This window comes from Bacteroides sp. AF25-38AC, from assembly GCF_003602995.1.
Classification (GTDB): domain Bacteria; phylum Bacteroidota; class Bacteroidia; order Bacteroidales; family Bacteroidaceae; genus Bacteroides; species Bacteroides uniformis.
Map to the genome: position 1 here is coordinate 1 of NZ_QTMD01000029.1, position 57671 is coordinate 57671.

At 45.2% G+C, this 57671-nt stretch carries 47 protein-coding genes (1 of these 47 running past the window's edge); 11 read left to right on the plus strand and 36 right to left on the minus strand.

What is annotated here, in order from left to right; all coding sequences use genetic code 11:
- Window positions 1-204 precede the first annotated feature (204 nt).
- Window positions 205-2136 carry a helix-turn-helix domain-containing protein gene (locus tag DWY55_RS16995; RefSeq protein ID WP_120178162.1) on the minus strand — a complete coding sequence of 644 codons (1932 nt, stop codon included), beginning with the start codon at window positions 2134-2136 and terminating at the stop codon, window positions 205-207.
- A 368-nt stretch (window positions 2137-2504) separates the two neighbouring features.
- Here DWY55_RS16995 and DWY55_RS17000 point away from each other — a divergent pair, with 368 nt between their 5' ends.
- From DWY55_RS17000 to DWY55_RS17015, 4 genes are all read left to right on the plus strand, one after another.
- Window positions 2505-4019 carry a DUF4099 domain-containing protein gene (locus DWY55_RS17000; RefSeq protein ID WP_243633672.1) on the plus strand — a complete coding sequence of 505 codons (1515 nt, stop codon included), beginning with the start codon at window positions 2505-2507 and terminating at the stop codon, window positions 4017-4019.
- 19 nt (window positions 4020-4038) lie between these two features.
- Complete coding sequence (gene topB / locus DWY55_RS17005; protein WP_120178163.1) at window positions 4039-6138, plus strand: type IA DNA topoisomerase; 2100 nt, start codon at window positions 4039-4041, stop codon at window positions 6136-6138.
- A gap of 308 nt (window positions 6139-6446) precedes the next feature.
- Window positions 6447-6911, plus strand: coding sequence for a DUF1896 domain-containing protein (locus tag DWY55_RS17010; protein WP_410518132.1), 465 nt, complete (start codon window positions 6447-6449; stop codon window positions 6909-6911).
- Window positions 6898-12675, plus strand: coding sequence for an N-6 DNA methylase (locus tag DWY55_RS17015; protein ID WP_120178165.1), 5778 nt, complete (start codon window positions 6898-6900; stop codon window positions 12673-12675). Before DWY55_RS17010 ends, DWY55_RS17015 begins: the two co-directional genes overlap by 14 nt.
- A 76-nt stretch (window positions 12676-12751) precedes the next feature.
- On the opposite strand, the gene DWY55_RS17020 is transcribed toward DWY55_RS17015, so the two are convergent.
- The 21 genes from DWY55_RS17020 to DWY55_RS17125 all read right to left on the minus strand — a co-directional run bounded on the left by DWY55_RS17020 (window position 12752) and on the right by DWY55_RS17125 (window position 34138).
- Complete coding sequence (locus tag DWY55_RS17020) at window positions 12752-13960, minus strand: hypothetical protein (protein ID WP_120178166.1); 1209 nt, start codon at window positions 13958-13960, stop codon at window positions 12752-12754.
- Between the two features lie 16 nt (window positions 13961-13976).
- Window positions 13977-14672, minus strand: coding sequence for a nucleotidyl transferase AbiEii/AbiGii toxin family protein (locus DWY55_RS17025; protein ID WP_133303489.1), 696 nt, complete (start codon window positions 14670-14672; stop codon window positions 13977-13979).
- Window positions 14662-15189 (minus strand): hypothetical protein, encoded by a 528-nt coding sequence (locus DWY55_RS17030; protein ID WP_207806429.1) that lies wholly within the window; start codon window positions 15187-15189, stop codon window positions 14662-14664. Before DWY55_RS17030 ends, DWY55_RS17025 begins: the two co-directional genes overlap by 11 nt.
- 138 nt (window positions 15190-15327) lie before the next feature.
- Window positions 15328-16086 (minus strand): metallophosphoesterase, encoded by a 759-nt coding sequence (locus DWY55_RS17035; RefSeq protein WP_120178168.1) that lies wholly within the window; start codon window positions 16084-16086, stop codon window positions 15328-15330.
- A gap of 234 nt (window positions 16087-16320) precedes the next feature.
- Complete coding sequence (locus DWY55_RS17040; protein WP_120178169.1) at window positions 16321-17280, minus strand: hypothetical protein; 960 nt, start codon at window positions 17278-17280, stop codon at window positions 16321-16323.
- A 1-nt stretch (window position 17281) separates the two neighbouring features.
- Window positions 17282-19051: a hypothetical protein gene (locus DWY55_RS17045; protein WP_120178170.1), complete on the minus strand. Its 1770-nt coding sequence runs from the start codon at window positions 19049-19051 to the stop codon at window positions 17282-17284.
- Complete coding sequence (locus tag DWY55_RS17050; RefSeq protein ID WP_120178172.1) at window positions 19035-20090, minus strand: hypothetical protein; 1056 nt, start codon at window positions 20088-20090, stop codon at window positions 19035-19037. The genes DWY55_RS17045 and DWY55_RS17050 overlap by 17 nt, the downstream gene beginning before the upstream one ends.
- A 2-nt stretch (window positions 20091-20092) precedes the next feature.
- A complete protein-coding gene (locus DWY55_RS17055) occupies window positions 20093-21142 on the minus strand; it encodes a DNA cytosine methyltransferase (protein WP_120178174.1) in 1050 nt (349 codons plus the stop codon).
- A gap of 158 nt (window positions 21143-21300) precedes the next feature.
- Window positions 21301-21636 (minus strand): helix-turn-helix domain-containing protein, encoded by a 336-nt coding sequence (locus DWY55_RS17060; RefSeq protein ID WP_120178176.1) that lies wholly within the window; start codon window positions 21634-21636, stop codon window positions 21301-21303.
- Window positions 21633-23693 (minus strand): toprim domain-containing protein, encoded by a 2061-nt coding sequence (locus tag DWY55_RS17065; RefSeq protein ID WP_243633673.1) that lies wholly within the window; start codon window positions 23691-23693, stop codon window positions 21633-21635. The genes DWY55_RS17060 and DWY55_RS17065 overlap by 4 nt, the downstream gene beginning before the upstream one ends.
- A gap of 4 nt (window positions 23694-23697) precedes the next feature.
- Window positions 23698-24027 carry a helix-turn-helix domain-containing protein gene (locus DWY55_RS17070; protein ID WP_120178180.1) on the minus strand — a complete coding sequence of 110 codons (330 nt, stop codon included), beginning with the start codon at window positions 24025-24027 and terminating at the stop codon, window positions 23698-23700.
- A gap of 1093 nt (window positions 24028-25120) precedes the next feature.
- The gene (locus tag DWY55_RS17080; protein WP_005832381.1) at window positions 25121-25543 is read right to left on the minus strand and encodes a GNAT family N-acetyltransferase; all 423 of its coding nucleotides are present in this window, start codon (window positions 25541-25543) and stop codon (window positions 25121-25123) included.
- 64 nt (window positions 25544-25607) lie between these two features.
- Window positions 25608-26186, minus strand: coding sequence for a Crp/Fnr family transcriptional regulator (locus DWY55_RS17085; protein WP_005832383.1), 579 nt, complete (start codon window positions 26184-26186; stop codon window positions 25608-25610).
- A 44-nt stretch (window positions 26187-26230) separates the two neighbouring features.
- Window positions 26231-27013, minus strand: a complete 783-nt coding sequence (locus DWY55_RS17090; protein WP_022402025.1) for a Cof-type HAD-IIB family hydrolase — start codon at window positions 27011-27013, stop codon at window positions 26231-26233.
- Window positions 27014-27057: 44 nt separating this feature from the next.
- Window positions 27058-27957 (minus strand): helix-turn-helix domain-containing protein, encoded by a 900-nt coding sequence (locus DWY55_RS17095; protein WP_016274303.1) that lies wholly within the window; start codon window positions 27955-27957, stop codon window positions 27058-27060.
- A gap of 156 nt (window positions 27958-28113) precedes the next feature.
- Window positions 28114-29424 carry a DUF58 domain-containing protein gene (locus tag DWY55_RS17100; protein ID WP_022402024.1) on the minus strand — a complete coding sequence of 437 codons (1311 nt, stop codon included), beginning with the start codon at window positions 29422-29424 and terminating at the stop codon, window positions 28114-28116.
- Window positions 29421-30395 carry an AAA family ATPase gene (locus tag DWY55_RS17105; RefSeq protein WP_022402023.1) on the minus strand — a complete coding sequence of 325 codons (975 nt, stop codon included), beginning with the start codon at window positions 30393-30395 and terminating at the stop codon, window positions 29421-29423. Before DWY55_RS17105 ends, DWY55_RS17100 begins: the two co-directional genes overlap by 4 nt.
- An 11-nt stretch (window positions 30396-30406) precedes the next feature.
- The gene (locus tag DWY55_RS17110) at window positions 30407-31630 is read right to left on the minus strand and encodes a DUF4350 domain-containing protein (RefSeq protein WP_022402022.1); all 1224 of its coding nucleotides are present in this window, start codon (window positions 31628-31630) and stop codon (window positions 30407-30409) included.
- On the minus strand, window positions 31627-32241 hold the full coding sequence (locus tag DWY55_RS17115) for a DUF4129 domain-containing protein (RefSeq protein ID WP_009038199.1): 615 nt from the start codon (window positions 32239-32241) through the stop codon (window positions 31627-31629). Before DWY55_RS17115 ends, DWY55_RS17110 begins: the two co-directional genes overlap by 4 nt.
- A gap of 9 nt (window positions 32242-32250) precedes the next feature.
- Entirely contained in the window at window positions 32251-33195 is a 945-nt protein-coding gene (locus tag DWY55_RS17120) for a hypothetical protein (RefSeq protein ID WP_022402021.1), read from the minus strand.
- Window positions 33176-34138 carry a stage II sporulation protein M gene (locus tag DWY55_RS17125; RefSeq protein ID WP_005832397.1) on the minus strand — a complete coding sequence of 321 codons (963 nt, stop codon included), beginning with the start codon at window positions 34136-34138 and terminating at the stop codon, window positions 33176-33178. Before DWY55_RS17125 ends, DWY55_RS17120 begins: the two co-directional genes overlap by 20 nt.
- A gap of 100 nt (window positions 34139-34238) precedes the next feature.
- Between DWY55_RS17125 and DWY55_RS17130 the strand changes: the two genes are divergently transcribed.
- Window positions 34239-34964 carry an RDD family protein gene (locus tag DWY55_RS17130; RefSeq protein WP_005832400.1) on the plus strand — a complete coding sequence of 242 codons (726 nt, stop codon included), beginning with the start codon at window positions 34239-34241 and terminating at the stop codon, window positions 34962-34964.
- Between the two features lie 125 nt (window positions 34965-35089).
- On the plus strand, window positions 35090-35665 hold the full coding sequence (locus DWY55_RS17135; RefSeq protein ID WP_008664890.1) for a DUF4251 domain-containing protein: 576 nt from the start codon (window positions 35090-35092) through the stop codon (window positions 35663-35665).
- 179 nt (window positions 35666-35844) lie between these two features.
- On the opposite strand, the gene DWY55_RS17140 is transcribed toward DWY55_RS17135, so the two are convergent.
- Window positions 35845-36678, minus strand: a complete 834-nt coding sequence (locus DWY55_RS17140) for a DNA-formamidopyrimidine glycosylase family protein (RefSeq protein WP_005832407.1) — start codon at window positions 36676-36678, stop codon at window positions 35845-35847.
- Between the two features lie 75 nt (window positions 36679-36753).
- Window positions 36754-37842: an MBL fold metallo-hydrolase gene (locus DWY55_RS17145; protein WP_310591225.1), complete on the minus strand. Its 1089-nt coding sequence runs from the start codon at window positions 37840-37842 to the stop codon at window positions 36754-36756.
- Window positions 37843-37956: 114 nt separating this feature from the next.
- Between DWY55_RS17145 and DWY55_RS17150 the strand changes: the two genes are divergently transcribed.
- Window positions 37957-38832: a PfkB family carbohydrate kinase gene (locus DWY55_RS17150; protein WP_061412187.1), complete on the plus strand. Its 876-nt coding sequence runs from the start codon at window positions 37957-37959 to the stop codon at window positions 38830-38832.
- Window positions 38833-38872: 40 nt separating this feature from the next.
- Here DWY55_RS17150 and hcp read toward each other — a convergent pair whose 3' ends face one another.
- The gene (hcp, locus tag DWY55_RS17155; protein ID WP_022402018.1) at window positions 38873-40522 is read right to left on the minus strand and encodes a hydroxylamine reductase; all 1650 of its coding nucleotides are present in this window, start codon (window positions 40520-40522) and stop codon (window positions 38873-38875) included.
- 183 nt (window positions 40523-40705) lie between these two features.
- Between hcp and DWY55_RS17160 the strand changes: the two genes are divergently transcribed.
- Entirely contained in the window at window positions 40706-41344 is a 639-nt protein-coding gene (locus DWY55_RS17160) for a Crp/Fnr family transcriptional regulator (RefSeq protein ID WP_117879053.1), read from the plus strand.
- A 52-nt stretch (window positions 41345-41396) separates the two neighbouring features.
- The gene (locus DWY55_RS17165) at window positions 41397-42086 is read left to right on the plus strand and encodes a Crp/Fnr family transcriptional regulator (protein WP_005831477.1); all 690 of its coding nucleotides are present in this window, start codon (window positions 41397-41399) and stop codon (window positions 42084-42086) included.
- A 1-nt stretch (window position 42087) separates the two neighbouring features.
- On the opposite strand, the gene DWY55_RS17170 is transcribed toward DWY55_RS17165, so the two are convergent.
- The 8 genes from DWY55_RS17170 to DWY55_RS17205 form a co-directional block, all read right to left on the minus strand.
- Window positions 42088-43368 (minus strand): alginate export family protein, encoded by a 1281-nt coding sequence (locus tag DWY55_RS17170; RefSeq protein WP_005831479.1) that lies wholly within the window; start codon window positions 43366-43368, stop codon window positions 42088-42090.
- A gap of 7 nt (window positions 43369-43375) precedes the next feature.
- Window positions 43376-44167, minus strand: a complete 792-nt coding sequence (locus DWY55_RS17175; RefSeq protein ID WP_005831481.1) for a cytochrome c biogenesis protein — start codon at window positions 44165-44167, stop codon at window positions 43376-43378.
- Entirely contained in the window at window positions 44164-45408 is a 1245-nt protein-coding gene (locus tag DWY55_RS17180) for a cytochrome c biogenesis protein ResB (RefSeq protein ID WP_005831483.1), read from the minus strand. The genes DWY55_RS17175 and DWY55_RS17180 overlap by 4 nt, the downstream gene beginning before the upstream one ends.
- Before the next feature lie 31 nt (window positions 45409-45439).
- The gene (gene nrfA, locus DWY55_RS17185) at window positions 45440-46921 is read right to left on the minus strand and encodes an ammonia-forming cytochrome c nitrite reductase (RefSeq protein ID WP_005831485.1); all 1482 of its coding nucleotides are present in this window, start codon (window positions 46919-46921) and stop codon (window positions 45440-45442) included.
- Between the two features lie 21 nt (window positions 46922-46942).
- Window positions 46943-47533, minus strand: a complete 591-nt coding sequence (gene nrfH, locus DWY55_RS17190) for a cytochrome c nitrite reductase small subunit (protein ID WP_005831487.1) — start codon at window positions 47531-47533, stop codon at window positions 46943-46945.
- A gap of 197 nt (window positions 47534-47730) precedes the next feature.
- A complete protein-coding gene (locus DWY55_RS17195) occupies window positions 47731-48924 on the minus strand; it encodes a PepSY-associated TM helix domain-containing protein (protein ID WP_022402016.1) in 1194 nt (397 codons plus the stop codon).
- A 7-nt stretch (window positions 48925-48931) separates the two neighbouring features.
- Entirely contained in the window at window positions 48932-50335 is a 1404-nt protein-coding gene (locus DWY55_RS17200) for a DUF4374 domain-containing protein (protein WP_005831492.1), read from the minus strand.
- Window positions 50336-50378: 43 nt separating this feature from the next.
- Window positions 50379-52685 carry a TonB-dependent receptor gene (locus DWY55_RS17205; RefSeq protein ID WP_009038190.1) on the minus strand — a complete coding sequence of 769 codons (2307 nt, stop codon included), beginning with the start codon at window positions 52683-52685 and terminating at the stop codon, window positions 50379-50381.
- A 364-nt stretch (window positions 52686-53049) separates the two neighbouring features.
- On the opposite strand from DWY55_RS17205, the gene eno reads away from it, so the two are divergent.
- Window positions 53050-54330 carry a phosphopyruvate hydratase gene (gene eno, locus DWY55_RS17210; protein ID WP_005831501.1) on the plus strand — a complete coding sequence of 427 codons (1281 nt, stop codon included), beginning with the start codon at window positions 53050-53052 and terminating at the stop codon, window positions 54328-54330.
- Window positions 54331-54685: 355 nt separating this feature from the next.
- Here the strand turns inward: eno and queF are convergent, their stop codons facing one another.
- The 3 genes from queF to DWY55_RS17225 all read right to left on the minus strand — a co-directional run bounded on the left by queF (window position 54686) and on the right by DWY55_RS17225 (window position 56623).
- Complete coding sequence (gene queF / locus DWY55_RS17215; RefSeq protein WP_008664917.1) at window positions 54686-55141, minus strand: preQ(1) synthase; 456 nt, start codon at window positions 55139-55141, stop codon at window positions 54686-54688.
- 31 nt (window positions 55142-55172) lie between these two features.
- Window positions 55173-55829 (minus strand): 7-cyano-7-deazaguanine synthase QueC, encoded by a 657-nt coding sequence (gene queC / locus DWY55_RS17220; protein ID WP_005831503.1) that lies wholly within the window; start codon window positions 55827-55829, stop codon window positions 55173-55175.
- 113 nt (window positions 55830-55942) lie between these two features.
- Window positions 55943-56623, minus strand: a complete 681-nt coding sequence (locus tag DWY55_RS17225; protein WP_005831504.1) for a queuosine precursor transporter — start codon at window positions 56621-56623, stop codon at window positions 55943-55945.
- A gap of 622 nt (window positions 56624-57245) precedes the next feature.
- Here DWY55_RS17225 and DWY55_RS17230 point away from each other — a divergent pair.
- Window positions 57246-57671, plus strand: the start of a protein-coding gene (locus DWY55_RS17230; RefSeq protein ID WP_009038188.1) for a SusC/RagA family TonB-linked outer membrane protein. The gene runs 2808 nt beyond the window's last position; the window shows 426 of its 3234 coding nt (coding positions 1-426); its start codon is at window positions 57246-57248; its stop codon lies off the right edge, out of view.

The window sequence follows — 57671 nt, forward strand, 5'->3', positions numbered from 1 at the left end:
TTAGCACAAGGGGGCAGAATCGCTTGGTTTTAGGGGGCAGCTTACACTGGATTTTCCAATAGGTATTCATAATGCCGATTTATTTTTGTTACATCGGCAAATATAAACGAGAAACTCCCGACAAACGGAATTAATTCAAGGATTACTACCGATTTGTCAGGGATAATGGGATGTTTTTGGGGGATTCAGAAGGGTGATACGACTTTATTCACTCTTATTCTTACGGAAATCTTTAGGGGAAATCCCGGTTATTTTCTTGAATACTCTGTATAGGGATTGACGGTCATTAAAACCCACTTCAAAAGCAATGGCATCTACCGTAAGGTCATCGCCCCCGGGTTCGGACATGATGCGGATGGCTTCTTTCACCCGGAACTCGTTAACGTAAGAGTTGAAATTTTTGCCTGTGCAACGGTTCAGTGCATTGGAGAGATAGTAACGGTTGAACCCGGTCTCTTGGGCAAGGGTGTCGAGCGTCAGGTCGGTGCGTTTATACACCTTTCTTTCGGTCATGGCTTTTTCCACTTCAGCCATTGTTATCGCGTCGTGGGTATCTATGGCAGGTTGACCTGTTTCTGCAGCAAGGTGTCCGTCGTCGCAGATAGTTTCCTCGATGTCAACGGGCAATACTTCTTTTTCACCGGAGGATTGCAGTGCCTGCTTGTCTTCCGGTTGTATGTCTTCCGCTCCGGTTTGCTCTGTATCGGGCACTTTTATGCCTGCCCACTGCTGGCTCCGGCGTACCAGTTTCCGGTAGGCGTTACGTGTCCGGCGATAAAAATACAGTATCAGTCCCAATAAAAGAAGTATGATGACCAGTGCCGTTCCGGTCAAAATGGTTGTATGACGATACATCCGGCTACGAGCTTGCTCCGACTCGATTTTGTGGTCATTAAGTTTCTGGTCGGCTGCCCTGAGCCGCTGTTCCACCCGGCGAAGTACCAGTCCGCTGAAGGCTTCCGCTTCCTTGTCCTTAGCCATCAACGTGGAGTCGAGGTATATTGCCGCTGCTTTTTGATTTCCCGTCACGGCATAATAGCGCGCAAGCACCTCATACAGGCGGCTTTCTTTTTCGGGAATACGGGTGCGGGCATGGTAATCCAGCGCCATGTCAATATACTTTTTAGCCGCTTTCAGCTCTCTTTTCTCCAGATAAATTTCTGCCACATCCGTTGCACGGGACGATACAAATCCGAAATCATTAGGACGGGTAATCTTATCAATGCCCGGAAGCAGCCATTTCAACGCCATGTCGGGTTGCTTCCGCAGGTAGAAGTTATAACCGATATTCGCTTCGGTGATGCCCTCCCACACAACTCTGTCCGGTTCATAGGCCCGTGTAAGTTTAAGCAAAGCCATAAAGCAGGAGTCGGAGCGGTCATAATCCCTGAAACCGTTACGGTACGAAAGGGCCATTCCGCTTATGGCGGGATTTAGTGAGCCGTAATAGTTATCCGTAACGTCAGGGTCTGCCGCCACTTTTTCATAATATTTAATGGCATCGTTGTATTCTCTGAAGTTATAATACAAGTTGGCTATTTCGTTGTATATATATGGACGCGGGGGGAATTCTTTGGTTGTCACCGAGTCCAGCATGGCTGCTACTTTTAGAAAACAGTCGAATGCCTGCTCATAGTCCTTCACGAAAATCCGGTATCCTTCGGCTGCCTGATAAAGTCCGTATATCCGTATAAACGGGAAATTCTTCTGTTCCGCACGTCTCGCCAGCATTTTCATATCGGTCGAAAAATCTTCGGCTGTATAATCGGACGACCATATGAACCCGCCCCGGCGGCTATTATAGAAACGGACGGTATTTGCCACCAGGTCATTTACCAGCTTCCACTCTCCGGACTTGTCGAATGCAGCCGCCTCTTCGAACAGTGCTACCAACCGGGTGCGTGAAAGTGAATCACCGTGCAACAGGCTACCCACTACCTGCATATAGGTGTCGTGATACTCTGCATAAGGCTTACCCACCATTTCAAGAAGCGGATTTCTATCTTCAGAAGATAGATTCGTATCCGTGCACATGGCACGGATACGAGATGATAAATTTGCTTTCTCGGCAGAAACGGTGCCAGGGAAAAGCAAAACTACGAAGATAAATAATAGTGTTTTTATAATGTATTTCATAGGTACTATTAGATTACACAGAAGCCAGGGTTTCGATTACAGGAAAATACAAGAAAAGGGTTCTTTTCTTCTACCATTCACATTGTCAGACTCTTTTGCTACCTTTCTTTTATATTATACTTTGTTTGTTCACGCTTTATTTAACATTTTAATCTTGCAAATATATTAATTTCGTGTGTACTTTCCATGAATTTCAATAAAACAAAATTGCTTTATTATAACATTTCGCATATTTCATTCAGATTGTGTGCCACTTGCTTCCACTTCGGTGCCACTCAATGCCACTCCTTATTGACTCCATTGTAATACAACTACTTGCATCTACTTTCGCTCCGCATTACTATTGATGCAGATTTAATAGTTTAATTATGATGGACGAAAATCAGAATGAAGAAGAAGTATTGCTCGTCGCCGACAAAGACGACGGCGGCAAGCTCAAGGCAGTGGACAAGTCCGCTGCACGGGAAGGCATTTTTCGTATGCTTTTACCCTCGATGGAGAATATGGACGATTTTGTAAGGGTGAGCAGCCAATCGACCATATTGGAGGACTTTTTCCGCAACTTGCATCGCCAATATGATCGCCCCACCGACTTCCGGTTCTATCATATTCCGGCAGCGTTGTTCGGCACATTGGATGTTTTCACCGATATGCTCCGGAATCCGGAGGACAACAAGGATTTCATTGCACAGTACGAAGTGAACCCCGATGATTATGCAAAGCAGTTACCGGAACAGCAGACAGCCAACGGAGAAACCGTTTCCGAACAGACCGCAACGACGGAACAGACCGGTGCGGAGCAACAATCGGCGCAACCCGTCGGCATCGAGAACCGCATCGATTGGGAACAACTCGCCCGTCTGGGTGTCACCCGCGAATCATTGGAACAGTCCGGTGATTTGTCAGCCGTACTTTCCGGCGGCAAGTCCGGTCTTGTCACCATCACCACCGAAGTGGAAGGCATCCCCATCACCACGCAGGGACGCATCCATTTCGCGGAAGGCAAGGACGGCAAACTGGACTTGAAGATTGACTGCTACCGTCGCGAACCTGCCCTCGACTTGCCCTTTTATGGCGTACTGCTGGACAAGGAAGCGAAGGACAATATCCTCGCCACCGGCAATGCCGGGCAGCCCGTCGCCCTCCCGTTGGATGGCGGCGAACCGAAGCCCTGCCTCATTTCCCTCGACAAAGTGACGAACAATCTCGTAGCCGTCCCGGTGGACGACATCCTTATCCCGATGGATTTCAAGGGCATTACGTTCACCCCGGAACAGCACCGCCAACTTTCCGAAGGCAGGAAAGTATTAGTGGAAGGCATGGCTTCACAATGGGGAAGTCCATTCGATGCCTATATGCAATACAATGTAGCCAAAGAGAAATTCGACTACAATTTTGACGGACTGGACAGAAACCGCTATAAAAAGCAGGAAAAGGAGCAAAAAGCAGCAACCGCACAGTCACAGACTGATGCGCAATCACAAGCCCCCTCACAGCCTGCCGCCAACAAATTCTTCATCCCCAAGAAACTGTTGGGCAAGGAACTCACCCCCGAACAACAGGAGAAATTCGGAAAATTAGAGACCATCTACGTCACCGGCATGAAGGACAGGGACGGACAGCCGTTCAATGCCTACGTCCGCATGAACCTCGACCGTGGCAAGCCCGATTTCTTCCGTTACAATCCCGACAAAGCACAGAGCCGTGCAAGGGAAATTACCCCGACCGCCGAACACAAGACACAGGTAGCAGTGAACAACGGTGCGACCGCCGAAGCCACCAGGCACGTGCAACGACCTCTGAAACCTGCCCAGGCACAACCTGCACAGGTTGAAGCGGCAAAGAAGGCAGAAAATAAAAAGGGCAAAGGCAGAAAAATATAAAAACTAAAAAGGAAAAGTTATGAAAGTAATCATTGCAGAAAAACCGAGTGTGGCACGGGATATTGCCCTGATAGTAGGCGCGAAAGAGCGCAAGGACGGATATATGAATGGTAACGGTTACGCCGTTACCTGGGGCTTCGGTCATCTGGTGGGGCTTGCCATGCCCGAAGCCTACGGCTACGAAGGCTTTCGCCGCGAGAACCTCCCCATCTTTCCGGAGCGTTTCCAGCTCGTACCTCGCCAGATAAAGGACGGCAAGCAGTACAAGGACGACCCCGGAGTAGTCAAGCAACTTGCCGTTATCAAAGAGCTGTTCGACAAGTCCGAGTCCATTATTTGCGCCACCGATGCCGGTCGCGAGGGAGAATTAATCTTCCGCTACATCTACCATTATCTCGGTTGTAGCAAGCCCTTCTCCCGTCTTTGGATCAGCAGCCTGACCGACAAAGCCATCCGTCAGGGGCTGGATAACCTGAAAGACGGCAGACAGTACGACAATCTTTACCGCAGTGCCAAGGCTCGCAGCGAAGCCGACTGGCTCGTGGGTATCAATGCCTCCCAAGCCTTGTGCCTTTCTGCCGGACGTGGCGTGTTCTCTCTGGGCAGAGTGCAGACACCCACTTTGATGATGATATGCAACCGCTATATGGAGAACAAGAACTTCACCCCGCAGAAATACTACCAGCTCTGCGTACAGTCCGGCAAAGACAACATCACCTTTGCCGCCCTCTCTGCCGATAAATACGAAAAGAAAGACCAAGCCGACAGCAATTTGCAGCAAATCCAGTCCTCCGGCACATTGCAGGTCACCGCTGCCGATAAGAAAGAAGCCGCACAGGAGCCGCCTTTATTATATGACTTGACCACCTTGCAGAAAGAGGCAAACGTCCGTCACGGCTTTTCAGCGGACAAGACCCTCTCCATTGCACAAAGTCTGTATGAAAAAAAGGTCATGTCATATCCCCGTACCGGCAGCCGCTATATCTCCGATGATGTATTCGACATTATTCCGGAGCGTATCCGTCTATTGGCAGCCTATCCCCGTTTTGCAGCCTATGCCGCCACATTGGACGGTCAGCCGTTGAACAACCGCAGTGTCAATGCCGCCAAAGTCACCGACCACCATGCACTGCTCGTTACCGAGAACCTGCCCGGCGAACTCTCTCCGGACGAGCGAACCATCTACGAGATGGTAGCCGCCCGCATGCTTGAGTCCTTTTCCGGCAAATGTATCATGGAAAAGACCGCCGTCACCTTGCAGGCTGCCGGTGTCACATTCTCCGTACATGGCAGTGTCATCAAGGTTCCCGGCTGGCGTTCCGTGCTCAACCTTTCCGATGAAGAAGACGAGGACAGTGCCACCTTGCCCGAACTTCATCAGGGCGACGCCTTACCTATATATAATAGTGAAGTATTGGAGAAACAGACCAAGCCCCGCCCGTTCCATACCGAAAGCACCTTGCTTGCAGCAATGGAGAGCGCAGGCAAGGAACTGGAAAATGAAGAAGAACGCCGGGCGATGAAAGAGGTGGGTATCGGCACCCCTGCAACCCGTGCCGCCATTATCGAGACCTTGTTCAGCCGTGACTATATCCGTCGGGAAAAGAAATCGCTCGTTCCGACAGAAAAAGGACTCGCCGTGCATTCCATTGTCAAGGACAAGAAGATAGCCGACATATCCATGACCGGCAGTTGGGAGAGTGCCCTTGCCAAAATTGAGACCGGCGAAACCGATGCCGACACCTTCCACCGTGGAATAGAAGTCTATACCGCACAGATCACGACCGAACTCCTGAATACCGCCATCTCCATAGCATCCGCAGCCGATGGCCCCGTATGCCCCAAGTGCAAGCGGGGGCACGTGCTGTTTTACAACAAGATAGCCAAGTGCAGCGATGTGGATTGCGGTCTGAAAGTATTCCGCAATATCTGTAACAAGCAACTGACCGACAAGCAAATCACCGAACTTCTGACAAAAGGGAAGACCGGAGTAATCAAAGGCTTGCAAGGCAAAAGCGGCAAGCCCTTCGATGCCTCCCTCGCTTTCGATGCGCAGTTCAATGTTACTTTTTCCTTTCCAGACAAGGGAGCGCAAGGCACAGCGAAGAAGAAAAAGTAACCCTGCCCGTGTGACACAATAATCGGAAAGTGCTATATTTGCCACTGAAAGTTCATAACTCATAAATAATTGTTTTGCAGTTGTTTGTTATGGATTTTTTAGTGGTGGCACTCAGGGAGGGATACCCTGGGTGCTTTTACATATCGCCTTTCCCCATTTATCTTTTCCGGGCAATCCCGCCCGACCACTAAAAAATCCAAGTTATGAATAAGAATAAGAAAAATAGTAAGAACAGACAACAGTACCAACAACAAGGACAACAACAGAAGCAGCACAGACAGCAGCAGGGAAATCAGCAGCAATCGAAACTGCAAAAGCAGCAGCAACCCAAACAATCCGAACAGCAACCGCAGGAACTGTCTTACTACCGCCTGCTCTTGCTCTCTTTCCTTAGAGAATCCCATCCCGAATTAGTGAGCGATACCGACTTTATCGCCACCCGTGCCGACAGCGCCGCCGAAGCATACTGCGAAGCTGTCCGCACCGGCTCCACCCACGATGCGGCTGCCGAAATTGCCAATCAGATATTATTCTCCGGGCTTCACTTCTCCAAGTACGATGTCATTGTCACCGTCCTTTGGAACGAGTTCAGTGAAGAAGTCCCGCAGGGCAATGCCGGTACCCTTGCCTTGCGACTCCTTCCCGTGTGTGAGGAAATCTTTGCCAAATATCCGCTTTCCGATGAATTTATGTTCGAGCCTGCCTTCGACAATCTCTATACGGAAATCACAGGTACAATTTTAATTTGGTTGGACGATAATGGCATACAATAAGAAAGCGCACCTGAAAGACAATATCGAAGCAATCAAACTGGCATTTGCATTGGAGCGTGAAGGACGCACCGCCACACCGGAAGAACAGGCAGTCTTGCGTGCCTATTCCGGTTTCGGAGGTATCAAGGCGGTACTCAACCCCGCATCCAGCCTTGCCGACATTGCCCGTTGGACAAAGAGCGACCGCGAACTCTTTCCTCTTGTTTCACAGCTCCACAGCGTTATCCGCAACCATTCAAAGGACGAAGCGGAATACAAACGCTACTTTTCCAGTTTGAAAAACTCTGTTCTGACGGCGTTCTATACGCCGCAGGACATTGTTTCTGTCCTTGCTTCCGAATTGGGCAACCACGGAATTGTCCCGTCCCGTTTCCTCGACCCGTCGAGTGGAACCGGAGTATTTGTCGATGCTTTCCAACAACATTCCGAGCAACAACATCCCGAACAGCAACCCTCTCAAATTGAGTTATCCCCAACCGGATTACCCCGTCCCGACGTAGTCTGTTTTGAAAAAGACCTCCTGACCGGTAAAATCCTCTCTCACCTCCACCCGGAGGCAAAAGTGGAGATTACCGGCTTCGAGGAAAGCGGACTTCGTTACCTGAACCGTTTCGACATGACCGCCTCCAACATCCCCTTTGGCGATGTAGCGGTATTCGATCCGTCCTTTACCAAGAGCAAGAACCTTATCCGTCAGCAAGCCGCCAAGAGCCTGCACAAGTATTTTTTTCTGAAAGGACTGGACAACCTCCGCGAAGGTGGCATATTGGCGTATATCACCTCGCAGGGAGTTCTGGACTCCCCGGCAAATCAGGACATTCGCTACCAGCTCATGCAACATTCCCATTTGGTATCTGCCATCCGTCTGCCTAACAACCTCTTTACAGACGGTGCAGGTACCGAAGTAGGCAGCGACTTGATTATCCTCCAGAAGAAATCCAATAGGACAGAGCCGCTTACCGAAGATGAAAGTGCATTCATCACTACCACCAAGCGGCAGGACGGCTTCAATGTGAACGACTACATTTTTCGGAATATCCCTATCATCTACACAAAAGCAAGTGTAGATACCGACCCTTACGGACATCCGGCAATGGTTTACATTCACGAAGGCGGTGTGCCCGGCATCGCCTCCCGGCTTCGCGATTTGCTTCGCAATGATTTTCACCGCAGGCTGAATGTGCCCCTCTACCAACAATTTCTCCCGTTGGAAGAACAGCAGAAAAATGTGCAGATGCAACAGTCCCAATCAGCGCAGTTAAGTGAAGCACCGGCATCAATCAAAGAAGCGGAACAAGTCAAAGCATCCGAACCGGTAGCCGCCATCACTCCGGCAGAACCGGTAACCACTATCGTAAAAGAGCCACTGCCCGAACCGAAAGAAGAAATCGAACTTTCCCCGTCCCCGGTATTGAGCTTATATGACCTCTTTGAGTTCACAGCAGAAGAACGCACCCAGATAACCCCGAAAGGCGGCAAACGTCGGACTGCATCCTCTGCCCGGCAACAACCCGTGCAAGGCAACCTTTTCGGTGAACCTACCGGCACGGCACAGCCCTCCGGCAAGAAATCAAAAAGCAAATCCCAACGGAAAACCGTCACTGGGCAGAACCGTCCGCAGCCATCTGGGAAACACCCCGCAGCCATTTCCTCCGTTTTCGATGTACATCGCGAAGAACAACAAACGTCCGGCATCGCAGACGAACAAGCGAAAGAAGCCGCAAGGATAGCCGCCGAAGAAGAACGTAAACAACGAATGCAGCCCCGTCCGTACCTCCATGAAATCCCGTCCCATTACAAAGACGGCTCATTGGCGACAGACGGCAACCTTATAGGCTACCTCCGTGACATCGCATTTGCCCCCATGTTCCACCCATTGGAGCTGCCCGACCGACAGCTCCGCAAACTCTCGCTTTATGTAGAAATCCGTGATACCTACCACGACCTATACAACAGCGAAGCGACGGAACTCAAAGAGAATGTCGTACAGCGCGACAAACTCAACCGCTTATACGACGACTTCGTCCGTCAGTTCGGCAACCTGAACACCCCGAAGAATGTAGACCTTATCCGCATGGACAACGACAACCGCGAAATCCTCTCATTGGAACGCTACAAGGACGGTCGGGCGGTCAAAGCCGACATCTTCGACCATCCCGTGGCGTTCAACAAGAACGAGCTTACCCATGTCGATACATCGGACGAAGCCCTTTCCGCTTCGCTCAACAAATACGGTGAAGTCAACCTCGAATACATGGCAAAGCTCTCTGACAAGTCCGAAGAAACCCTGCTGGACGACCTCAATGGACGTGTATTCTTCAATCCCCTGATTAAAGGCTACGAGATTACCGACAAATTCATATCCGGTAACGTCATTTCCAAAGCGGAAATGATAGAAGAATACATCGCGAAGCATCCCGACAACGAGCGTGCCCGGCAGTCGCTCGCTGCCTTGCGTGCCGCCACTCCCGTGCCCATCTCGTTCGATGAACTCGACTTCAATTTCGGTGAACGCTGGATACCTACCGGCATATACAGCAAATACGCCTCGCACCTTTTCGATACCGACGTAAAAATCACCTACGCCGCCAGCCGTGACGAGTTCAGCGTCAACGCTTCTGCCCGTGGCAACGTGCGCATCCGTGAGCAATACGCCGTCAAATCCGAAAGTCGCCGCTACGACGGTCTGAACCTGATGAAGCACGCCATTCAGAACACCTCGCCCGACATCACAAAAAAAATAATGGTAGGTGAAGATGTCGTGAAAGTCCGTGATACCGAAGCCATCCAGCTTGCCAACAGCAAGATAGACGAAATCCGCAACGGTTTCAGCGATTGGTTGAAAGAGCAGTCTCCCGAGTTCAAACAGCGGCTCACGGATATGTACAACCGCAAGTTCAACAACTCCGTTAAACCCAAGTACGACGGCTCCATGCAGACCTTTCCCGACCTCGACATCAAAGGTCTGGGCATTCCCGGTCTGTACGCCAGTCAGAAAGATGCCGTCTGGATGACAAAAATTAACGGTGGCGGCATCATCGACCACGAAGTAGGCGGCGGCAAAACCCTCATAATGTGCTGTGCCGCCTACGAGATGAAGCGTTTGGGCTTGGCAAACAAACCGATGATTATCGGTCTGAAAGCCAATATCCACGAGATAGCCCAGACCTTCAAGACCGCCTATCCCAACGCCCGTGTCCTTTACCCGGGCAAAGAAGATTTCACCCCCGAGAACCGTGTCCGCATCATGCGCGAGATGCAGAACAACGATTGGGATGCTATCATCCTCTCTCACGAGCAGTTCGGCATGATCCCCCAATCCCCGGAGATACAACAGAAAATCTTGCAGCAGGAACTCGACAGCGTGGAAGAAAACCTCGAAGTATTGAGCCAGCAGGGGACGGAAGTCTCCAACGGTATGCTCAAAGGAGTAGAGAAGCGCAAGGCAAATCTCGAAGCCAAAATCAAGGAACTGACTTTCGAGATAGAGAACCGCAAAGACGATGTGGTGGACTTCAAGCTCATGGGCATCGACCACCTGCTGGTAGACGAGAGCCACAAATTCAAGAACTTGATGTTCACCACCCGCCACGACCGTGTAGCCGGTCTGGGCAACAGCGAAGGTAGCCAGCGTGCCCTGAATATGCTCTTTGCCCTGCGCACCATTCAGGAGCGCAGTGGTAAAGACCTCGGTGCCACCTTCTTGTCCGGCACCACCATTTCCAACAGCTTGACCGAGTTATATTTACTTTTCAAATACCTCCGTCCCAAAGAACTGGAACGTCAGGGTATCAACACCTTCGACGCATGGGCGGCAGTCTTTGCCAAGAAGTCGATAGACTACGAGTTCTCCGTCACCAATGAAATCATCCAGAAGGAACGCTTCCGCTATTTCATCAAAGTGCCCGAGCTTGCTGCCATGTACAACGAAATCACCGACTTCCGCACCGCCGAAGACATCGGCATCGACCGCCCCGCTAAGAACGAGATATTGCACAATATCCCGCCCACGCCCGAGCAGCAGGAGTTTATCCAAAAACTCGTAGCATTTGCCAAGAACGGCGATGCCACCCTTTTGGGACGCGCCCCGTTAAGCAAACGGGAAGAAAAAGCCAAGATGCTCATCGCCACCAACTATGCCCGCAAGATGTCCCTCGATATGCGCCTGATAGACGAGGACAAATACAGCGACCACATAGACAACAAAGCCTCCCATTGTGCCGCCCTGATAAGTCAGTACTACAAAAAATACGACGAGCACAAAGGCACGCAGTTCGTCTTCAGCGACCTCGGCACTTACAAGCCCGGCGAATGGAACGCCTACAGTGAGATAAAGCGCAAGTTGGTAGAAGACCACGGCATCCCCGCCGATGAAGTGCGCTTCATCCAGGAGGCCAAGACCGAAAAGTCCCGCAAGGCAATGATTGCCGCCATGAACGAAGGCAAAATCCGCGTCCTTTTCGGCTCTACCGAAATGCTCGGCACCGGAGTGAACGCCCAGCGCAGATGCGTCGCCATCCATCAGCTTGACATCCCCTGGACACCCAAAGATTTGGAGCAGCGCAACGGTCGTGGCGTAAGAAAAGGCAATGAAATAGCCAAGTTGTTTGCCGACAACAAAGTCGATATTATCAACTACGCCGTCGAAAAATCGCTCGACAGCTACAAATTCAACCTGCTTCACAACAAGCAGCTATTCATCACCCAGCTCAAAAAAGGCTCGATGGGCACGCGCACTATCGACGAGGGCAGCATGGACGAGCAAGGCGGCATGAACTTCTCCGAGTATGTCGCCATCCTCTCCGGCAACACCGACCTGTTGGACAAAGCCAAGTTAGAGAAACAGATCGCCTCACTCGAAAGCGAGCGCAAAGCCTTCAACCGTGGCAAGTCCTCTGCCGAAGCCAAACTGGAAGACATCATGCAGACCGTCACCAGGAACGGCGACCTGATAGCCCGTATCAGCAAAGACCTGCAAGACTTCGAGCAGCGGGTACAGCGCGACGCCCAGGGCAACCCCCTCAATCCCATCCAACTGGACGGCGTAAAAGGCAACGACCCCAAACTCATCGCCCAAAAATTAACCGAGATAGAGGACAAAGCCCGTACCCACGGCGAATCACATCCCATCGGCAAGCTCTACGGCTTCGACCTTCTGGTAAAGACCGAAGCCAGCATGAAAGACGGCTTCGACTTCATCGAAAATCGTTTCTTTGTCCGTGGCGAAGGCAAAATCCTCCACAACTTCAACGGTGGCCGATTAGCCAAAGCCCCCAAGACCGCCTCCCTGATGTTCCTCCGCACCTTTGAAACCATTCCCCCTCTTTTGGAAAGATACCAAAAAGAGACCGAAAAGATTTCAAAGGACATCCCCATCCTCCAGGAAGTAATCAAAGAAACCTGGAAAAAGGAAGACCGTCTCAAACAGCTCAAGTCCGACCTTGCCACCCTCGACCGCAAAATCCAGCTCTCCCTGAAACCCGTCAAACAGACGGAAGACAGCGACAGCAAAGACGAAAGCCAGACCGAGCACCAAAGCGAGTACCAGACCGAGCAGCAAAGTCACGGCACCCCTTACGTCCACCAGATGCCCGACTTCATGAAGAATGCGTCAGCACCCAAACGCGCTGTCCCGCCGCCCTCCATCAGCATCAAGGCTGCCCTGAACCGCACCCCCATTGCCGACATAGGAGCCGTCCCCAACAAGGACGACCCCAATGCCCCCAATCAGGTCAACAAGCCCTCCAAAGGCTTTAAACTCTAAAGGAACAGCCGCTACACTGTATTTGGCAGTTGTAGCGGCTGTTTTATTTGTTATATTTTATAATTTATAAAATGAATCAAGATTGTATACTGTGCATGTTTAATTCCTTATTGTTGATTTTACTGAAAGACATCACATATTCAGCAGTTAGTGCAATAACAGTAATACATATTTTCTTATTTTCATCTAAGATTAATTCTAATTCATCATGCAAATCAATATCCTTTTTTTTAATACTTTCATGCAGCGAAAACGATTTTAAAGAAACGACATGATATTCATTCTCAAATGATATCTTATCAGATAAGTATTCTTTATTTGAATTGTAATGAAATAAGATGGATTGACCAATTTTTTCTTTTGGCAAATTCAATTTTTCCATTTCCATAGTATAAATAAATTTACACTTTGTAAACTTTATTTTCTCATAGGGAATAATATCAGTTTTTTGCCAATTGATAAGGTTTCCGTCAGCTACCCCAATTAAACTATTGGCTATTTTAAAATTACCTTCTTTATAAAGAGTCCCCATACATATACACATAGGCTTTAAGAATTTATCTACGGCTTTGGGAGTAAAAGCATAATCATATATTATTGTATTCTCTTGTACGCTCGGATAAATGATACAATCAATTTTTATATTATCAGATGTAGAAACATTATTAAATAAATAATTAGCCAAAATCGCAGATGGAATATATGAATCACCAAGCATAATCCTTCCTAATGTCCGCAAGTACCTCTCCAATCCCTTTTCAGAACCAATGAAGGACAATTTATTCATCAAGTTTTTTTCAAACTCTTTATCATGGTTGCTCAACTTTAGAATATTTGGTGAAAATGTAATAAACCCATTGAATATCTGCTCTCTTAGGACTTCCCAAACAGAAATGTAGGCTACTGCTCGTTCCTTTCCAACTTGTATTTTCATCTCTTTGACACAGGTTTCAGGACTTGTTGAAGAATAAAAAACAGCTTGTTGTTTCAAATTCAATCTTCCTAATGGAACGGATTTCAAAGCGTCTTGAGGGCAATAGCTAAAAGGAACTATTGATTCTTTATTCTCGGATTCTTGTATATTAAGCCGTAAATGATACAATGTCAGTTCACCTTGATAGGGAACTATCGGTAATATTAGTAAATTACAGTTGCTAATGTTTTTTGTGAAGTAGTCTATGCATATATCGATGTCATTCTCATTTTTTGAAGAACAAAATGAAATGAAGTCCTCTAATTTCTTGATTATTACTTCAAAATCTTCGTTTGTGTAATACTCTTTCATGTAAATCTAATTTCTTTTATTCTTGCAATTGCGCAATTTCTTCTATTACCTCAAAAATATAGTCTGCCCGGTCATCCTCTCCAATAGGCAAAGCACATTCTATTTCTTCCATTATGTTGGAACGGGAAATTAACATAGCCATCTTTTCTTTCAGATATTGTTTAAGTGCTTCATTCTTCTCATTTTGAAAACGTTCTATGAAATCAGGACAACTGTTCAAGATGTAGATAATATCTTCAAAATCATGTGATGTACGCAAATCATTACCGCCCCTGCCTGCCAATGCCTCAAACTTCGTTGCAACATAATAAGTAACCGGAAATACATAAATGCCTGTACCGTCCGGTAAAGTTCTGGATTCTTTTTTCGCTATTGCAGGATGATACCATTTATTAGAAAAGCCGATAACTCCTTCATCATCCGGCATAATATCTACTGTTTCTCCTTGATATATCCATCGGCAAATGGGAGCACCTGGAGTTTGGTCATTTTGAAAACCCTTCTTTCTCAATAATTCACATAGTTCGTTGAAGCCTTTGTAAGAAGCTAATTCTACCACACAATCCACATCCATTGTCGGACGAATATCGGTTGCCGCTGGGTCACTGACATACAATTCAGCAACAGCCCCACCAACATATACCACACTCTCGTTTAAATCACCTAATCCGGAGGCTACTTTCTGTAACCTTTTTAAATTACTACCTGCCATATTCCTGGAAACGTTTTTTAAGTTCAGCTGTCGCTATTTCTATTTCTCTTATTTTGCCGATACGCAATGTATCTACAATAACTAATAATTCGTATAGTTCCGTATCGCTATTTACAATTTCGGGCACAGACTTGTATAATGGTTCTATACCTTGTCCTCTTTCTGTTCCTTTATTATATGGCCATACATACTTTTCTTTTCCCTGACTGATTTCTTCTTTAATAGGAGAAGCGGAAAATGCAGTGGATACTCCACGCACAACGCTGTCCGGCTGAACGGGAAATACATATTTTAAACCATATATAAGAAACTCTTCCAATGCCATGATATTGACCTTCTGTTTATTCCGGTCAACTAATTTGGCGATACGACATCTTTCAAGTGCTTCGGAAACCTCTGAGGCACTGATTTTTAGGGAAGAAGCTATATCTTTATTCAATAGATTCCTTCCACTTTTAGTGGTCTTCTTTAATAATATCACTACGTCTTGTGGACGCATTCCATTATGTTTCTTCATTTCATAATACAATTAATTTGCAATTCGCGAATTGCAAATTAATCACTTTTTTATTTGATATACAAGTAAATGTGATGATTAATTTTCTATCTCACGATTTTTTAATTAAATGCTAATTTGCAATTCGCGAATTGCAAATCAAATAGCAATTACCTTACCCGGATCAAATAGTGTATTTTCCCTCTTGCTTATGTAGCCGCATGGATTGGTCACTAATTCCGTATCATGTAGCCGAAACGGTTCTTTATATTGATGGGAGTGCCCGTATATCCAATAATTAATAGCATTTTCTTCAATCAGCTTATTCAGGTTATTGGCATACAGTGCAGCATACCAACAATTTTGGAGTTGTTCACCAATAGTTTCCAATATAGGGGCATGATGGGAGACAACTATTCTTTTGGCATGTTCTTTTTGTAGTTCTTTGGCTATATAGTCTATGCAAGTGTGGTTTGCTTCATTGTACTTCTCAATGGTTAGTGGAGTGCCTTCAAATTGTATACAAGTAAAATCGTTGCCGCAATTTTGAAGACGTTCACCAATGGTGGGAGGTATGTGTGACCACAATGTCGAAAGGATAATCTGCACTCCATCAATGACGACTGATTGGTTATAGTACCAATGTACATTATCTCTGATTGTTCCAGATGTACTTTTTTTTAAGGATGCTATATCATATCCTTTATAGAACTCATGATTTCCTGGAATGACAAGAACTTGTTCAAAGGCAGAAGCTATGTCATCCCAAAAAGGATTTTGTAGATAATCTTTATCCCAGCACATCGTATCGCCTGCAAGTATCAGTACATCTGCAAAGGGAGTAATTTTTTCCTTTTGAAAATACCAGGCATTTTTCGGTACTTCCAAATGAAGGTCAGATATAAATTGTATAATCATTAATTTACATTTTATCTAATTATGCCCACAAAAGACTATTTATGTAATAGAAATTACTTTTATTATTACAGATAATACAGAGTAACTCATTTCATAATATCATCAATAATAAATAATCTTTTCGTCATTTAATGACTATTTATATCTAGTCAGTGACTATATTTATTGACACCAAATTCAATAGCATTGCTTTTCAGCAAAGCTGTTGAATTTGAATGAGGTCTTTTTATATTCTTAAATTAGAGACTCTAATTTGTAATAATAAAAATAATCAAAAGCTTCAGAATAATTTTCAATATTATAATGATTTGCAGAGGCATAACATATCTGTATCTCTTCTTGCTCTAATCCTGCAAATGCAACGCCAAGTGTTGATATTTTATTGTTCAATGGAGCTATTATAATATTATACTCATCTTTGTACTTTTGGAAAATAGATAATATAATTTGTTTAGTTTCTAGAATGTCTTGACATGAAAAGGTAAATCCCTCATCTATAAGTAAATGTTGAAATCTATTTTTCAAATCTATGTATTTCTGTTCACTAATCTTGAAAAGATCAGGGCTAATAGAACTATGTTCATTAGGATGACCCAGTAATATGTTTGAAGGTTCAAAAGCATTAATTATAGTATGGATTCTTTCTTCTTCAAATCCTGTTAGTATTACAAGAAGAGACTTTTTACTAGGCGACAATAAACCAGAATATCCTAGAACTGGCCTTATATCTCTAACACCTTTAGTCAGCCAATCCTTTTGATAACATTTTGCAGGCATATATACAAGTGTAATATCTGCTTTATCAGAAACGAATGGTATTGTAATTATTCGAAGGAGAATTAGTAATATTTCTCTTGTGAATGCTGTAATGTCAATTACAATATGCAATTTACTTTTTTTATAGTTAGCGTGCAAATACGCATCAACCTTTTCAGCTAATAATTCAAACGTTTCAAATGGCTTGTTTTTGGGATAAGTAATAATTTCCAAATTATTTAAATTTTCTTTTATCCAACTCAAATGTTCAGAAGAAACTCTATAATTTTCATCTAGCTGAAACGCATATGCACAACTTACTAACTGAGGATTTAACGACAAACCCAACATTGTTGAACGTCTTTCAAAACCAGGAGTGAAGATAAATAAATCTATTTTTCCTAGTACACTGACTATTTTTTCTTTTTCTGTTTTCATATTAAAATATAGTTAGTTGACCGTAATCCTGTGTGCTATCTTTATTGGGGGCTATTAATTTTATGAATTTATTAGGATCTATCAAACTTATTTTAAGTGCATTACTGCTCATAAACTGATAACCTTTGAATCCCTTTGGTTCTATTTTAAAATAGGGCGCCAATGTTCTACTCAATACATATAAAACACATTTTCCCGTGCCTTGTTTATTTCTTATGCTACTTTGATGGAGATAACCATATTGTACTGCTAAATGAAGAATTTCTTTTAATTCATCATCTGGAATATCTGTCAATGCCACAGAAAAAACAATTCGTTCAGACTTGTCAGAAATAAATATTGCATGAAAGAGTCCTCCCAAACCAGAAATTAAATTATGCAGTTTATCAGCTTTACTCAATTTTCCAACCCCATTTGTATCCTCTATTGTTTCCCTGATTTTATCAAACTCATTAGTTAGGAAATCTTCGGAGTATTCTTGTATCACATCATCTTGAATTGTATGTGGTATATGTGTAATTGTTAGGTTGTCTTGAGCAATCATTTCTGAAAACATTTTAGAAGCAGGTTCCAAAAAATGACGCACTATACCTGATGAGATAGCAACCAGGTTGTCAAATCCAGCATAACTATAATTTGTAGTGGATCTTCTCCGTATTAAGTCTTTCAAGAATTCTGATGCTGCATATCTTCGTGCAGCATCACTTCCTGCATATGGTTTCTCTGGGTCGTAATGTACCTCCTTTAAGTGATTAGCTATTTTTTCGATTTCTTCAGCCTGCTTTTTATATTGAGGAAAAAAGCTGTCAGAGCTTACTTCAATTCCTAAATATTTTTTTAATCGCCTTTGAACAATATCATCAATTCTTTTATAATAATTATCTTTATCACTAGTATATATAGAATTTATATCTACCTGTGAATAGTCATGAGGGGTATCAATTGTTTTATTAGTAACAGTCTTATAACTCTTATAATCCAACTGAGTTGAAATTTTTAGACTTATATCTTGGGACGATCTATAGGACACCCATGTATTTAATATTTCAGTTTGTATCTTATTTAAATAACCAGCATCATCAATAAGAAGATAGATTGGTTTATGCGGTGGCATGAAAGGCAACTTCTTCAATTCCAATAAAATTGGATATAAGAAATCAATATAAGTACATAAAGATTTTTTATATGGGATTGTTCCATCCCTTTCAAGAATGATGTCTTTACAATACTTATTACATTCATGATACATCATATTAAGTATTTTTATTATTTCATGTATGCACTCAATTCCATTACTGAAACTTTTCTCATATTTTGAGATGTCATGTCCGCTAATTTGCACGTATAATAAAAAGTAATCATTATAAAATTTCTCAATTTCTTTATGAGATTGATTTATCTCTTCTGAATACTCAAGCAGATTATTAAAGCATTTTATTGCAATATACGATGTGAGTAAATGCTCATTAAAGTAAGTAACAGCATTAGTTCTCAACTTTTCAAGTTCTGGATAATTTATGTCTGTTAATTTGATTGGAATGTATAAGGCAAAATAATCTAAATCTTTTAATGGGCGATTTCCAATTAGTTTTTGACAATCTGGCATCATATAACGAAACATCATACTTTTTCCTGATCCTCGTGAACCATTCAAAAAAGTATGTCCGATTTTAGGAACCTGATAAAAATCTGTAAAAACATCTACAAATAAATCGTATGCATCTTGTGCAGAAATTCCTTCTGGGGTATTTACTTCAAATGGATTCTTCATTTCTTCTTTTTTTTATTAGTGCTGCAATATATGCACCATTTATTTTATTTCCACTATCATCTTTTAAATCAACAAGAGAACCATTAGTAATAGAAGGATAACCTGATTCTTCTATTTCATATGAGTAAGTTTTAAAGCTCACAGAATATTCTTCAAGAAGATTTATTTTCACTTTAATAGCATTGACTCGACAGTTTATTGGAAAGAATCTATTACAATAGAGTGATTCTAAAAACATTTTCTCTGTCCTTTCAAAAATTTCGTCTAAAAGATAATGTTCAGTAATATTTCCCTTGTCGTCTTTTTTTCTAAACAATCGCTCCAATTGCTCTTCTTGAATGCAAAACGACAATTTTATTTCATTTCCAATTACCTCTACTGAATGTAATGCTTGAGAATATCTATGATAGATTTCGCTGTATTCATTAATATGTTTATTGGGGGCGTCTAATTTTTGATCTTCAAGTTTTAATAACCCCTTTGATGCTCGAGTACTATCGTCTGCCAATTCATCACTTAAACGCAAAATAGAAGCTAGTAATTTTGTTCTTACGCTAATGCCTAGAATTCCCTCTTCGCTTAAACGACCAATGGGATCATCTTTACCCCCATGAGCACGAGCTATATTAGCAATAATCATGATTTCAGGTCGTTCAAGTTTATCGGCACAAAATCTTGTTAGCATTTCATGAGTTTTACTGGTATGCTTTTTCCTTTTATCAATTAAATGACCTGCATCATGGAGTTGTATAGAAACAAGTAAAATAAATAATTCATAATCGGATAATTTAAATTCTCCATTTATAGAAGTGAAATTATCTATAATTGTACTCGCTCGTTCAATTACCATATTTATATGCCCTACTCCATGGTCATTATAATAGCCATCCTGTTCGTATTCTAGCATTTTTGCTTTTATTTCAGGATGTATTCCAGTATCGAAAATGTTTTTTATTTCATTATACTTACTAACATAATCTACTTTTCCAGGAAAGACAGACTTATCTCTGCACTGATTAAAATACTCTTCTATATTCATCTTTAATATTTTAAAATTTGTTTAAATATAGCTTCTGCTAATAATGGAGGGACTGCATTTCCTATTTGTTGTTGTATGTAATGGATAGTTCCTTCAAAAATAAAGTTGTCTGGAAAACTTTGTAATCTCGCAGCTTCTCTTACAGATAAGCCTCTATCCTGGAAAGGATGAATAAGCATATTCTTTCTATAATTTGATATTACCACGGACGGTTTGTCAGGATCTAGCCTTTTATAAATTCCACTATGACACTTATTTTTATCTGAATAGTTACTCATTAGATGTTCAGGAATTGCTCTCCAATTTTCTCCTGGTTTTATATACTTGTACCTTTCGATAACATAATCTTCATTTCGAGATACGAAATTTTGTGTTGCATGGGTAGAATTAATTCTCATATCATATGCATATTGGCTCATTGCTTTACTTTTATAAGGTAAAATATCTGACATTTGTCCATTCTTAAGATCTGGCAAATCAGAAATGGCATCATTCACTGTTATATAATCCTCTTTTTTGGGGGGGAAATCAAAATCAATATTAAGATTATTTCCTACTAAAAAAAAACGATTGCGATGTTGGGGTACTCCATAATCAGAAGCATATAAAATATCCCAGCATGTTTTATACCCCAAATTATTGAAATCATTTATTATTTCTTTAAGAGTTTCACCTTTGTTAAAGTTTGTAAGTCCTTCAACATTTTCAAATAAAAACCATTGTGGTCTCAACACATCAACGAAACGGACGAACTCTTTAAATAAATGATTATTTGAATTTAGCAAATTTCTCGTTTTTCGGTTGGATGTAGAAAAACCTTGACATGGAGGCCCTCCAAAAACTATAAATGGATACTTTTCTATTTGGTCTAATGGATTAACTTCACGAATATCTTGACAAACAACTTTGGCGTGAGGATGATTTTTTATATATGTTTTTACAGCTATAGGATCTTTTTCAATCGCTATAGCTATTTTTATGCCAGCATTCTCTGCTCCTAAGCTCAGTCCGCCTACTCCGCTAAAAATATCTATTCCTATTTTTTGACACATCAATCATATATTTATTAAAATGTTGCAAATATACTATATTTTGAGAAGTCTGATGAGAAAACAAGCTATGTTTCCTGACATAATTTTCAATAAATTCAAATGATGGATTAATATTGAGTAGTCTCAATTATAAAGGAATTGCCATCGTTTTTTCGGTTTTACCTACTATCATCTTCTTCACATTCTTCCGGCTTGTCTTTCCCCACATTTTCCCCGTCAAAATACCGCCGTATAAACTCATGCAAATCCTTCTCCCTGTAATACGTCTTATGCAGGATAGTATGATATTTCAAACCATTATCCCGATACCGTTGCAGCGTCCGTTTACTGACATTCAGCAGCAAACAAACATCCTGGTTATCGTACAACCGTTCCCCGTTCAGGTAATTCTGCGGCTTCTTGTCCTTCTTATCCAGTGCGCCCACAACCTTCTCCACCTGTTCAAGCAAACGCTCCATATACGCCTCAAACGTCTCTTTATCCAATGGTATCATACGCCCGACTGTTTGAAGTTCCCGATAATATAGTAACTCTGGTTCGACGGATCTTTCAGTATAATATCCTTCTCCCGCATGAACTTGATATAACTTTTCGCCGTGCGTTCCTTCACATCCAAGATGGACTGTATCTGTTCCGCTAAATCCACATAAGTAATAAAGTCCTGCCGCCCGAAAATATCCCGTGCCACAGCCACGAGTTCATCCTCTTTTCGCTTCTCCTTTTCCTCCTTCGGTTTTTCCCCCAGATAGACGTGCATCCCGGCTTCCCGGCTCCATGCAAACTGCATGATAGGCACATCCAGCGGACTACCGTCGCGCACCTTCAACGCTTTCACCACCGACACCGCCGGGTCTGTATCTTTCTCGATAGAAAGGATCGCCGCCGCCTTTCGCTGCAATTCACTTCCCAGATGCCCGCGCAACTTCAATCCCGAAGGAATAAAATGCAGGATAGTGACAATACAAGTGTTATATATCCCCGCCAGCCTGTACAGTTCCTCCACCACGGCAATACTTTCCGTTTCATCATTTGCCCCCTTTATCAAGTCCGCAATTCCGTCAATCACCACCATGTGAATCCCCCGGTATTGATAATGGAACTTATCCATGCTCTGGATAATCGCCTGCAAACGCTCTTTGCGGCTCATTCCCGTAAGGCAATACGCTTTCAGATATTCCGGCATCGTTTCCCGTCCGCAACGCCTCAAAAGGTTCGTGATATTCTTGTACGTCTGCACCTCCGACTGTTCCGTATCATAGAACAGAATTGCCTTCCGCTTGCTGTTCTCACAGACCGACACCCCCAGCGTATCCATTGCCTTATCCTTGTCCGTCTGCCCGATAGCCCCCGCAATCAGTGCCGTCACATAATTACTTTTCCCGGTTCCTTCGCCACCGGTAATACAAAGGATATTTCCTTGCGTACCTAACGGTACATCATTCACCGACACAACCATTTGTGCCACGGGAGGCGGGTTATTGAAATCCACCTCACAAGATTTCAGAGCTGACATAGTTTCGCTATAAATTGTATCCAGATAATCCAGAAATAGTTTAATCAAATCCTCCCGACCATTCCCCATACGGAAGAAGTCCGAGACATCCTTTTCTTCCTTTGTCCCCGCCAATGGCAGCAACAAACGTTTCACGCAGTAATTCTTCAATGCCTGTTCCTGCTTCGCCGAGCTATCCAGCCCCGTCTTATCCATATCGTAAAGCAGTGCGATATGTTTAAACCGGAAAGATAGCCGATGAACAATCCCCACGGGAATAGCCGCCGTTTCCGAGTTAAAGCAGATAGCATGGAACCCGTGAGCCGTCAGGCTCATTACATCCTTCTCGCCGCCCGTAATAAAGAGCAAATCCCCCTTAGACGGCAACTGTTCCAATCCGAAGCAATAATTTTCGCCAAAATCTCCGGCATACAAAAACCGCATCTCCGAGTGCGGACGATACACCTTCACATATTGCTTTGCCGTATAGCCGAACATCGGCTCTTTCTCCGTCGCCACAATACTGAACGGTTTCCCTTCACTGTTCTCACTGCTGAACTTCTTCAGTGAAACCACCCGGAACAGTCCCAATATATCCTGTGTGATGCCGCTTTCTCCCCAAAAGGCAAGTTCCGCAGCCGTAAACCCCTTTTGCGCCAACGTATAAGGTCGTGCCTTCTTCACTTTTTGCGCAGCCGTCGTTTCCGATACTATCGGAATAGGAGTGACGGGTAAATCCACCCCACAGCCATCCATTAGTCCCAGATGCAAGTCCCGGTCAATAATCGCCATAATCTCCACGAACTCCTTTGCCCGTTTGCAATCCAGCCCGTGAATTTTCCCCACCAGTGCAAAGCAATCCCCGGAATAATCATCATTCCCGAAATCCTTCAACTTATACACTCCGCTTTTCCGCTCATAATATACGTTGCACGAAGCCCGTTTATCTTGATAGAACGGATTAAGGAAATTCTTTCCCAGCCGGAAAGCCACCGGTACATAATGCCTGAATACGGACAGACCTCTATCCGTCAGTCGGAGAATATCCTCCTTGTCAATCGAATTATTCTCCACGCAGCAATACATTTTTGCGGAACTCGTCAATTAGGTGCGGTTCACAATTAATAATCTTCTCGTTCACTTTCCTCTCTATTTCCGAGAACCGGTACTTGCATTTTCCCCTTTCAAACGTATAATCAATCAGATTATCCGTTCTTAACCGTTGCAGGGTTCTTGTGCTGATATGCAGCATATCAGCCACCTCCTGGCTATCCAGCCAAATATCTTCCTCCTGTTCGGGTACATTTCCCTTTCGGAAGACATATTCCGCAATCTTCTCTATTTTGGTAATCAACCCCTGATAAGCTGCGGACTCCATTGTAATAACTTCCATACCTTATTATTTTTGAATATGCCGCAAAGTTCTTCCAATCGTACCGAAGCATTTGCCAACTTGTTACCAACTTGGCATAACTTTTTTTTGTGTGGTAATTGAAAATCAGGGAAATAGGGTAGTCAGGTAGGGCAGAGAAAAGTTCGGTGCAAGGTGCAAGCCTATCTCTATATATAGGCTCGCACCTTGCACTGAAGAAAAAAATATATCAAATTAATAATCAAATATTTGGTAGTTTCAGAAAAAGTGCATAATTTTGAACCCGCAAAACAAGAGTGACACATCGGTGTCACGGAAGACAAAAATGAAATATTGGAAATCGTTTCTAAATCGTTACTTTTAGAAATATTTACAGCGTTTTTGCTGTGATAAGTAATTAATTTATAGTCGATTGAAAGAAAATAAGGTGCAGTCCCGTACGCACCGCGAAAGCAAATAGCAAATTAAAGCAAAGCTCTGAAATTCAAGGATTTCAGAGCTTTTTCTTTTTCTCGCTCCGGCAAAAATGGGGACCCGAAATATCCGGTGCATAAGCAATTTTCGAGTTTCAGCTTTCTCAGACTTACATCACAAGAATAAGAAACTGAGCAGCAATGAATGGGCAGACCGTCCTCCGGATAGGGACAAAACTGGAAGAAGGTATAGGCAGAATCCACGTATGTCCCATGCTTTTTATTATGAAGGTTCATGTAAACCCTCGTCCCACGCACGTGGGCTCAACGGTTCACGCAGGCAAACCGGCGAGCACACATGCGTGGGACGAAGTTTTGTAATAAGGTTTCGGGAATTATGCGCCAAGCTTCTCTGCATTACACACAGGACATGAAGGGAAAAAGTGCCCATATACGGGGAGCAAAAGCCATACTTCCGGCACTATAGACAACGGAGTTCGCCCCTTAATCACCATATTTGCACAAAGAAAACGGAAAATAAGCCCGAAATAGACATTAACAAATGTTATTTATTATAAACGAAAAACAGAAAAAAAACACGTGGTTAAATTCTTGCTGTCAGATAGTTAAAGCCGAATATGAGAAGAAAAAGTAGTGCTGGCAAAAATGATGATTTTTAAAATCGGGGTCTGACTTACGAACTACAACTGCATGTGTAAAATAGGATATTCTTTACCTTCTCCGTCCAAATCAGACCTTTTGTATACGTTAAAGCCTATATATTTATAAAAACCGACAGCTTGAATATTCTGCTCGTTCACATCGACTTTCGTTACCTGCAAATGATTTATGGCATAAGTAACCAGTTTTTTCCCAATTCCTGTGCCTCGATAATTATTGTCAATAAACAACATTTCAAGATTTCCTTCTGCAATTCCCATAAATCCGATTAAGATTCCCTCCTGTTCAAATCCGAATAGAGTGACATACTGAAAATATACCGGAAGCTGTTCCTTATAGTATAGACAATCTTCCTCTTTAAGAAAATCATGTGTACTCAATACTGCACTTTCCCAAATTTCTATCAAACGTGGATAATCCGTAACTTTAATTTTTCTAATCATAATTGTAATTGCTATTTAAAGCCGCAAAGTTCGGAACTTATACATTCAATGCACTGAACCCAGGTTAAAAAATACGTTTACGGATTCTGCTTAGTGCTTGCGGCGTGATACCCAAATAAGAAGCTATATCTTTGAGTGGGATATAGTTTAATGTAATGCCATATTCTTCAATCATCTGTAGATAATACTGTTCAGGAGAATATTTAATCAAGTCGATATTTCTTTTCAAGAGCTTATTCAGTAGTATGGCATTCAAATCTTCAAATACGGTTTTCACCTTAGGAATAGCAGTATACAGTTCATCTACTCGCTTCTTGTCTATTCGGTAAATAACGCTATCTACAATTGTCTGCACATTAAATGCAGATTTTGTTTGTAAGGTAAAAGATATGTTCGACATTGAAAACGTACCTTCTTTACAAAACCAAAAAATCTGCTCTTCCCCTTTATGATTCAAAAGCCAACAACGTAACATCCCATCATAAACGAAATAACTATATCTTTCTATTTCTCCTTCCTTAATCAAAAATGTATCTTTACCAATCAATATCCGCTCAAAATATCGGTCAAATAACTTAGATTCCTCCAAATTAAAAGTATTGATGCTAAAATTAAATTCTTTAAGCAGTTTTTCTAAAAGCATAATATTCACTGACTATAGTTTTCATAAGTTTTGACAGCCGATTTTTATTCCACAATACCAAAATGAACCAGAGCGTTCCGGATACCATGCTCATCCACCGTCTCCGTTATATAATCGGCAACGCTTTTCACAGCCTCGGAAGCTCCTCCCATAGCTATTCCCATCCCGGCTGCACGAATCATGGAAATATCATTCCCGCCATCACCAAAAGCGATGGTTCCTGAAACATCAAATCCATAATAGGAAGCAAACTCATTGATACCCATAGCCTTGTTTACTCCCGTCACATTGACATCCGCAAAGAAAGGGTTCCATCTGGAAACAGAAAGTCCGGGAAGTTGTGCCATAACTTCTTTTTCCATTTCTTCATCACAATATATGCATAACTGACAACATTCGCCTCCCATAAATTCCTTTTCAATGTCTGCCACCGGCGGTGTAGGGTGATTGACCAGCCTAGCCAATTCGATGACGGTCGGATTGAGTTCGTTGACAAAAATACCTTTATTCGTTTCGATAGCCAGAGCAAACCCATAATGTTGAGCCAATACTAGTACCCTCTGAAAATCCTTTTCGGGAATCTGTTTACGAGATATAGGAGTGCCATCTCTCAGTACACAATCGGCCCCATTCAAAGCTATCACTGCATCGTATGGAATCTCTTCAAGTTCGTGAAGATCGGTAAACGCCCTCCCAGTTGCTATTATGATTTTTATACCGGATTCATGAACTTGCTGCAACGCTTCGATAGCCGACTGCGGAACGCGGTGAGTGTCGAAACTCACCAATGTTCCGTCTACATCTAAAAATATAGCTTTGGTCTCCATTATAAAATATTTTGGTCTAATAAATTCATTCTATCTGCATCATCTCAATTTTGTGAATATCTATATTCATTCGGTGCAACTCCCGTTGCTTTCTTAAACACCAGACTGAAATATTGCACACTCGGATAGCCCAGCCGACGCGCTACGGCAGCAGGTGTATTACCACCTTCCGATAACATTTTCTTGGCCGTGTACAAGCATTTGAACTGGAAGTATTCAGCCAATGTCTTACCCGTCTCAAACCTCAGCAAATCATCAAAGTAAGCCGTCGAAAGATTCAGTTTTTCGGCACAGCATCCGGAAGTGGGCAGCTTCCCCTCCTGCAACTTTCCGGAAGTGATATACTCGTCCAATATCCCTTCCATTTTCCCCAGAATCATCTTGTTCTTATTCTCACGGGTGATGAATTGCCGCTCATAGTAACGTGAGCAATAATCCAGCAGCAATTCGATGTGACGGGACAAGATGGTATTGCTATGCATATCAATGGAATGATGAAGTTCATCATCAATATTCTCAAGGCAACACGTCACTTTGGCCGTTTCGCGCTGTGACAGATGCAACGCCTCCTCCTTGCGGTAGAAAAAGAAAGTATAGTTGTCGATATGATTCTTTAACGTAGTACAAAGCAATAAATCGGGATGAAATGCCAGCAGCCAACCTTTGTCCGGAAGCGTATTGTTCTTGTTCATCCGGAATATCTCGCCGGGAGTAAGAAATACCATCGTAGCATTGGAATAATCATAATATTTCCGTCCGCAGCAGTCACAATCCCCTTCACAGTCCTCAATCAGTAGGATGGCATAGAATTCAAACTTCACAGCATCCTGATACACACTAGGATTTTCCAGATTAATAATGCTTACCTGAGGATGCAACGTTTTACATCCCAGGCACCGGTTACATTCACATACGGTCTTTATGTCCAATGTATTGTCTTTCATCACCTATAAAGTCATTCTCATTATTGTAACTTCAGATATATAAAATCTTAAGGATATGTTTTCCACACCTTCACAATATACCAATTACAAAATTAGAGGAAAATCCAGACATCTTCACTACCCTTATTACGGATTATATAACCTTAGTTACTGTTTTTATATCTGGCTACGTGACTTCATCTCCAGATACTTGTTTATCACGTCCACAGAAAGATTTTCCGGTGTAGTCAGTACAGAACTGATGCCGTGCTGCTTCAAGGTGGAGACTATCAGCCGTTTCTCGAATACAAATTTCTCGGCAATGACATGGCGGTAATACCCTTCCGTATCCCTCGCAGGAGTGGCGACGTACTCTTTCAGAGCGGCATCTTCGAAGAAGATGACCAGCAACCGGTGCTGGCGGTTCAACTGCTGCAAATAAGCCAACTGGCGATTCAAGCTGCCGATGCCGGAAAAATTGGTATACAGCACCAAAAGACTGCGTTTGTTGACGCGCTTGTTCAAATGTACGCACAATGAGGAAAAGTCGGTCTCCCCAAAAGTAGTCTGCTGGCTGTAAAGGTTCTCCAATAACGCCTGCATTTGTCCGGGCTGTCGGGAGGCGGGGATAAATGTATCAAAGTGCTCATTAAACGTTACCAGTCCGGCTTTATCCTCCTTCCGCATGACAACGTACGAAAGAACCAGGGAGGCATTAATAGCATAGTCCAGCAAGGTCATCCCGCGAAATGCCTGCTGCATAATCCGCCCCTTGTCTATCACGTTATAGATTTGCTGGGAACGCTCGTCTTGATAGACATTTACCATAAGTTCGTGCCTCCGGGCGCTTGCTTTCCAGTTTATCGTGCGGTAATCGTCGCCTTTCACATACTCCTTTATCTGTTCGAACTCCGTATGATGCCCCACCCTGCGGATACGTTTGATGCCCAATTCCGTCAAGTTGTCGCTGATAGCAAGCAACTCATACCGATGGAGCATCAGATAGGACGGATATACCTTGACATCCAGCGGAGCATCGCAAGTATATCTGCGGAAAAGCAATCCCATTCTGCCTGCCACAAACACCCGAATCCGTCCGAAAGAGTAAATCCCCCGCCGCGTAGGACGCAGATGATACGTAATCGTCCTGCCCTCATTCGCCTGAAGCCTCATCCGGAAATCAATATTCCGCAACTGGAATGCAAAAGGAATCTCATCCACCACTTCCACAGCCACCGGATGCGGATAACTGCTCTCCACACGTATGTTCACGGTGTTTTCATCTCCGTTGGAGAAGCGGGTAGCACACTGGCGGAATGCCCGGATGCCGCGAATACGATAGAGCATCACCCCATCCACCAACGCCGACACCGCCAAAACAAAAAGCGCCCACTGCCCGATTGCAAAGAATGGAGCAAAGACGTACCCGATACCCGTCAGCAGGACTATCAGAACAAGAGCAATATAGAATCGGCGGCCCAGTCTCACTTCGGCACTTCCACCTTATCAATCAGACGTTGCGTCACCTTTACCGGCGAATAGCCTTCCATCTCGGCTTCCGCTGTCAATATCAAGCGATGCTGAAGCACATACGGAGCAACGAACTTAATATCCTCCGGTGTCACAAAGTCACGTCCCTGCAACAGTGCATATGCCTTGGAGGCCTGCATCATTGCCACGGACGCACGCGGAGAAGCTCCTAAATATACAGCCTTGCTGGTACGCGTCTGCTGTACAATCAACGCGATGTACTGAAGCAGCGTGCGGTCTACAAACACGTGTTCCATCAGCCTGCGCAACGAAAGCAGTTCTTCTTTTGTGAGCACGGGCGTCAGGCTCTCCAACTTCACCAACGAAGCATTGGCGTGGTGGCGCTCCAGGATGTCCACCTCCTCCTCCAATGAGGGATATCCCATGGTTATTTTCATCAGGAAGCGGTCCAGTTGCGCTTCAGGCAACTTATAAGTCCCCTCCTGCTCCACCGGATTCTGGGTTGCCAGAATCGTATAGAGTTCTCCCATCTGATGCGTGGTACCGTCAATGCTGACCTGCCGTTCTTCCATAACCTCGAACAAGGCTGCCTGCGTCTTGGCGGGAGCGCGGTTTATCTCGTCCACCAGCACGAGGTCGGCAAACACCGGTCCTTGATGAAAGCCAAAGTCATTGGTTTTCATGTTGAAGACCGTAGTACCCAACACATCACTCGGCATCAAGTCCGGAGTAAACTGAATGCGGCTGAAGTCCGCCTTAATCAAGCGTGCCACTAGACGGGCAAGCAGTGTCTTTGCCACCCCCGGCACTCCCTCCAGCAACACATGGCCGTTTGCCAGGACAGCCGTCAGTACCAGGTCCACTATCTGCTCCTGCCCCACTATGACCGTAGCAATCCGGTCCTTCAACGCTTGTATCTTCTCGGAAAAGAGAGTCAAGTCCACCCGTTTTTCTGTGTTCTCTTCCATAAATATCTTCTTTATATATGATTGATTATTTCATTCATTTTATCGACAAGCCGTTTCATCTCCTTCTCAGAGATGCTGCGCCCTCCGTACACCACCGGCCTCACCTCGCGGATGAACACGGCTATTTCCCCCGCTTCCATACCCGTCTTCCGGGCAATCCTGCCGAAAGAGCGCTCATCCTCTGCCACTTCCTCCACATCCACTTGTATTTCCCTCCTCAGTTCCTCCGCAAAATAGAGATATTTCTTGCGGACTAAGTCAGCATGGTCCTTCTTCTGATAATAAAGAGTACCTATCAACTCTGCAAACTCCAAAGACTTATTTTCCGGTTCGCGGATAACCGGAATGGCGCGCTGCTTCCTGCGGGCTGTAAATATCATAAAGAGCAGGATGGAAACCATACTCAAGTACAATGCCCAGCGAAGCGGCGGCTGCGAAAGGAAATAGCGAAAAGAAGACATCTGTACCTGGGCTGTTTCTTTCATATAGCCTTCGGTACGGACAATGGGAAATCCACCCATCTGGGACAATATACGAAAAAGATAAGCCGCATTCTTCCCATCCAGCACACCATAGTTCGTAAAAAGCAGGGGAGTGGAAGCCAGTATAACTTCCCCTTTTCCCCAAGAAACCGACATGGCAACCGGATGAGCAGCTTCTCCGGTAACAGTTTTTTCCGCCAACACTTTACTAGAAATGGAATCTGCAAAGAAATAAGACTGACAAAGTTGGGGATAGAAACAGAAAGTCTGCTGCGGATAAACCGCCGAATCCCCCACCCAGCACAAACTGTCTTTCGAAAGCAATGCAGTGGCATATTTTTTCAAAGCCGACGGACTGAAATAGGAATAGCTGCACTCAAATCCCAGCGTATCTTTCAAAATACGGCTGAAAGAGCTCCCCGCCAGCATAATCCGGTCTCCCCGTCCCGCCATCTTCAACATCGCCTCCACATCTACATCCGTCAAATGCAGGTTATCGGTAACAACCAGTATTCCGCGGCGGAGCGTCGTATCTTCCTGCTCCAGTTCATAAAAAGTCTTTCTCGACAACGAATATCCCTTCGGCAACGATGAAGACAGCAGGCTATCGAACACGGCACAGCCGAACGGTTGCTTGTCATAATGGCTGAACGTAGGGTTCCAGACAAACTTCTTTGGCAGACGGCACTCTATCGCAAACATCAACACCAGAAAAACAATGATACCGGCTATAAACCAATGGTTCCCCTTCATGCCGCCCCTCCTTTCTCCACTTCTTTCTGCAAATCCCGCATCGCATGGAACAAAGTTTCGGTCGCTTCAAAATTTCCGTAACGTACTCGTAGAAAATGGTTGGTCATTTGGCGGAAAGCTGGCAGACGGACTTCATAGATATATTGTGTAGGCGTTTTATATAACTGCCAGTCTATACGTTTTCCATCGCTGAGCTGTTTCAGCGTCTGCAGATAGAGCAAACGCACCGCCTCCCGATAATCCGTCCGGGCAAGCGCATCGGCAATTCTTTCCGCAAAATCCACTCCATAGATGGTATCCTCCCCCACTGTATAGGGCAGGGTACTCTTGCGCGAACGCATGAACAGTTCCGGACGCTTCTTGTACACAAACCAAATGACCAATACCAGGATAAGAACGGCAATGCATATCAATACGACTTCCGAATATTCTGCCACCAACGTATTCCCGAATATCTTGTCCAGCAGCTTGCCGAACCATCTGCTGAACCACTCAAGTACATTAATTTCGGGAGCTATCAACTCACGACTGTAAGCAAACGCCGGGTCAGACTGCCAAGCGGCAACCTGTGCAGTATCACAAACCAGTGTATCAGCCGGAGCCATATTCATAGTCCGTTATCAGAGTTTATCAAAATTGTCAATATCACTCTCCACCATCACATAATCTATCTTTTCCGAAGCATGACCGTATTGATAAGCCAGTCCCAGCAATGAGAAAATCATGGACATATAAACGCCGAATGCCTGGACCACCGCCAGCAGATAAAGCACAAAGCTATAGGCTGCCGATACAGTGGCACCGCCACCTGCATCAGTCATTGCAAAGATATATTTCACAATAGTCCCGATATACCATGGAATCATCGTCACTCCCTGCAAGATGGCGGCGATGAATCCCATAACAATGGAAATCAGTACGATACCTCCCCAGGTAGCGAAACCCAGTCGGTAGGCCTTCTTCAAGGCATCTATGATATAGATATCTTCGAACAGATAGACTGGAGCCCAAATAGCAAGTGGCACAGACACCACCACAACGAGCAGAACGAACAAGAACGCAATCGCCATGAACGGAATGACGGTGGCTATAAAACCAACAATAAGCCCTACAAACAGCACCAAAAGCACACCGACAATCATTATCAGAAATACCCTTCTGACATTACGGAACAACAAGGGCTTCAGCATCCCTAACGTCACTCCCTCCAAGCGTTTTTCCCGTTCATTGTAAGTACGGACCAATGCGTAGACCAAAGAGGTCAGCATGACAGTTCCTAGCAGATAGAGAACGGCATACAGACTGTAATAAGTCACCAGTGCCATGATGGACGCTCCGACAACAGAAGAGTCGAACGAGCCTCCGGTCATATCACCCAGAGCCATTGTACCGCTCATCAGCCCGTTCAAGCTCAGTCCCTGAAGCAGACAAAGCGGCAACATCAGATATGTGGTGAATTTCATCAACGGCTTCCAATTCTCTTTGATAAAATCAAAGGTAGCAGTTAGTTTCTCTCCAAAAGAACGTTGTACATACAGTGCGATTTTAGGTTTCTGTGCTTCCATGCTTTTTTCTGTTAGGTAAATAAATATAATAAAAAAAGATAAACGACAAAGAGAGTAGAATAAAGCCGAACCTCAAAGCATCCGGAAGTTCGGTATGGCGGGTAACGAATCCTTCTATAAATCCTGCCATGATGAATACGGGTACCGTACCCACCACTATTTTCAGTCCTTTTTTGGCTCCCCGTTTGAAAGATTCCAGCCTTGAATAGGTTCCGGGAAAGAGCCATCCGTTGCCCAGGGCAAGACCGGCGGCACCGGCTACAATAATCGCCCAGATTTCGAGTGTCCCGTGCAGCCAAATGGCAAGGAAGGACTCCCAAAGCAAGTCGTGCTGATAAAAGAAGGTTTGGAAAGCCCCTATCATGATACCATTGTTAAGGAGCATGTATCCGGTGCCAAAACTGGTCAGCAACCCCATGGCAAAGCAGTTGAAGGAGACCATGATATTGTTCAGCGTGATACTCAGAAACATGGGGAACTCGGAGGAACCGTTATATACAGCCATAGGTTCACCATTAGCGATATTGTTCAAAGTCATATCCACATAGGAGTTTCCTAAAATCAAACGCACAAAATCGGGGTCTCCGGCAGCGGATACCACTCCTATCAATGCGCTGACCACAAATATAATGAAGGAAGCCACCAGCTCACGGCGTGCATCGTGCATGGCCGAAGGCACTTCACGGGTCCAGTAGGTGATAATTCTTGACCATTTCTCGCGCTTGTTTCTATAAATGCGGTTGTGCAATGCCGAGGCAAGATTGTTCAGATAGATAGTGATGCGGGAAGCGGGGAAATGCGTTTGGGCAAAAGCCAGATCTGCCGTAAGCTCCGTATATGCGTCGGCAAGTTCATCGGGAGACAGACTTTCCGCCTGCTCCACCATTGTTTCTGCTCGTTTCCATTTTTCGATGTTCTGCCGGATAAACGTCACTTCTTTCATACCCCATGACTATTTCAGAGAAGTTTTGTCTGAAATAGGTAACAAAAATAAGAGAATAATGATATATTTGCAATGAAATACTAAAAATGTTTTATCAGGAATGGCAGAATCTACAATTATCACCGGACAATTTGTCCGCATCAGTCAAACGCCTGCCAGTATCGGTGAGCGGCTCATTGCACTGGCCATAGATTATATTCTGCTCGGATTCTATGTATTTTCTACTTTGGCCTTGTTTTCACGGATTCATCTACCCTCTGATTTCACGATGCTTTTCTTTTTTACCATTGTCTACCTGCCAGTCTTGCTTTATGCATTTCTCTGCGAAATGTTCAACCAGGGACAAAGTTTCGGCAAGCGGCTGATGAACATTCGTGTCGTAAAGGCAGACGGCTCCACGCCCGGCATAGGCTCGTACCTGCTCCGATGGCTTCTCTTCCCTATCGACGGACCGGTGACCGGTGGTCTGGGACTTCTGGTCGTCCTTTTGACCAAAAACAGCCAGCGAATGGGAGACCTTGCCGCCGGCACCATGGTAATCAAGGAAAAGAATTACCGCAAGATACACGTCAGCCTCGATGAGTTCGACTACCTGACCAAAGACTACCGACCTACCTATCCACAAGCTTCCGACTTGTCATTGGAGCAAATCAACGTCATTACCCGGACCCTGCAATCGGGTAAAAAAGACCGTACACGCCGCATTGCCTCCCTTGCGAAAAAAGTGCAGGAACTTCTCTCCATCACTCCTCATGACAGTAACCCGGAAAACTTTCTTCAGACCATTCTCCGGGATTACCAGTATTATGCCTTGGAAGAAATTTAATACGAACTTCCAACAAAACCAAAGAAGTGTTAAGTCTTACGCTTATTTAAGATTCAAGCTGCATCTTTTTGGCTTTTCATTTGTTAATCAACCAGAAGGTCTTAACTAAATAACAAAGAACAATTATGAAACGAATCATTACATTAATCACACTGGTGTTGGTAAGTGCATCGACCCTGATGTATGCACAGAGTAGCAGCGAAACACGCCAAGCAGAGCGTAAAGCCCAACGCGAAGCCCAGAAAGCACGCGAAAAAGCAGAAAATGAAAGGAACTATGCCATTGCCGTCCAGGCATTGAAAGAGGGCAAGTTTGTATTGGAAGCAGACCAGCTGGTGTTCAAGAGAGGACGGAGCGCATTTGTTTCATCGACAACAAACTTCGTTCTGATGGACGGTGAACACGCATCCGTACAAATAGCTGCCAACAATGCCCTTGCAGGCCCCAACGGAATAGGCGGCATCACAGTGGACGGCAGCAGAAAGGAAATGAAAATCACGACCGACAAAAAGGGAAACGTGAATTGCAGCTTCAGCGTACAAGGCATCGGAATATCCGCACAAGTGTATATCACACTGACCAACGGCGGCAATAATGCATCGGCAAGAATCAGCCCGAACTTCAATTCGAATACCCTGACGCTGAACGGAGTCCTGGTTCCATTGTCCCAGTCAAACGTTTACAAAGGGCGGGCTTTATAAAACACCCCTTTTGTCCGTACAAAGTATAAAGAAAAGAAGATATTCATATCGTGTTCGCAGGATACGAATATCGTGTAGACACGATATTAACAGAATGCGATACAAGGAATTAATAAACTGTTATACAGAATATTAATTCCTTGCATCGTACATAAAGGGAGCTAACAGAATGTGGACATTTATTCTTTTATCTGTTGACACGTTGGGCAATAATATACCGAACCACCCATATAAGCCTCTTTTATGATGGTACTGCCACAACGGAGACAAGGATTCTTCCATGTTTTGGCAGAAAGAATGGTTTTGTAACCTCCGGCGTTGCCATAAAGATCTGTTTGCGTATCGCGTCCGCCCTCGAACGTCATATCCACCAATGTTTCTTTTAGAGCATTAAAAAGAACGTCTTTCTGATTATCCGACAGAAGTAGCACTTTCTGTTTGGGATTTATCCGTGCATTGAACAGAATATCCTGCGTTACGCCGTTACCTACACCGGGAATACGCTGATTGGTTGCTAATAGAGCTTTAGCAGAGAGGGTCTTCTTTGCTTCGGCAACGAGTTTCTCAAATTCCGCTTCGGTGTATTTATCGCTCAACGGCGAAATGCTTTCCCGACTCAATTTATAGTACTTATTGTCGATATAGCTATCAGGATAAACATTGATAAAACCATACATTACAACCGTGAAGACAAGGAATGAATCATCATTAAACGTCAGCAACAACTGGTAATTGGCAGGAATCTTATCTCCCGCATTGTAATAACGGACACTGACTCCGTCGCCTATATTCATGATCACATTATCCGAAAGATTGAAATTGACAAACATGCCATATCCTTCGGATGAAAGGATGGTTTTGCCTACGAGCAGTTTACCATACTCCGACGGATTGCCGTTATAGAACGTAAACTTATGCGGTTTGGTGGCATTGAATACCTGCGTGATTGTTTTACCGCTCAAGGCGTTGTTCACTTGTTTGCTCAGGGTGATAACTTCGGGTAATTCCAACATATTATCTTACTTTTATTTTCGATAGGGATATATATTTCCGTTAATAACTCGTCAATAGCTAATCAATATCGTTCATTATTTTAACCGGACCACTTCCCCTATAATAGGCATCAACACGTTCAAAGAGTCTTTCTCTTTCAGATTCATGGCATTCTTCAACGGTTCGTCCCAGCGGTGTCTAGCCAAAGCATATTTGGAATGATGGACAGTCAGAATCTTTTCCGCATTCAAGTCCCTGGCCACTTGTCCCAAATATTGGGGCATGGTATGGATATATTTCCAATCTTCGTTATACTGCCCATTCTCCAATATGGCAAGGTCAATGCCAGGATATTGCTTGCCTATTTCGGCAAAATGCGTATCATATCCACTATCACCGCCCATATAAATCTTCTGCGAAGGGGTTTCGATAAGGAAAGAGGCCCATAGTGCCTGATTCGCTTTCAACGAGCGGCCCGAAAAATGCCGGGCGGGCAAGCAATGAAGCAGAAATCCCTTATCCAGTACAGTATCTTCAAACCAATCCAGCTCAACCAGGGATGATTTGTCAAATCCCCAATACTCGAAATGTTCGCCTACCCCCAAAGGACAGACCACCTTGCCTACCCGGTTTTTCAGCTGCATCACCGTCTCATAATCCAGATGGTCCCAATGGTCATGTGATATCACCAGATAGTCAATCTCCGGCATATCGGCAGGCTTGTAGGCATCCGCCCCTTTGAACGGCTTGTTTACAAACGAAACCGGAGAAGCCACACAAAATACGGGGTCTACCAGTATACGCTTTCCGTCTACCTGGATAAAATAGGATGAATGTCCGAACCATACCAATACATTCTCGTCCTTGCTTATCTTGCTGAGGTCCGTCTTTATAACCGGAATCTCCGTTTCAGGACGCAAATCGGTTTCTTTCTTAAATAAGAATCCCCAGAAAGCTCCCAAACGTCCCTTTTGGGAAGTCATCATCACCGTACTGTGCAGATTCCGGAATTCTCCGTCTTTGTAATGAGGCGACTTCTTTATCCTCTCCAACCGTTCTCCTTGAGGAGCCCTCCCGAAACTCGGCTGATTGACAAAAACGAATCCCGCTATGACCGCAACAGCCACAATACCCACTATAATGCCAACTATCATACGTACTCTTTTCGTTTTTAATGAATTCATATTCAATGAAGCTACATTTACAGCTGCAAATATAGTCGAATTGTTATTAAATCACTATCTTCGCGCCCAATTTACGGAATCAATACAATAAAGAAATAAAAAGCCAACAAAGAAATGAACACACACAGTCTATGTTGCATCGGTTATATTACCCAAGATAAAGTTGTAACCCCTAAAAATACCATATATATGCCGGGAGGCACCTCCTTCTACTTCGCACATGCCATCAAGCACTTGAATGCTAACGATTTTCTATTGGTAACAGCTTTGGCTGATACTGACATGGGCATTGTGGAAGACATTCGGAAAGAAGGTATTTCCGTCAAAGCCTTGCACAGCACACATTCCGTCTGTTTCGAGAATATTTATGGAGAAAATCAAAACGAACGTACACAACGTGTCACGGCAAAAGCAGACCCTTTCACCGTGGAAGGTTTGAAAGATACCGATGCACGGATTATCCACTTGGGCAGTCTGCTTGCCGACGACTTCTCTTTGGAGGTCATCAAGTTCTTGTCCGGCAAGGGACTCCTCTCGGTAGACGTGCAAGGATTTCTCCGCAAGGTGGAGAATGAAAAGGTGCTGGCCGTAGACTGGCCGGAAAAGAAAGAAGCATTGAAGTATATCCATATCCTGAAAGCCAACGAAGCTGAAATGGAAGTGCTGACCGGATGCAGTGAACCGCACGAAGCTGCATTGCTGATTGCAGACTGGGGCGTGAAGGAAGTGCTGCTGACCCTGGGAGATAAAGGTTCGCTGATTTATGCCCAAGGAGAATTCCACGAAATACCCGCCTACCCTGCCCTGCAGATTACAGATGCAACGGGATGCGGAGACACCTATATGGTAGGATATCTGTATATGCGCGACAAAGGCGCGTCTTATCGAGAAGCCGGATGCTTTGCCGCCGCCATGTGTACCATAAAGCTACAATCGCACGGGCCGTTCTGCGGAACGGAGGAAGCGATAAATAATGTGATAAGAGGATAAGATGATGGGGTGATAGCAGGATATCACCCCATCATCTTATTTACAATCCGAATTTCTTCAAATCATCTTCCACGCTACCGATACCTGCAATATGGAACATATCAACCAGTACCTTGACGACATTTGGAGAAAGGAAAGCGGGCAATGTAGGTCCTAAGTGAATATCCTTCACACCGAGGCTCAATAATGCCAATAATACAATAACTGCTTTCTGTTCGTACCACGCTATGTTGTAGACTATGGGAAGTTCATTAATGTCGTTCAGCTGGAATACTTCTTTCAGCTTCATGGCTATTACCGCCAGTGAATAGCTGTCATTGCACTGCCCGGCATCCAATACACGGGGAATGCCGTTGATGTCTCCCAAACCAAGTTTATTATAGCGGTATTTGGCACAACCTGCGGTCAGGATAACGGTATCTTGCGGCAAGGCTTTGGCAAATTCCGTGTAGTAGTCACGACTCTTCATACGTCCATCGCAGCCTGCCATTACGATAAAGCGGTGTATGGCTCCGCTCTTCACGGCATCTACCACCTTGTCTGCCAGTTGCAGTACCTGGTTATGAGCAAAACCGCCGATAATCTCTCCATGCTCTATCTCCACCGGGGGCTGGCATTGTTTGGCAATCTCTATGATTTCAGAAAAGTCTTTCCTACCTTCAGCATCCTTATCAATGTACTTGCAACCCGGATAGCCGGTAGAGTTGGTGGTAAACATACGTTCTTTATACACGGCATTTGCCAGAGGAGGAACGATGCAATTGGTGGTAAACAGAATCGGTCCGTTGAAGGAAGTGAATTCTTCGCGCTGTTTCCACCAGGCATTACCATAATTGCCTACAAAATGGGAATATTTCTTGAAAGCGGGGTAATAGTGGGCAGGCAGCATTTCACCATGTGTATAGACGTCTACTCCCGTGCCTTCAGTCTGTTTCAATAATTCTTCCATATCTTTCAAGTCATGGCCGCTGATCAAAATTCCCGGACGGTTCTTCACACCGATATTCACCTTTGTAATTTCAGGATTACCGTAAGTACCGGTATTGGCCGCATCCAATAGAGCCATTGTCTTTACTCCGAACTCACCGGCTTCGAGAACCAGCTTCACCCACTCCTCTGCCGATAGAGACTCAACCGCAATGGTAGCCAGTGCGCGTTGCATGAAAACATGAACCGTATCATCATTGAATCCCAGACGCATGGCATGCTCCAGATAGGCTGCCATACCTTTCAAGCCATAGACAAGCAATTCTTTCAACGAGCGGAGGTCTTCATCTTGTTCACGCAGAACACCTACTGTCTTCGCTTTTTCGGCATAGTCATCACGCGTTCCCTGCCAAGTCAGTTCATCTACTTTGGGTAGGAACACTTTGTTGTGTTCCGCTTCTTGAATCAATCCATTACGCATGATGATTCCTTTATCCACCCGCTTCAAGATGCTTTCATCGTCGAAATTTGCATTCGTAATGGTGCAGAACAGAGCATCCGTCACAAAAACATTCACTTCTTCAGAGACCGGACAATCTGCCTTACGTAATGTATCGGCAACAACAGAGATGCCCCTGACTACAAACAGTAACAAGTCCATTGCTTGAGCCGTATGGCTTTCTTTTCCACACACACCTTTCAATATACAGCCAGTTCCTTTGGCAGTCTCCTGACATTGATAACAAAACATGTTTGATTCCATATTCCTATTCATTTAAAAGTTTACATTATCTTTCCATAAAAGAAGCGGCACCTTAGCAATAAAAATAAGCAAGCTTATTTTCTATTACTTTCGGTTTGCATTATCTTTGTGCAAAGATGAGAGTTCTACAACGCGAAAACTGTCACGAATGTTACATCGAATCACAAAAAAGTAAAAAAGAGAATGGAAATCCATACATTATTGAAAATACCTCCTTTTCAAGGCATAACAGAAGAAGAATTATTATCCCTCATCCTGGCACCCGAACATGCACGCAGGCAATGCAAACCTGCTGACTTTATTGCCATGCAGGGAGAAGCATACCGTTCTCTATTCATATTGTGCTGCGGCAGTGTGCGTACCCAAATGGTCAGTGCAGAGGGAAAGCAACTCACCATAGAAACGCTGAAAGCCCCGCAACTACTTGCCCCGGCTTTTGTCTTTGCCTCCGAAAACCGCTTCCCGGTAAATATCGAAGCAAAAGAGAAATGTGAGATACTCATCATAAACAAGAATGTCTTCCTGGAATTCCTGCATCGACACCCCACTGTGATGCGCAACTTTCTGCAACTGGTATCGGACAGAACTCTGTTTCTCTCCAAAAAGCTGAATGCCTTTGCCCTGCAAAGCCTAAAATCGCGCATACTGAACTATCTACGCATGCATGGCACGATACTCAACCAGCAGGAAGTGGCACAAATACTGGGAGTGGCTCGTCCCTCGCTGGCACGTGCCTTATCGGAGCTGGCAAGCGAAGGATGCATCCGGATAGAAAAGAAGGAAATGCGGATAAATGAAATCTCTGCCCAAAAGTATTTATAAAAAATGCCCGCACTTATATATTATTCTTACCTTTGTCCAAGAATAAAAAGCTATGGAAAAGATTCTACTGGATGAAAAGTACGAACAGTTATTGTTCCAAATCCCTCTACTAAGGGATTTGCCACATAATATCAAGCAATCGCTGCTTGAGAAACTGGAATATTCAGTCTATTCTATAGACAAGAAAGATATAGTTGCCCGGCAAGGCACCCCCTGCAAGAAGCTATATATACTATTGGAAGGCAAATTGCGTGTAGATATTATAGACGGCCTGGGCAATAAGGTTATGGTAGAATACATCGTTGCCCCCCGGGCCTTTGCCACTCCCCATCTCTTCGGCAGCAACACCACACTGCCGGCAACTTTTACCGCCATTGAAGACTGTATCCTATTCACTGCGACCAAAGAATCCACCTTCAAACTTATCAGCCAGGATCCCAAAGTGCTGCACAACTTCCTTTGCATAACGGGAAATTGCAATGCCTGCACGGTTTCGCGATTAAAAGCCCTTTCCCGCAAAACAGTCCGCGAAAGGTTTGTCGTCTATCTGTTTGAAAACAGAATTTCCAACTCTACCAGCATCACCATAGCGCATACCCAATCTGAGCTGGCAGAATACCTCAATGTAACCCGCCCGGCACTTTCAAAGGAAATCAATAAGATGACCAAAGAAGGTATTATCCTAATGACGGGTAAGAAAATTGAGGTATTGAATGAAGCAGCTCTGAAAGAGTATATCTAAACTACCATTTTACAAACAAGATTCTCGGATTGATGTTGACAGATACCCAGCCCCAATCCTGCCAACGTTTATGGTCGCCGCCTTTCGCCACGCCCATGGACTTCGTACCCCGCATGATGGAGTAACCGGCAGAAAGCTTCACGCCCTTCATCACATTCCAGTCAAGCTGATAGTCTATCTCCGAACCCAATCCCTTTTTTACATCATCCAGCTTGGCAGCAGTAGCAAAATAGTGATAATTCAATTGCATACTCACCTGCTTGGATGTCTTGAAGTTAACACCCAACTGGGCATCCTGCAAACCGGGAGCGACTCCCTGCCAGGCAGAAGCATAGAAATAATCCATCGCTCCATAGAACTTATGATGTGTTCCGTAAAGGGGATCGAAAGCCTTGAACTTGTCACCCTCCCCGTCACTTCCACTCAGATAATCATAACCCAAGCTCACACTCCATTGCTTGTCTATGGCATAGGCAGCCTTCACGCTTGCCATAAAGGCAGATACACTCTGCGCATTCTTGTTCTTTCCGGTCTGGTAATAGAAAGCAGCCTGCACGGGCAGCCAGTTTCCCGATTCCGGTTGATAAGTCACGTAAGTACCAAACGTCTGCAAATAGCGGGTACGGGAGGTCTCGGTCTCCGCATCACCGGTTTCCAGCCCCAGATTCATGAACAATAAAGAGACATCAAGATTGGAAGCTTGCGCCGCATAATGATACCAAAGGGTCTGCATATTCTTGTAAGGTTGCGCGCCGTCATAATAATAGGTACCGCCTTTTGACTTTTCCTTGTTTTGGTTGAAGGCAAGAATGAAATGCAGTTGGTGGGCATTCTTGGCATAGCCCAGCTTCAAGGCATCATGATAGCGACCTGCGACATTCCAGTCCAGTCCTCCTAAAATACGTTCGTCATCATAAGACAAGGTCTGGCGTCCCAGTTGTGCAAAAAAACCGGCACCGAAATCGAGCTTTGCCCATGCTTCGTTCATGATGAAACGCCCGTTAGTATCTATCTGCGGGTCTTGTCCCCACACCCCTACATGCTGGGCGGAAATCTTCATGCTCAAGTCCGAGCGTTTGTACTCCATGGAAAGGCGTGCACGGTTGTTGATGAATGCAGCTGCTTTGTCTCCCTCGAAACGTGGGAACTGTGCACCGTTACGGTATTCTGCACGGGGTCTGATTTGCATCGACATGGTGAATTCGTTCTCTTTCTCCGCACTTTGCGCCCACAACATTCCGGGCAACAGCCATAAGCCTAATGCCAAATAAACTATCTTCATAAGTATTTTAATTTAAGTTATACGTATGTACACTCACTCCTTGTGCCGAGGGCAAATAATTGATGCCGTACCAGCACATTTGCAACAGCAGAAAAGATACAAGCAGGCCGACCAATGCCTTGCGATGTGCCGCGGGACGCCCCAGACGGAAATGGATATATGCCAGATAGGAAAACCAGGTAGCCGCCGCCCAAGTCTCTTTAGGGTCCCATGCCCAATAGTGTCCCCAAGCAGCTTTTGCCCAGACGGCACCGGACAGCATACCCAGCGTCATGAAAGCAAGCCCTACATAAGTCAAGTTATCGCACAGAGCCATCTCATGCCTTTCAATCCCCTTCTTCTTGAACCACAGCAGGTAGACAGCCATCACCGTAGCGGCACCCAGCATGGCGTAGGCAAACATATAAACAATGACATGAGGAGTGAACCACGGGCTCTGCAAGGCGGGCATCAAAGTCTTATTGTGTATTTCGGGCTTGAATATATTGATGCAGACAAACACCAGTGACAAAATGGTACTGAAACCGAGAATCCATTTATACTTCCAACGGCCATAAGTGATGATTCCCGCCAACGGAAGAAAAAACGAATACCACAGACGGGTCTCTCCCATCGTCCGCATCGGAGGACGTTCCAAAGAAATCCACATACCGACAATGAAACTGAAAAAGACAACCAGTCCCAGGCAGGTAAAGGTATATACCACTGCCGGGCGTTTTCCACGCCATGCAGCGAAAGCTCCCCATCCCCAGAAGAGTAAAGCGACAATGGCAAACAGAGCAAAATAATCCCAACTCATACCGTCTCCTCCTTTCTTTCTTCTTTTCCTTTTGGTGCATTGACAAACAAGCAGACTGCTCCCAGCACCATCATTATAATGCCGGCATATACAGCCGGGAGCCAGGGGTCGCGCACCAGTTCAAAGACACTGACATCACTCCACCGTCCCTTCGTCTCGTCATAGCTCAATTGATAAATATTCCACCCGGATATCTTCAACGGACGATTCACCTCGATAGTGTCTTCCACCACATCTCCCGCCTGCGTATAAACCGTAACAGCAGACACAAACCGTTGCGGCTCACGTTCGGGCATCACCAGACTGGTCTGCTCCGACAAACGCAATGCCTTATAGGGGAACATGAAGCTGCCGCAACTCACCCATCCCTCCTTCGACTGTCCGGAGGCGGTGTTCACCGCTTTCAGATAAACGGCATAGGCAGCTCCCATCGAATGGAATTCAGTAAACTTTAAGGTATCTTCCGTAGCCACGGAGGCAGCCATAGGAATGGTTTGAAAAATGGAGATGTCCCAATCCAGCAATTTTCCCCGTTCCACCTTCTCTTCCAGCAACAAATGTTCCGGCATATCCTTCGGCAGTGCCTGCCCCGTCTCATTGTCTATCAGCATCAGTTTGGGAGGATACTCGTGTATAGTAAATTCTTTCAGCTCAACAGCAAGCGGAAGTTCCGTCAGCTTGCCGCCCTCATCTATGGCACGCCATTCGGTCTTGCCCAATTGGGTAATCATTTTAAGACGCTGCATATCCGCATTGCCCAGCGTTGCCGTCAGAAGGGCAACAAACAAGCCGGCATGATTCAGCAGAAAAGGAATCTTACGCACATTGAAGGGGATAGCGGCACGGAGAATAGTCATCCCTAAGACAGCAACCAGCCAGACATAAAGTAACACAAACGGCCCAAAAGAAAGCATTTTCGAAAAGCCGATGACATCTGCCGAAGGATGGGTGGAGGGAACCTGCCGTACCAACCCCATAATGACAGTGATAGCCGCCACACAGACCAGGGAAGAAACTGCAGCCGTATAATGACTGAGCCATCCGAAACAATACACCCGTTTGCGAAGCCCATGCATCCCTGCCAGCAACAGCAAGAACAGCACCAGAACAATGATATTGACCGGCCATGCAAACAAGCCCCAACGAATGCCTCCAACGCTCCACTGTAACAGCAAGCCCGTGACAAACAGTCCTGCCCCACAGATAAAACCTTCCTTATACCCCCACGGTTTCTTCCACATCTTCTGATTTATGATTTGACGATGTACAAATTTATTTTAGTGCTAACCGGTTGTTAGCTTTCGCTTTTTCCAGCCAAGCCGGTGCTGTAGTCTTCAGGAAATTGTCCTTTGCAGCTCTTTCGGCATCCATATCGAGCCCGATATATTCCTGCGCCTTGTCTTTGGTGGAGATATCCGGCATAGGAACATTGTCTGTATATCCATGCTTCGCCAGCACCTTGGAGATAGCCAAACGCGCCTGCATGGCTCTATCCAACCCATGAGACAAGACACGCTGGATTTCTTGCGGTGCGTGGAAAGAGCCACCGTGAGATGCCACACCGAAGTCCCAACGCCATTGTGCCTGACGAATCAGCGCCAACACATCTTTCATCTGCTCTTCCGTAGCTCCCTTATCCCAAGCAAATTTAGCTTCGATATGGGCTTTGGCAAGTTCCTGCTCCAAGCGGTTACGGATTTCATTGGCCTTGCGCTGGCGTTCGTAGACGTTGTTGCGCAAAGTTTCCTCACTTTCGCGGTGGCAGGTTTGGCAGGTACGGTCTATCATAGCCAACGGACTCTGTATATGGTGGTCGCTGAACTTCACGCCACCTTCACTCTTATAAGGCATGTGGCAGTCCGCACACGATACGCCACGCTGGCCGTGAATCCCCATCTGGGCTATTTCAAAATCGGGGTGCTGCGCTTTCAGGATAGGGGTACGGCTCAACTTGTGTATATAGTCGTAGAAACCAGCCTCATCATAATAGGCTTCCATGTCTTCCACCGTAAAACCTTTGTCCCAGGGGAAAGTCAGGTACTTGCCGTCGCCCTTGAAGTAATACTCCACATGGCACTGCGCACATACCAGTGAACGCATCTCCTGCGGAGTGGCCTTGGTAATATCCTTGCCTTGGCGTTCAAAAGCCTCTATCAAAGCCGGACGGCTGATATGCAGGTTCATGTTTTCCGGTTCGTGGCAGTCGGCACAACCAATCGGGTTTACAATTTCATCGCCCAAAGCGCCCCACTTATTGTTATAGAAAGCATCCACACCGATAGCTTCCATCATGCGGGGCACATCGGGGCTCTTGCAAGTCCAGCAAGTAGAAGGCTGCGGGCCATCCGTAGCAGTGGCAGGCGCACCGGTACGAAGAGTTGCCGTAATGTCCTCGATGGCATGCATATGTCCGCGCGGAGTGGAATAGTCCTTGGAGAAGGCATATCCCGCCCAGAGCACTACCATCTCGGGACGCTGTTCCAATACATCCACAGCCACATTTCCATTGAATTCACTCTGGAAGTCGGTCTTGGCAGTTTCAGTCCATGTCTGATACTCACGGGGGAAATCACTCTTAAAGACTTCGTTGCGTGCCTCAATTCCCTCAATCACTGTTTTGCGGTTATTGAATACACTTGCCAGCTCGGCCCTGCGCTCCATCAAGGCAGAAACACATAGCCCCAAGACAAATACAACGACCATTGAACCACCGAACAACAGCCATCCTTGCCACGATTTTAATCTCTTTTCCATATCTATGAAGATTTATTGTTATTATTCCTTTATCAGTTTCTGCAACCACTCCGGCACGGGAGATTCCGGATAGGGTACCAATGCAGCGGGTGTAGACGAAAGACTGTTCATTCCACCATGAGGCACGTCGCGGTGGCAATCCCAGCATGCCTTTCCGTCGCCGGTGAGGGTCATCATGTAGTCTATTTTACCAGCATCCACAAACTCGTTGGTCAGTTGCGTATGGCAACGGATGCAATTATTCATAATGACCTGCGCACTTGCTGCCTCGGCTTGGATAGCCTGCGGTTCGCTTTTAGTGAGAAAGGCACCCACGTGCTTCATGCCGTCCATGCCTTTGAAAGCCCATTTCTTTACTATATTTTCATGAGGGACATGGCAATCGTTACAAGTGGCATCCCGGCTGTGGGAACTGTGCATCCAGGTTGCATAATAAGAAGCCATGATGTGGCAGTTGACACATGCCGCAGGGTCATCTCCCAGATAAGTGTGCGCCCGGAGAAGATACATAAACAAGCCTCCGCCGCCGACGAGGACACCGCATACAATGAGTGCCGTTACTTTCCATCTGTAGGACGGAAATAGTTTACTTATGATTGGTAACTTCGCCATAAAATGAATATTTTCAGCAAAAATAGGCAGTTACAATCTAAAAAAGTGTAATCATGATTACATTTTTCCATTTATTTTTCAGTATTTTTAATAAAGCATTCATTCTCCAGACATACCTATATGAAAACGTCCACAAAACACGCACGCCTGCGCATCTTGTGGACATCTTCATCCTTTTATAAAACTGCCTGCTTTTTCTAAGCAACTTTCTTTAATTGTATGTTCGCTTTCCTACTGCCCTTCCGAATCAATCTGCGAATCCAAAGATAATAGCCCGTCAGCGGCAAGCTGGCCCCTACCAAAGCGGCAAGGAAACTCAATATGCGGGTGGTCAGCCCTCCCCAACTGCCTACATGAACGGAGAATATCCAGCCACGGATTTTTCCTGAAGCGTCGGCATCCTTATATAAGGTAGCCCCGGTGATTTCACCGCTACGGGGATTGAACGTATAGCGGTCGGCAGCACGCTGGTTGCCCAACCGATTGAAAGAAACCGTAGCAGAGCCTTTGAACACGGTAATCTGTTTATAATCAGGATTGAGTTCCTTCAGTTCTTCGTAAACCTTCTGCCAGCTTGTAAAAGGAGAGAAAGAATTTCTTTCACGATGCTCACCTCCCGGTCTGCCACCAGACCGGCCTTGAGCCCGTTCTCCTCCCTGGGCAGCAGTTTGTGCCGAAGCACCATGTCCTCCACCCCCTTGCGTGGTTTCCACTCCGAAAACTTTGTAGAAGCCGGTGCGGTACCAGGAGAAAGACCATGACAGTCCCGTAAGCGCCATTACCAACAGAAGAACCAGCGTGTACATACCGCCTGCCACATGCAGGTCATAGCAGAACCGACGCCAACCCTTACCGGAAACAATCTTCAAACTGTTCTTCAAAGCCTTTTTTGTACGGGGCCACCAGATGACAATGCCCGATATCAGGACAAAGACAAACATCAGCGTGGCAGTGCCCACAATCATTTTCCCCCAGAAGATGCCTCCATCGGGCTTCATGCTGTCCAGCAACCAGCGATGCAGGCGGAACATGGTCGTGAAAAACGGCGCACGCTCATACTTGCCCTTTATCTCACCCGTATACTGGTCTACATAGACGGAAGCACGACGAGGTTTGGAAAGGTTCACCTGCCAGGCACGCTCCGGAGCAGACGAGGCTGTGACACCCGTCACAGAAACACTATCCGGCAGAGTAGCGGCCACTTTTTCGGCCACCTTGCCCATGGGAAGCGGTGCCGGCCCGACTTTCTCCACATAGTAGAGGTCGCGGTGGCAGAGCTCCATCACCTCCGTCTCGAATACCAGCATGGCTCCGGAAAAACAGATAAGGGTAATCAGTAGCCCGAAGGGGACTGAAAGCCATAAATGTATCTTACGAAAAACTTTCTTCATAGGAGCTTTATTCCAGTTTACCTACACCGTTCAGTTGGGTTGCATTGACAACCAGACCTTTGGTAGCTGTTGCATTGGCAGGGTCTACCTTATAGATGGCAGGATAGCCGGAAGAGGTAGTGACTGCCACATATGCGTTGCCATTTTCCATGTACGGGGTATTACCAAAGCCAGAGACATCGCTTGGAAGGCCGTTCACATAAGTCAAAGCTCCAGTGGAGGCATTGAAGACGGCAAGTTGGTTGGCAACCTTGTCTGATGCCGTAATTGCCTTATCATACATCAGCAGCAGGAAATAATTACCTGAAATATACCAAGTCCGCAAGAAAGAGGCGCCATTGGCTTTCTCTTCAAGATTATAGTAATAAGCGGCATCAAATTCTTCTGCTTTGGTATCGATGCGTACAACTCCAGCAGGCAATGTAGTCTGCTGACGCGAATCACTCATGGTCTTGGCATAGCTCGGAGAAAATACATATACATAGCCGTCGTCGGCAAGCCAGTTCATCTGGTAGTACTGTGAACGGTTACGTCCGGCAGCATAACTGATTTTGTCTGTAGTGATGACCTTATGAGAATTCAGTGTCTGATCACCAAAGATAGCGATATGGCATTCATTAGGATACTGGGTCCATTGCAATTCGTCCTTCTCATAGGCACCGCTACCCTGCCCGCCGGATTCTGTCTTTATTAAATCCTCATTACCGGAAAGCACCCACTTGTAGCTACCGTCTTCGTTCTTCTGCATGCAACCATACTGGCTAAGCCCCATGGGAATGGCTGCTGCATAAACCTTACTGCCCACTTGTTCTATACCGGCCAGTGTTACGTATTCACCATTTTCAAGGAAATTTTCGGCAAGAAATGGAGTATCCTTTGTTACCGAGTTCTTTGTATAAGTCTGTTTCTCGACATCCAGATAGGAAATCAAAAAAGATTGGGGAGTATATCCATTTGCATCATTCAGTTCCGTAGGGCCGTCGCCGGTAGAAGTCGTCATTATAAATTGGTCATAATAGCCGTAGGTAGTGAAACGATTGACGTTATACTCCTGGCTACGTTTTTCCAGTTCACCGTTTGTATTCATAATGAACGACTGGGTAGTGCCTGCATTTCCCTGGTGATAGTTCAAGGCATACAGATATTTGTTTCCGTAGAACACCCAGTAAGTAGCCCCATCGTTCACAAGGCCATTGCCGGCAGCAGTAATTTCACCGCTTTCCAGTGACTCGGCTGTCAGCAGGACAGGAACGGAGCTACCTGAAACTGTAGCCGTGGCAGCTATCACATAGTTACCCTTTGAACCGGAACCGGAGCCGGAACCCGGTTCGTCTGTGTCTGTACAAGAAATTAAAGCCATTCCGGTCATTGCCATTGCCAAGAGGCCGGACAAAAGATAATTCTTCTTCATTTGTTCTTCTTATTAATTACACCTATTAAAACCATTATATTTATTAATCACCAAAATGTACACGTACCTTGCCATAGAACGCACGCCCGGCTTTCTGAAGACTGAAATTGTCGTACAAATCCTCGTTCGTGAAGTTGCGGCATTCAAACGAGATATTATAGCGGCCATTCTTCAGACTATAGCTCAATGTCAGGTTATGGGAGAACTGGTCGGGTACCATGAAATCCTTGTTCTTGCTACCGATGGCCTGCGAATAGTAGGAGAAGCTGTGCATGTACTGGTTGTCGTAAGTCACGGACAGCATATTCCCTTTCTTCCAGAGGTCGCGCCAATAGAAGTTTACGTCAAAATCAGCAAACTGATAGGGCACATTGGGAATGCGTGCCTTGTAACCGAGATTTTCCACAGAGTTGCCGGTACTGCCGATTTGCATCTTCTCATTGTCACGCACATTCATCTGCGTGAAGTTGCCGCCCACACTCAGCCAGCGTCCGAAGCCATAGCGTGCCGATACATTGTATCCCTTCGTCAGCACCTTGCCGTAGTTGGTATAAGTGGCCCCTTCTTTTCCTCCGCTCAAGTCCTGGATATTGCGCTGGATATAATCCTTCGTATTGCGGTATACCACACCGCCTTCCACGTAGACAGAATGTTTTCCAAAACTCCGGGAATAACTCAGGTTCAAGTTGATGTTGTCACTTTTCTCGGGACGGATGCCGATGTCTCCACTCTCCAGGTCTTCGTCACCAAACATCTCTTCGATAGTGGGCAGGCGGTAAGCTTTTTCATAAGAGAGCTTCGCCTGCAAGCCGGGCAGGATGAAGTAGGTTCCGGCAGCACCATATCCCCAAGAGTCTACCGTACGGCTGGTGCGTACATAATTACTACCGGTATCATCCTCGGCCATAGGTCCTGCCACATACTGGCGGTAGTATTTGCCGAATGCCGAGAAGTTCCACTTTTCGGAAGGCATCAGGCGGTATGACAAACCGGAGATATTCTTGCGGGTCTGCTTGGCAATGGCATCCGTCTGTTCTTCCACCGCCAACAGTGAAGTATTATCACGCTGGAATGCACTCAACACATGATTGAAAGTCAGCATGTGGACTCTGGCAATGCGGTAATTCAAGGTCAATGTACCGTTCCAATTGTCATTATCGGCACGGGAATACTGGCGGGACTGTTCGCCGGGACTGTTCAGCGGATGTTTCTCACCAAGCCAGTTGTATTCATAGCGGGCAGTATCCACATTCGTAGTGGCATTGCGATTGTAGTTGGCTGTCAACACCATATCCAGCCCCTTGATTATCAAGTTGCGTTTGCTGTATTCCATCGAAGGCATTAGTGAATGACCGAAGCGGTGCTTTTCTCCGAAGACTGTCTTCTGGCGTACACCGGTCTGTATGTCCTTGTACATGTGCGAATAGGTGAAACCGAACATCAGCCGGTCTGCCCAACTTTTGTCCACAATACCCGCTTTGGCCACAATGGCTTCGTTGTGGTAAGTATCATTGAAACGCTTCACGCGCACCTTCTCACTTTCGTTGAAACTGCCCGTCTCAAAATCCTTTACCGGCGCATCTACATGATAATCGTTGTCCGAGTAGTTTTGAAAGGCATTGATTTCATAGCTGAAACCGTTCTTGAAAGTCTGTCCGAAGTTAACGTATGAGCGGTGGGTATTGAACGAGCCGTAAGAATAAGAAGCATCCAGGAACCAGTTCCGGCGTTTCTTGTTGGTAACAATATTGATGACACCGCCAATGGCATCCGTACCGAAGCCCACGGGAACTACACCCTTATATACCTCTATACGGTCGGCAAAGCTCACCGGAATATTGTTCAGGCTGAAGGAGCTTCCCACACCTTCCTGCGGCACACCGTCAATGAACACCTTGACGTGCTTTCCGCTAAAACCGTCCAGCATCAACTGCATATCCGAACCTACCCCACCCGACTCACGGAGTTTCATGCCCGGAGCCTTGGTCAAGGCATCGCTCAGATTCTTCGTGGTGTTCTGGAGTTCCTTTGTATCGACTGCCACAGCATTGAATGCCGACCTCTTCACCCGGCTTACTCCGGTAGAAACGATAGTCACCTCGTCCAGCTGTTGCGTTTCGGGAGCGATGGTTATGTTCAGCTTCATCCGCTCATCATTGACCAGTTTCACCTTTTTCTCCACCTTTGTATAACCTACGGCAGACACCACCAGCGTATAGTCGCCGGCAGGCGCCTTGATGTGATAGAGGCCTTCCTGATTCGTGGTTCCTCCATAACTCGTCCCTTTCAGATAAACAGTCGCAAAATCCACCGTTTCTTTTTCCGTAGAAATGATTCTACCCGAAATCATCCCTCCTCTCCTCTGCGCATGTACAGACAGAGAAGCCAACAGAAGGAAAAACAGCAGCGAGAATTTAAGTGTATATGCTTTCAATTTTATAATAATTATAATGTTGTTAGTAAACCGGTGCAAAGGTCATTATTAACAGCCAGCTGTGCAATCGCTTATTGTAGGTAATTATATGGAGTGGATTTATCGTATATATCATATTACGCAATCACCATTGATGGGTATTATCAATAATAAATCTAAAAAAAGAGGAGCCGGGAAATGAAAAACCCCTATTTATAGGTATTGCCCAATATGCCTTTTTGTACGACCTTTGCTGCAAATTAAAACAAGACAACGGACAATAAATTATTAAAGTTTAAGTATGAAAATTGAAAAGATTGTAGCCCGTGAAATCCTTGATTCACGCGGCAATCCCACAGTAGAAGTGGACGTTATTCTGGAATGTGGTGTTATGGGACGCGCAGCAGTGCCTTCCGGTGCTTCTACCGGCGAGCACGAAGCGCTGGAACTTCGCGATGGCGACAAGCAACGCTACGGTGGTAAAGGTACACTAAAAGCAGTAGAAAACGTCAACAAGATAATCGCACCGGCACTGATTGGCTGGTCGTCACTGGAACAGCGTACCATCGACCACAAGATGCTTGAGTTGGACGGCACGCCTACCAAATCCAAGCTGGGTGCCAACGCCATTCTGGGTGTCTCACTGGCAGTAGCCAAAGCCGCTGCCAATTATCTCGATATACCTTTATACAGATATATCGGTGGAGTAAATACCTACGTAATGCCGGTCCCGATGATGAATATCATCAATGGAGGTTCACACAGCGACGCTCCTATCGCTTTCCAAGAATTTATGATTCGGCCGGTAGGCGCCTCTTCCTTCCGTGAAGGCCTGCGCATGGGAGCCGAAGTATTCCACGCCTTGAAAAAAGTGTTGCACGACCGCGGCCTCAGCACTGCCGTAGGTGACGAAGGCGGTTTTGCACCGGCACTGGCAGGAACAGAAGATGCGCTGGACTCCATCATGAGCGCCATCAAGGCTGCCGGCTACGAACCGGGCAAGGATGTGAAAATCGGTATGGACTGTGCCTCATCCGAGTTCTTTAAGAACGGTATCTATGACTACTCCATCTTTGAAGGCGAAAATGGTAAAAAACGTACTGCCGACGAACAAATAGCTTACTTGGAAGATTTGATTAATAACTACCCGATTGACTCCATCGAGGATGGCATGAGCGAAAACGACTGGGAAGGCTGGAAGAAGTTGACCGAACGCATCGGCAACCGTTGCCAGCTGGTTGGCGACGACCTGTTCGTGACTAACGTGGAATTCCTTGAAAAAGGTATTGCCATGGGCTGCGCCAATTCCATCCTTATCAAAGTCAATCAAATCGGTTCACTCAGTGAAACGCTGGATGCTATCGAAATGGCACACCGCCACGGTTATACCACAGTGACTTCTCACCGTTCCGGCGAAACCGAGGACGCCACCATTGCAGACATTGCCGTTGCCACCAACAGCGGACAAATCAAGACCGGTTCTCTGAGCCGCTCCGACCGCATGGCGAAGTACAACCAACTATTGCGCATCGAAGAAGAACTGGGTAACCTTGCTGTCTATGGCTACAAAAGAATAAAATAACCCTTTGTAGTGAATAAGTCATAAAGAGGGAATAGCGTCTTTGGGAAAAGGCGCTATTTTTATTAAAGAATCGTCTATATCTTTGCAAAAGTCATCCCCTACTATCCTCTATAGGAAAGATTCTTTCCAAGATGGTAGCAGGTTAATGTTTCATTGACTAAAGACTATTCGTCCGACAGTCGTTACATTATCGTCCGACATATGTTTAATTATCGTCCGATAGCTGTTGGACGATAATTAAACATATGTCGGACGAATAGTTTTTAGTAAGCAAGAATATAAAATATAGCGGCGCAACAATCATTTGCTCCCAAAGCCTCCCTTTATTATTTACGGAGGCCTTCAAAAACAGTCCTCATTCACGGTTCATCAAACGATGCTCTGCCATCTGCTCGAACTTCGTGCCGGGACGTCCGTAATTGGCATACGGATAAATGGAGATGCCTCCGCGCGGGGTGAAGATACCCGTCACCTCAATATACTTAGGGTTCATCAAATGAATGAGGTCTTTCATTATGATGTTCACGCAATCCTCGTGGAAAGCACCATGATTGCGGAAGCTGAACAAGTAGAGTTTCAAACTCTTGCTCTCTACCATCTTGACATCGGGGATATAGCAAATACGGATTTCCGCAAAGTCCGGTTGCCCCGTGATGGGACAGAGGCTGGTGAATTCGGGGCAGTTGAAACGCACCCAGTAGTCATTGCCGGGATGCTTGTTATCAAATGCCTCCAATACTTCGGGGGCATAGTCCTGACGGTATTCTGTCTTTCTCCCCAAAAGGGAAAGTTGGTCTTTCAATTCTGTCATAGCCATATATTTTTAGTGATACAAGTGTGCCTCATTTAGTAGAAGCCAAAAACTTTTCCAATCCTTCTCTGCGCAACGTGCATGCCGGGCAGTGTCCACAACCATCTCCCGGGATACCGTTATAACAAGTCAGCGTTTCGTGACGTATAAGTTCGAGCACTCCAAGCTCGTCTGCCAGCGCCCAGGTCTCCGCTTTGTCAATCCACATCAGTGGTGTGTGCAGTACGAATTGCTCGTCCATAGCCAGGTTCAGCGTCACGTTAAGCGACTTGATGAAAGCATCCCGGCAATCGGGATAACCGCTGAAATCGGTCTGCGACACCCCCGTCACAATATGATTAATCCCCCGCTCGCGGGCGTAGACGGCGGCTATACTCAGGAAAAACAGATTGCGTCCCGGCACAAAAGTATTCGGAAAGCTGTCTGCCGGCTTCTCCTGGTCCATCTCCATGCCGGCATCTGTCAATGAGTTATGTCCCAGCCGGCCGATAAAGGAAACATCCATTACTTCGAACTCCACACCTGCCTTACGGGCAATGGCCCTCGCCAAGTCCACTTCCTTCTGATGTTTCTGTCCATACAGAAAACTCAGCGCATACACTTTCTTAAATTCACGTTTTGCCCAAAAGAGGCAAGTGGTCGAGTCCTGCCCGCCACTGAATACCACCAAAGCAGTGTCCCTATTCATCTTGTTAAAAGCCTCTCCCCTTGCCCTCCCCCGTAGGGAGGGAAACAGAGAGGGCATTGCTAATTATTTGTTTGACATAATAACTGATTTCCCCTCACTACGGGTAAGGGGCTTTAAATATCGCCTATTTTCCATACTTTATAGGAGATGCCTTCATCATAGACATCACTACCGTCTATCCGCTTAATAGCTTTTACCACACGGATAGTCACAGGCAGTATCAATACCTCGTACATGGACTTCAGCAGAATCTGGATACACATCATCACCAGCAACTCCCGCCATGCAATGATTCCTCCGAACGCCACCGGAAAGAAAATCAACGAGTCTGCCGTCTCACCAACCACCGTCGACCAAATGGCACGTGCGGAGAAATTACGCCCGTTGCTTGCCAGTTTCATGCGGCTCATTACGTAGGCATTCAGAAAAGAGCCCACCAAGAATGCCGTCAGACTGGCTATGACAATACGGGGCGCCATTCCAAAAACAAAATTGAAATGCGCGGCACCATCCCAGAAAGGGGCGGCAGGCAACGCCACGGCTATCAGTCCCAGCATTACCACAAAAAAGTTCATGGCAAAACCGCTCCAGATAATCAGGCGGGCTTTACGAAAGCCCCAAACCTCGGCAATGCAATCGTTGATAATATAAGAAATCGGGAAGACCAGCAATCCGGCTGTTACGGTAATACCAAAAACCTGGATAACTTTAGTCTCAAGAAGATTGGCTGCAATCAGGCATACATTGAACAGAATGCCCAGCAACATAAAAGGTACAGATACTTTTTGTTTCATACTCCTGTTTTTTACGTGGTGTTCTAGAATACACGACCGCTATTCACGGCATCATACATTTTAAATCCGGTTGCAAAGGTACAACAAGTTTTGCAAATGAACAAACAACATATATTTTAACTAAAACTCAAGCAAGACAAAGCTCCTTTTTTTTATTCGAAGTAATTACAGACAGTGCATATTTAGTTAACGAGACTTAAATAAGATTTTCCAAACCAAGAATATTATTTACAATAGTTTTAAAAAACACAAACCAACAGCATAAAAATCAATATATTAACTGATTTTAGCACAAAATCAAAAACATGCAACCAAGTTTGCTCTCAAACAAGATTTCATTCACGCAAATTTCTTAAGCAAATAAAATAATGGACAACATATTTTAATACATACGATTCTATATTTTAAATAATGAAAATTAGGATTATATTTGATAACAACAATCCGGAAGCTCTGGAAAGCACATTGATATTAACCAAGAATATACCATATTATATATAGTAACCTTAGAAAAACAATGAATGCCTATGATTTACCCGAAAGCCCCAAGACACTATTAGTGTCATCTTCTATTCAACCTATTTATTTTGAGATCCATTAGCTTAAACAAAAAACATCTATTATGAATGAAAATCGTAAACGAGGAACATCGAACAACAAAATCCTCACAGCAATTGCCATCGCCTCCCTATTTATAGGAAGCAGCAAAATCATGGCAATAGAGACCTACTCGGAAAATTCATTCGGAGTGACAGAACAGATGCAGGCACAAACAGCCCGCGGTATCATTGTCGACCAGAATGGAGAGCCTATCATCGGAGCAAGTATCTTGGAAAAAGGTACTACCAATGGAGTTACCACCGACTTATACGGTAAATTCTCGCTAAACGTAAAAAGAGGTGCCACCCTGGTCATTTCCTACATCGGTTATAAGACGCAGGAAGCCAAAGCAGATGCCAACATGAAAATCACCCTTACAGAAGATTCCGAACTACTGGATGAAGTAGTTGTTGTCGGTTACGGTGTACAGAAAAAGAAACTTGTCACC

Bases quoted from the DNA above. Each gene is read 5' to 3' on its own strand.
- DWY55_RS16995 (WP_120178162.1), bottom strand. From the start codon at position 2,136: ATGAAATACATTATAAAAACACTATTATTTATCTTCGTAGTTTTGCTT.
- DWY55_RS17000 (WP_243633672.1), top strand. From the start codon at position 2,505: ATGATGGACGAAAATCAGAATGAAGAAGAAGTATTGCTCGTCGCCGAC.
- topB (WP_120178163.1), top strand. From the start codon at position 4,039: ATGAAAGTAATCATTGCAGAAAAACCGAGTGTGGCACGGGATATTGCC.
- DWY55_RS17015 (WP_120178165.1), top strand. From the start codon at position 6,898: ATGGCATACAATAAGAAAGCGCACCTGAAAGACAATATCGAAGCAATC.
- DWY55_RS17020 (WP_120178166.1), bottom strand. From the start codon at position 13,960: ATGAAAGAGTATTACACAAACGAAGATTTTGAAGTAATAATCAAGAAA.
- DWY55_RS17025 (WP_133303489.1), bottom strand. From the start codon at position 14,672: ATGGCAGGTAGTAATTTAAAAAGGTTACAGAAAGTAGCCTCCGGATTA.
- DWY55_RS17030 (WP_207806429.1), bottom strand. From the start codon at position 15,189: ATGAAGAAACATAATGGAATGCGTCCACAAGACGTAGTGATATTATTA.
- DWY55_RS17035 (WP_120178168.1), bottom strand. From the start codon at position 16,086: ATGATTATACAATTTATATCTGACCTTCATTTGGAAGTACCGAAAAAT.
- DWY55_RS17040 (WP_120178169.1), bottom strand. From the start codon at position 17,280: ATGAAAACAGAAAAAGAAAAAATAGTCAGTGTACTAGGAAAAATAGAT.
- DWY55_RS17045 (WP_120178170.1), bottom strand. From the start codon at position 19,051: ATGAAGAATCCATTTGAAGTAAATACCCCAGAAGGAATTTCTGCACAA.
- DWY55_RS17050 (WP_120178172.1), bottom strand. From the start codon at position 20,090: ATGAATATAGAAGAGTATTTTAATCAGTGCAGAGATAAGTCTGTCTTT.
- DWY55_RS17055 (WP_120178174.1), bottom strand. From the start codon at position 21,142: ATGTGTCAAAAAATAGGAATAGATATTTTTAGCGGAGTAGGCGGACTG.
- DWY55_RS17060 (WP_120178176.1), bottom strand. From the start codon at position 21,636: ATGATACCATTGGATAAAGAGACGTTTGAGGCGTATATGGAGCGTTTG.
- DWY55_RS17070 (WP_120178180.1), bottom strand. From the start codon at position 24,027: ATGGAAGTTATTACAATGGAGTCCGCAGCTTATCAGGGGTTGATTACC.
- DWY55_RS17080 (WP_005832381.1), bottom strand. From the start codon at position 25,543: ATGATTAGAAAAATTAAAGTTACGGATTATCCACGTTTGATAGAAATT.
- DWY55_RS17085 (WP_005832383.1), bottom strand. From the start codon at position 26,186: ATGCTTTTAGAAAAACTGCTTAAAGAATTTAATTTTAGCATCAATACT.
- DWY55_RS17090 (WP_022402025.1), bottom strand. From the start codon at position 27,013: ATGGAGACCAAAGCTATATTTTTAGATGTAGACGGAACATTGGTGAGT.
- DWY55_RS17095 (WP_016274303.1), bottom strand. From the start codon at position 27,957: ATGAAAGACAATACATTGGACATAAAGACCGTATGTGAATGTAACCGG.
- DWY55_RS17105 (WP_022402023.1), bottom strand. From the start codon at position 30,395: ATGGAAGAGAACACAGAAAAACGGGTGGACTTGACTCTCTTTTCCGAG.
- DWY55_RS17110 (WP_022402022.1), bottom strand. From the start codon at position 31,630: ATGAAGGGGAACCATTGGTTTATAGCCGGTATCATTGTTTTTCTGGTG.
- DWY55_RS17115 (WP_009038199.1), bottom strand. From the start codon at position 32,241: ATGAATATGGCTCCGGCTGATACACTGGTTTGTGATACTGCACAGGTT.
- DWY55_RS17120 (WP_022402021.1), bottom strand. From the start codon at position 33,195: ATGGAAGCACAGAAACCTAAAATCGCACTGTATGTACAACGTTCTTTT.
- DWY55_RS17125 (WP_005832397.1), bottom strand. From the start codon at position 34,138: ATGAAAGAAGTGACGTTTATCCGGCAGAACATCGAAAAATGGAAACGA.
- DWY55_RS17130 (WP_005832400.1), top strand. From the start codon at position 34,239: ATGGCAGAATCTACAATTATCACCGGACAATTTGTCCGCATCAGTCAA.
- DWY55_RS17135 (WP_008664890.1), top strand. From the start codon at position 35,090: ATGAAACGAATCATTACATTAATCACACTGGTGTTGGTAAGTGCATCG.
- DWY55_RS17140 (WP_005832407.1), bottom strand. From the start codon at position 36,678: ATGTTGGAATTACCCGAAGTTATCACCCTGAGCAAACAAGTGAACAAC.
- DWY55_RS17145 (WP_310591225.1), bottom strand. From the start codon at position 37,842: ATGAATTCATTAAAAACGAAAAGAGTACGTATGATAGTTGGCATTATA.
- DWY55_RS17150 (WP_061412187.1), top strand. From the start codon at position 37,957: ATGAACACACACAGTCTATGTTGCATCGGTTATATTACCCAAGATAAA.
- hcp (WP_022402018.1), bottom strand. From the start codon at position 40,522: ATGGAATCAAACATGTTTTGTTATCAATGTCAGGAGACTGCCAAAGGA.
- DWY55_RS17160 (WP_117879053.1), top strand. From the start codon at position 40,706: ATGGAAATCCATACATTATTGAAAATACCTCCTTTTCAAGGCATAACA.
- DWY55_RS17165 (WP_005831477.1), top strand. From the start codon at position 41,397: ATGGAAAAGATTCTACTGGATGAAAAGTACGAACAGTTATTGTTCCAA.
- DWY55_RS17170 (WP_005831479.1), bottom strand. From the start codon at position 43,368: ATGAAGATAGTTTATTTGGCATTAGGCTTATGGCTGTTGCCCGGAATG.
- DWY55_RS17175 (WP_005831481.1), bottom strand. From the start codon at position 44,167: ATGAGTTGGGATTATTTTGCTCTGTTTGCCATTGTCGCTTTACTCTTC.
- DWY55_RS17180 (WP_005831483.1), bottom strand. From the start codon at position 45,408: ATGTGGAAGAAACCGTGGGGGTATAAGGAAGGTTTTATCTGTGGGGCA.
- nrfA (WP_005831485.1), bottom strand. From the start codon at position 46,921: ATGGAAAAGAGATTAAAATCGTGGCAAGGATGGCTGTTGTTCGGTGGT.
- nrfH (WP_005831487.1), bottom strand. From the start codon at position 47,533: ATGGCGAAGTTACCAATCATAAGTAAACTATTTCCGTCCTACAGATGG.
- DWY55_RS17195 (WP_022402016.1), bottom strand. From the start codon at position 48,924: ATGAAGAAAGTTTTTCGTAAGATACATTTATGGCTTTCAGTCCCCTTC.
- DWY55_RS17200 (WP_005831492.1), bottom strand. From the start codon at position 50,335: ATGAAGAAGAATTATCTTTTGTCCGGCCTCTTGGCAATGGCAATGACC.
- DWY55_RS17205 (WP_009038190.1), bottom strand. From the start codon at position 52,685: ATGATTTCGGGTAGAATCATTTCTACGGAAAAAGAAACGGTGGATTTT.
- eno (WP_005831501.1), top strand. From the start codon at position 53,050: ATGAAAATTGAAAAGATTGTAGCCCGTGAAATCCTTGATTCACGCGGC.
- queF (WP_008664917.1), bottom strand. From the start codon at position 55,141: ATGACAGAATTGAAAGACCAACTTTCCCTTTTGGGGAGAAAGACAGAA.
- queC (WP_005831503.1), bottom strand. From the start codon at position 55,829: ATGAATAGGGACACTGCTTTGGTGGTATTCAGTGGCGGGCAGGACTCG.
- DWY55_RS17225 (WP_005831504.1), bottom strand. From the start codon at position 56,623: ATGAAACAAAAAGTATCTGTACCTTTTATGTTGCTGGGCATTCTGTTC.